Source organism: Candidatus Sulfotelmatobacter sp. (assembly GCA_036500765.1).
Classification (GTDB): domain Bacteria; phylum Acidobacteriota; class Terriglobia; order Terriglobales; family Acidobacteriaceae; genus Sulfotelmatobacter.
Genome location: DASYBM010000004.1, coordinates 977,145 through 1,034,815, shown reverse-complemented (window position 1 = coordinate 1,034,815; position 57,671 = coordinate 977,145). Strand labels below are relative to the sequence as shown.

The 57,671-nt window shown below is 57.7% G+C and carries 54 protein-coding genes (2 of these 54 cut by a window edge); 31 read left to right on the top strand and 23 right to left on the bottom strand.

The genetic code is table 11. From position 1 onward, the window contains the following. Both VGM18_07435 and VGM18_07430 read left to right on the top strand, forming a co-directional pair. Positions 1-205: the end of a hypothetical protein gene (locus VGM18_07435; protein ID HEY3972820.1), read on the top strand. It extends 299 nt beyond the left edge of the window; the window shows 205 of its 504 coding nt (coding positions 300-504); the start codon falls outside the window, past its left edge; it ends in the stop codon at positions 203-205. 11 nt (positions 206-216) lie between these two features. After that, positions 217-1,545: a DUF4147 domain-containing protein gene (locus VGM18_07430; GenBank protein ID HEY3972819.1), complete on the top strand. Its 1,329-nt coding sequence runs from the start codon at positions 217-219 to the stop codon at positions 1,543-1,545. Positions 1,546-1,619: 74 nt separating this feature from the next. Here VGM18_07430 and VGM18_07425 read toward each other — a convergent pair whose 3' ends face one another. The 4 genes from VGM18_07425 to VGM18_07410 all read right to left on the bottom strand — a co-directional run bounded on the left by VGM18_07425 (position 1,620) and on the right by VGM18_07410 (position 6,564). Beyond that, positions 1,620-2,102: a VOC family protein gene (locus VGM18_07425; GenBank protein HEY3972818.1), complete on the bottom strand. Its 483-nt coding sequence runs from the start codon at positions 2,100-2,102 to the stop codon at positions 1,620-1,622. A gap of 148 nt (positions 2,103-2,250) precedes the next feature. Beyond that, on the bottom strand, positions 2,251-3,147 hold the full coding sequence (locus tag VGM18_07420; protein HEY3972817.1) for an MBL fold metallo-hydrolase: 897 nt from the start codon (positions 3,145-3,147) through the stop codon (positions 2,251-2,253). A 331-nt stretch (positions 3,148-3,478) separates the two neighbouring features. Further along, positions 3,479-5,014 (bottom strand): sialidase family protein, encoded by a 1,536-nt coding sequence (locus VGM18_07415; GenBank protein HEY3972816.1) that lies wholly within the window; start codon positions 5,012-5,014, stop codon positions 3,479-3,481. Between the two features lie 98 nt (positions 5,015-5,112). After that, positions 5,113-6,564, bottom strand: a complete 1,452-nt coding sequence (locus VGM18_07410) for a choice-of-anchor tandem repeat GloVer-containing protein (protein HEY3972815.1) — start codon at positions 6,562-6,564, stop codon at positions 5,113-5,115. A gap of 354 nt (positions 6,565-6,918) precedes the next feature. On the opposite strand from VGM18_07410, the gene VGM18_07405 reads away from it, so the two are divergent. Both VGM18_07405 and VGM18_07400 read left to right on the top strand, forming a co-directional pair. After that, positions 6,919-7,800, top strand: a complete 882-nt coding sequence (locus tag VGM18_07405) for an NAD(P)-dependent oxidoreductase (GenBank protein ID HEY3972814.1) — start codon at positions 6,919-6,921, stop codon at positions 7,798-7,800. Positions 7,801-7,993: 193 nt separating this feature from the next. After that, complete coding sequence (locus VGM18_07400; GenBank protein ID HEY3972813.1) at positions 7,994-8,914, top strand: fatty acid desaturase; 921 nt, start codon at positions 7,994-7,996, stop codon at positions 8,912-8,914. A gap of 78 nt (positions 8,915-8,992) precedes the next feature. Here VGM18_07400 and VGM18_07395 read toward each other — a convergent pair whose 3' ends face one another. Continuing rightward, positions 8,993-9,427 (bottom strand): TOBE domain-containing protein, encoded by a 435-nt coding sequence (locus VGM18_07395; GenBank protein ID HEY3972812.1) that lies wholly within the window; start codon positions 9,425-9,427, stop codon positions 8,993-8,995. A 268-nt stretch (positions 9,428-9,695) separates the two neighbouring features. On the opposite strand from VGM18_07395, the gene VGM18_07390 reads away from it, so the two are divergent. The 3 genes from VGM18_07390 (at position 9,696) to VGM18_07380 (ending at position 13,072) form a co-directional block, all read left to right on the top strand. Continuing rightward, positions 9,696-11,294, top strand: a complete 1,599-nt coding sequence (locus VGM18_07390; protein HEY3972811.1) for a hypothetical protein — start codon at positions 9,696-9,698, stop codon at positions 11,292-11,294. A gap of 90 nt (positions 11,295-11,384) precedes the next feature. Then, positions 11,385-12,293, top strand: coding sequence for a HAMP domain-containing sensor histidine kinase (locus VGM18_07385; protein ID HEY3972810.1), 909 nt, complete (start codon positions 11,385-11,387; stop codon positions 12,291-12,293). 23 nt (positions 12,294-12,316) lie between these two features. Next, positions 12,317-13,072, top strand: a complete 756-nt coding sequence (locus VGM18_07380) for a response regulator transcription factor (protein ID HEY3972809.1) — start codon at positions 12,317-12,319, stop codon at positions 13,070-13,072. 52 nt (positions 13,073-13,124) lie between these two features. Here the strand turns inward: VGM18_07380 and VGM18_07375 are convergent, their stop codons facing one another. After that, positions 13,125-14,774, bottom strand: a complete 1,650-nt coding sequence (locus tag VGM18_07375; GenBank protein HEY3972808.1) for a hypothetical protein — start codon at positions 14,772-14,774, stop codon at positions 13,125-13,127. Between the two features lie 62 nt (positions 14,775-14,836). After that, a complete protein-coding gene (locus tag VGM18_07370; protein HEY3972807.1) occupies positions 14,837-15,664 on the bottom strand; it encodes an ABC transporter ATP-binding protein in 828 nt (275 codons plus the stop codon). A gap of 117 nt (positions 15,665-15,781) precedes the next feature. Between VGM18_07370 and VGM18_07365 the strand changes: the two genes are divergently transcribed. Next, complete coding sequence (locus VGM18_07365; protein ID HEY3972806.1) at positions 15,782-16,336, top strand: fasciclin domain-containing protein; 555 nt, start codon at positions 15,782-15,784, stop codon at positions 16,334-16,336. 218 nt (positions 16,337-16,554) lie between these two features. Here VGM18_07365 and VGM18_07360 read toward each other — a convergent pair whose 3' ends face one another. The 4 genes from VGM18_07360 to VGM18_07345 form a co-directional block, all read right to left on the bottom strand. Beyond that, positions 16,555-17,988 (bottom strand): glutamine synthetase family protein, encoded by a 1,434-nt coding sequence (locus VGM18_07360; protein HEY3972805.1) that lies wholly within the window; start codon positions 17,986-17,988, stop codon positions 16,555-16,557. Between the two features lie 157 nt (positions 17,989-18,145). Further along, complete coding sequence (locus VGM18_07355; GenBank protein HEY3972804.1) at positions 18,146-20,014, bottom strand: tetratricopeptide repeat protein; 1,869 nt, start codon at positions 20,012-20,014, stop codon at positions 18,146-18,148. A gap of 131 nt (positions 20,015-20,145) precedes the next feature. Beyond that, positions 20,146-21,066 (bottom strand): M50 family metallopeptidase, encoded by a 921-nt coding sequence (locus tag VGM18_07350; protein ID HEY3972803.1) that lies wholly within the window; start codon positions 21,064-21,066, stop codon positions 20,146-20,148. Positions 21,067-21,132: 66 nt separating this feature from the next. Beyond that, a complete protein-coding gene (locus tag VGM18_07345; GenBank protein HEY3972802.1) occupies positions 21,133-21,792 on the bottom strand; it encodes a hypothetical protein in 660 nt (219 codons plus the stop codon). Positions 21,793-22,022: 230 nt separating this feature from the next. Between VGM18_07345 and VGM18_07340 the strand changes: the two genes are divergently transcribed. The 4 genes from VGM18_07340 (at position 22,023) to lon (ending at position 26,990) form a co-directional block, all read left to right on the top strand. Then, complete coding sequence (locus tag VGM18_07340) at positions 22,023-22,481, top strand: N-acetyltransferase (protein HEY3972801.1); 459 nt, start codon at positions 22,023-22,025, stop codon at positions 22,479-22,481. 40 nt (positions 22,482-22,521) lie between these two features. Continuing rightward, entirely contained in the window at positions 22,522-23,433 is a 912-nt protein-coding gene (locus VGM18_07335; GenBank protein HEY3972800.1) for a prephenate dehydratase domain-containing protein, read from the top strand. A gap of 89 nt (positions 23,434-23,522) precedes the next feature. After that, complete coding sequence (locus VGM18_07330; GenBank protein ID HEY3972799.1) at positions 23,523-24,260, top strand: hemerythrin domain-containing protein; 738 nt, start codon at positions 23,523-23,525, stop codon at positions 24,258-24,260. Between the two features lie 240 nt (positions 24,261-24,500). Then, positions 24,501-26,990, top strand: coding sequence for an endopeptidase La (gene lon / locus VGM18_07325; protein ID HEY3972798.1), 2,490 nt, complete (start codon positions 24,501-24,503; stop codon positions 26,988-26,990). Between the two features lie 24 nt (positions 26,991-27,014). Here the strand turns inward: lon and VGM18_07320 are convergent, their stop codons facing one another. Together VGM18_07320 and VGM18_07315 are read right to left on the bottom strand one after the other, a co-directional pair. After that, complete coding sequence (locus VGM18_07320) at positions 27,015-27,416, bottom strand: hypothetical protein (protein HEY3972797.1); 402 nt, start codon at positions 27,414-27,416, stop codon at positions 27,015-27,017. Positions 27,417-27,563: 147 nt separating this feature from the next. Continuing rightward, positions 27,564-28,700 carry a hypothetical protein gene (locus VGM18_07315; protein ID HEY3972796.1) on the bottom strand — a complete coding sequence of 379 codons (1,137 nt, stop codon included), beginning with the start codon at positions 28,698-28,700 and terminating at the stop codon, positions 27,564-27,566. A gap of 141 nt (positions 28,701-28,841) precedes the next feature. On the opposite strand from VGM18_07315, the gene VGM18_07310 reads away from it, so the two are divergent. The 3 genes from VGM18_07310 (at position 28,842) to VGM18_07300 (ending at position 34,919) form a co-directional block, all read left to right on the top strand. Beyond that, complete coding sequence (locus VGM18_07310; GenBank protein HEY3972795.1) at positions 28,842-29,621, top strand: molybdenum cofactor biosynthesis protein MoaE; 780 nt, start codon at positions 28,842-28,844, stop codon at positions 29,619-29,621. Positions 29,622-29,828: 207 nt separating this feature from the next. Continuing rightward, a complete protein-coding gene (locus VGM18_07305) occupies positions 29,829-30,881 on the top strand; it encodes a VWA domain-containing protein (GenBank protein HEY3972794.1) in 1,053 nt (350 codons plus the stop codon). A gap of 420 nt (positions 30,882-31,301) precedes the next feature. Beyond that, entirely contained in the window at positions 31,302-34,919 is a 3,618-nt protein-coding gene (locus VGM18_07300) for a carboxypeptidase regulatory-like domain-containing protein (protein HEY3972793.1), read from the top strand. Between the two features lie 66 nt (positions 34,920-34,985). On the opposite strand, the gene VGM18_07295 is transcribed toward VGM18_07300, so the two are convergent. Further along, positions 34,986-35,303 (bottom strand): hypothetical protein, encoded by a 318-nt coding sequence (locus VGM18_07295; GenBank protein HEY3972792.1) that lies wholly within the window; start codon positions 35,301-35,303, stop codon positions 34,986-34,988. A gap of 303 nt (positions 35,304-35,606) precedes the next feature. Here VGM18_07295 and VGM18_07290 point away from each other — a divergent pair, with 303 nt between their 5' ends. The 6 genes from VGM18_07290 (at position 35,607) to VGM18_07265 (ending at position 42,277) form a co-directional block, all read left to right on the top strand. Beyond that, entirely contained in the window at positions 35,607-35,882 is a 276-nt protein-coding gene (locus VGM18_07290) for an RNA chaperone Hfq (protein ID HEY3972791.1), read from the top strand. Positions 35,883-36,120: 238 nt separating this feature from the next. Continuing rightward, complete coding sequence (locus tag VGM18_07285) at positions 36,121-36,936, top strand: inositol monophosphatase family protein (GenBank protein ID HEY3972790.1); 816 nt, start codon at positions 36,121-36,123, stop codon at positions 36,934-36,936. A gap of 262 nt (positions 36,937-37,198) precedes the next feature. Further along, positions 37,199-39,313: an aconitase family protein gene (locus VGM18_07280; GenBank protein HEY3972789.1), complete on the top strand. Its 2,115-nt coding sequence runs from the start codon at positions 37,199-37,201 to the stop codon at positions 39,311-39,313. Positions 39,314-39,471: 158 nt separating this feature from the next. Further along, on the top strand, positions 39,472-40,596 hold the full coding sequence (locus VGM18_07275; GenBank protein HEY3972788.1) for a kelch repeat-containing protein: 1,125 nt from the start codon (positions 39,472-39,474) through the stop codon (positions 40,594-40,596). A gap of 190 nt (positions 40,597-40,786) precedes the next feature. Next, on the top strand, positions 40,787-41,236 hold the full coding sequence (locus tag VGM18_07270; protein ID HEY3972787.1) for a hypothetical protein: 450 nt from the start codon (positions 40,787-40,789) through the stop codon (positions 41,234-41,236). A 354-nt stretch (positions 41,237-41,590) separates the two neighbouring features. Beyond that, positions 41,591-42,277: a hypothetical protein gene (locus tag VGM18_07265; protein HEY3972786.1), complete on the top strand. Its 687-nt coding sequence runs from the start codon at positions 41,591-41,593 to the stop codon at positions 42,275-42,277. Positions 42,278-42,463: 186 nt separating this feature from the next. On the opposite strand, the gene VGM18_07260 is transcribed toward VGM18_07265, so the two are convergent. Then, complete coding sequence (locus tag VGM18_07260) at positions 42,464-43,447, bottom strand: substrate-binding domain-containing protein (GenBank protein HEY3972785.1); 984 nt, start codon at positions 43,445-43,447, stop codon at positions 42,464-42,466. A gap of 181 nt (positions 43,448-43,628) precedes the next feature. Here VGM18_07260 and VGM18_07255 point away from each other — a divergent pair, with 181 nt between their 5' ends. Then, positions 43,629-43,889 (top strand): ferredoxin family protein, encoded by a 261-nt coding sequence (locus VGM18_07255; protein HEY3972784.1) that lies wholly within the window; start codon positions 43,629-43,631, stop codon positions 43,887-43,889. Positions 43,890-44,180: 291 nt separating this feature from the next. Then, the gene (locus VGM18_07250; GenBank protein ID HEY3972783.1) at positions 44,181-46,211 is read left to right on the top strand and encodes a hypothetical protein; all 2,031 of its coding nucleotides are present in this window, start codon (positions 44,181-44,183) and stop codon (positions 46,209-46,211) included. A gap of 27 nt (positions 46,212-46,238) precedes the next feature. On the opposite strand, the gene murA is transcribed toward VGM18_07250, so the two are convergent. From murA to VGM18_07235, 3 genes are all read right to left on the bottom strand, one after another. After that, a complete protein-coding gene (gene murA, locus VGM18_07245; GenBank protein ID HEY3972782.1) occupies positions 46,239-47,534 on the bottom strand; it encodes a UDP-N-acetylglucosamine 1-carboxyvinyltransferase in 1,296 nt (431 codons plus the stop codon). A gap of 201 nt (positions 47,535-47,735) precedes the next feature. Next, positions 47,736-48,668 carry an N-acetylmuramic acid 6-phosphate etherase gene (gene murQ / locus VGM18_07240; GenBank protein ID HEY3972781.1) on the bottom strand — a complete coding sequence of 311 codons (933 nt, stop codon included), beginning with the start codon at positions 48,666-48,668 and terminating at the stop codon, positions 47,736-47,738. A gap of 61 nt (positions 48,669-48,729) precedes the next feature. Next, positions 48,730-49,029, bottom strand: coding sequence for a hypothetical protein (locus VGM18_07235; GenBank protein HEY3972780.1), 300 nt, complete (start codon positions 49,027-49,029; stop codon positions 48,730-48,732). A gap of 285 nt (positions 49,030-49,314) precedes the next feature. On the opposite strand from VGM18_07235, the gene VGM18_07230 reads away from it, so the two are divergent. Beyond that, positions 49,315-49,503: a hypothetical protein gene (locus tag VGM18_07230; protein ID HEY3972779.1), complete on the top strand. Its 189-nt coding sequence runs from the start codon at positions 49,315-49,317 to the stop codon at positions 49,501-49,503. Between the two features lie 88 nt (positions 49,504-49,591). Here VGM18_07230 and VGM18_07225 read toward each other — a convergent pair whose 3' ends face one another. Genes VGM18_07225 through VGM18_07215 form a run of 3 tightly spaced genes read right to left on the bottom strand, consistent with a single transcriptional unit; the run spans position 49,592 to position 51,138 of the window. Continuing rightward, complete coding sequence (locus tag VGM18_07225; GenBank protein HEY3972778.1) at positions 49,592-49,816, bottom strand: hypothetical protein; 225 nt, start codon at positions 49,814-49,816, stop codon at positions 49,592-49,594. Continuing rightward, on the bottom strand, positions 49,806-50,609 hold the full coding sequence (gene pyrF, locus VGM18_07220; GenBank protein ID HEY3972777.1) for an orotidine-5'-phosphate decarboxylase: 804 nt from the start codon (positions 50,607-50,609) through the stop codon (positions 49,806-49,808). The genes VGM18_07225 and pyrF overlap by 11 nt, the downstream gene beginning before the upstream one ends. A gap of 19 nt (positions 50,610-50,628) precedes the next feature. Continuing rightward, positions 50,629-51,138 (bottom strand): septal ring lytic transglycosylase RlpA family protein, encoded by a 510-nt coding sequence (locus VGM18_07215; protein ID HEY3972776.1) that lies wholly within the window; start codon positions 51,136-51,138, stop codon positions 50,629-50,631. 443 nt (positions 51,139-51,581) lie between these two features. On the opposite strand from VGM18_07215, the gene VGM18_07210 reads away from it, so the two are divergent. Beyond that, positions 51,582-52,502 carry a hydroxymethylpyrimidine/phosphomethylpyrimidine kinase gene (locus VGM18_07210; protein HEY3972775.1) on the top strand — a complete coding sequence of 307 codons (921 nt, stop codon included), beginning with the start codon at positions 51,582-51,584 and terminating at the stop codon, positions 52,500-52,502. A 185-nt stretch (positions 52,503-52,687) separates the two neighbouring features. On the opposite strand, the gene VGM18_07205 is transcribed toward VGM18_07210, so the two are convergent. Further along, a complete protein-coding gene (locus VGM18_07205; GenBank protein ID HEY3972774.1) occupies positions 52,688-53,269 on the bottom strand; it encodes a hypothetical protein in 582 nt (193 codons plus the stop codon). 403 nt (positions 53,270-53,672) lie between these two features. On the opposite strand from VGM18_07205, the gene VGM18_07200 reads away from it, so the two are divergent. From VGM18_07200 to VGM18_07175, 6 genes are all read left to right on the top strand, one after another. Beyond that, positions 53,673-54,914, top strand: a complete 1,242-nt coding sequence (locus VGM18_07200) for a hypothetical protein (protein ID HEY3972773.1) — start codon at positions 53,673-53,675, stop codon at positions 54,912-54,914. Between the two features lie 73 nt (positions 54,915-54,987). Beyond that, entirely contained in the window at positions 54,988-55,305 is a 318-nt protein-coding gene (locus VGM18_07195) for a PspC domain-containing protein (protein HEY3972772.1), read from the top strand. A gap of 223 nt (positions 55,306-55,528) precedes the next feature. Further along, positions 55,529-56,344 (top strand): alpha/beta fold hydrolase, encoded by an 816-nt coding sequence (locus VGM18_07190; GenBank protein ID HEY3972771.1) that lies wholly within the window; start codon positions 55,529-55,531, stop codon positions 56,342-56,344. A gap of 49 nt (positions 56,345-56,393) precedes the next feature. After that, on the top strand, positions 56,394-56,825 hold the full coding sequence (locus VGM18_07185) for a DNA-binding protein (protein ID HEY3972770.1): 432 nt from the start codon (positions 56,394-56,396) through the stop codon (positions 56,823-56,825). Further along, the gene (locus VGM18_07180) at positions 56,825-57,208 is read left to right on the top strand and encodes a hypothetical protein (protein HEY3972769.1); all 384 of its coding nucleotides are present in this window, start codon (positions 56,825-56,827) and stop codon (positions 57,206-57,208) included. The genes VGM18_07185 and VGM18_07180 overlap by 1 nt, the downstream gene beginning before the upstream one ends. Next, positions 57,205-57,480 (top strand): alpha/beta fold hydrolase, encoded by a 276-nt coding sequence (locus tag VGM18_07175; GenBank protein ID HEY3972768.1) that lies wholly within the window; start codon positions 57,205-57,207, stop codon positions 57,478-57,480. The genes VGM18_07180 and VGM18_07175 overlap by 4 nt, the downstream gene beginning before the upstream one ends. On the opposite strand, the gene VGM18_07170 is transcribed toward VGM18_07175, so the two are convergent. After that, a protein-coding gene (locus VGM18_07170; protein HEY3972767.1) for a hypothetical protein crosses the window boundary here: on the bottom strand, positions 57,466-57,671 show its 3' portion. The gene runs 868 nt beyond the window's last position; 206 of the gene's 1,074 nt are visible here — the last part of the coding sequence; its start codon lies off the right edge, out of view; it ends in the stop codon at positions 57,466-57,468. The two genes, VGM18_07175 and VGM18_07170, sit on opposite strands and share 15 nt — an antisense overlap.

Here is a 57,671-nt window from a genome sequence, read left to right as displayed (position 1 = left end):
ACCTGTCACGTATCGGGTCCGATATGGTTCGGATGGTCAAGCTGAAGCTGCAAAGCTCGACAGTGTTGGTAATTGGCAGGCAGAAAGATTTCCTGCAAACGACCGCTTAATCTCGATCAAGTTCGAATTCAAGAAAGGCCAGCCGTCTCAAAAGCAAGAGACCGGGTATCGTTCTCCTGCAGATTGTTTTCCTTCAAGAAACTGAAGCATCCATCTATGTTGGAAACTGTCGACCGCGAATTCCTGTTTCGCCAGATGCGTGAAACTGCACGCGCTGTTTTTCTGCAAACTATTGCCGAAGCCTCGATTCGCAAAGGCTTTTCTCGCCACGTGCATTACGAGCGGGGAATACTACGCTTGCGTGACGATCTCTACGATCTTCAGTCGCACTCCCGCGTGCTGGTCGTGTCGTTGGGGAAGGCCGGGCACACAATGGCTGAGGCGCTCTCCGAACAAATCGGTTCCTCACTCGAGGGAATCGTGGCCAGTTCTGTACAACCCGCGAGCCAGATTCATGGATTCCGATATTTTCGGGGCGGACATCCGACGCCGAACGCGGATTCCATGCGGGCGGCGAACGCGATTCTGCGCCTGCTAGAGGCGCAGCCAGCTTCGGCGCTGGTCATCTTTTTACTTAGCGGCGGTGGGTCGTCAATCGTTGAGAAGCCCATCGACGATGAGATTTCGCTCGACGACCTCATCGCGACGTATCGTGCTTTGGTGCATTCCGGCGCGCCCATCGCCGAGATCAATGCGGTGCGTAAACATCTTTCCGCGGTGAAGGGCGGACGCCTGGCGCAGGCAGCGTTTCCCGCACAGCAGGTCTCGCTGCTCGTTTCCGACGTGCCCGGTAATACTCCCGACGCCCTCGCTTCCGGCCCGACCATGCCTGATTCCACGACTGTGGAGGATTGCTATCGCATCGCGGAAAAATACGAATTGCTGAAGCAATTTCCGCAATCGACGCGGGAACTGTTCGACCGTCATACGCTCGACGAGACCCCGAAGTCCGACGATCCGGCATTCGGTCGCGCGCGCTGGTGGACGGTGCTGTCGAACCAGACCGCGATTGAAGAGGCGAGCGTAGCCGCGGAGCGCGCCGGATTCATCGTGCATGTGGACAATTCCTGCGACGACTGGGATTATCACAAGGCCGCGGACTATTTATTGCGGAGGGCACGGGAATTGCGAAAGCAGTTTTCTCCCGTGTGTTTGATTTCTGGCGGAGAAGTCACGGTAAAGGTTACCAACGGCGGAATTGGCGGACGTAATCAGCAGTTTGCGTTGGCGTGCGCGGAGAAGATTGCCGGCGAGAATATTACCGTGCTCAGTGCTGGCACCGACGGAGTGGATGGAAACAGTCCGGCGGCGGGCGCGGTTGTGGATGGCGCGACGGTGGAGCGGACGCGAGGCTGCGGGTTGAATGTCCGGGCCGCTTTGGATAAGTTCGATGCCCATCCGCTTTTCAGGGCGCTCGGCGATGCGATTGAGACTGGGCCGACAGGAAACAATTTGCGCGACTTGAGAATTGTGCTGGCTTACTAGACCCGAAAAATTCCGCTGGGCTTCGCCCAAGCGGGACAGCCGAGGGCGGCTGTCCCTACATGGGCATTGCTGCTCTACGCTTTCTGTGCTGTGCCCATCTTCTCCATGGCTTCGTCCATGCCGCGCTTCATTTCATCCGCGGATAAGTCTTTGGTGTGAGTGGCGATCGACCATTTGTGGCCGAAGGGATCTTTCAACTTGCCGTAGCGATCGCCCCAGAACTGGTCCTGGACCGCCATCTCGATCTGCGCGCCGGCTTTCACGGCGCGTTCGAAGGCGGCATCGACGCCGTCGACATAGATGTGTAATCCCATGCCGGCGCCACCGCTGCTGAGCGGGGAGAGCGACCCGAACTCGGGAAACTCGTCGCTCAACATGATGATTGAATCGCCAATCTTTAGTTCAGCATGCATTACTTTGCCATCGGGGCCCTTCATCACCCCGCGCTCTTGCGCGCCGAATGCATGTTTGTAGAAGTCGATGGCGCGGACCGCATCGCGGACCGTCAGAAAAGGTGTGACAGTGTGATAGCCATCAGGAACGGGTTTTACAGCCATAACAGCCTCCTGTTAGAGAATTCGAGCAGGTCAGTTTACAACATTCGATCGGAGCGCTTTATTAATAGGGTGAGAATGGCCTGATTATTTTTCTTTGGGAATTACGGGAAGGCGTGTATTGCCGTCCAGCATTTCTAAAGAATCGGAATCAGAAGAATCGGGTTACGCCCTCTTCCATCACAACCACGCGGTCTTTGGTTCCGGCGGCGCTGGCTTCCTGTTCCAGCAGTTGCAGGGGTTCGTCGACGGGTTCGTGCGAGAGGCGAAACGTGCCGTAGTGCATGGGGACCATCCAGCGGGATTTCAGATCGAGAAAGGCGCGCATGGCGTCGGCGGGATCGGTGTGCACGTTACGGAACTGCGGCGGATTGTAGGCACCGATGGGAAGCAAGGCCAGCTCAGGGGCGAGGCGGCGGCCGATTTCGCTGAAGCCGTCGAAGTATGCGGTGTCCCCGGCGTGATAGACCGAGTGCTTGCCTGATTTGAGCACAAATCCGCCGTAACCGCGATGCGAGTCTTTCAGAATGCGCGCGCCCCAATGGCGTGAGGGCACGTGAGTTATCGACAAACTGCCGCGGCGAGAATTCTTCCACCAATCCAGTTCAATAATCTCGGCAAAGCCGAGATCGGAAACCAGATCGGAAACGTGGGTGGGGATAATGATCGAGGGCGCCACACCGCGCGTGCGCAAATTATTCTGCACCAGGGCGCGCAGTGACGGGCGATGCAGATGATCGAAGTGAGCGTGCGTGACCAACACGAGATCAATAGCCGGCAGATCGGCAATGCGCAAGCCGGGACGACGCAACCGCTTCAACACGAACAGCCAGCGCGCGAAGTTGGGATCGATGACAACACTCTGTCCGCCCATCTGCACAAAAAAACTGGCGTGGCCGATGAAGGTGACGCCGAGTTCTCCGTTAGTGGCAAGGCGCGGCTTGTGAGTCTGACCGCTACGGGGTGTTACCGCGGAGTGACGCACCAGACGGCCGAACTGAGTGGCGCGCTTACGAAGGGCCGGATTGCGAAGCGTTTGCTTAATCATTTTGCAACAGATCCCCGGGGGGTGGACCGGAAGCAGCCTAAGATGACCTATCCTAAACCTAATCGCCGCCAGAGCAGAGTAATTAAGAGGGCGCGGCGGATTATTTGCCGTTCATCATACTTCGATGAGTGGGCGGGATTGGAAGCTTCTTTTAGTTTCAGCAGCGGTAACTGCGGTAATGTGAGTCCCCAAAAGAAAAAATCCGCCAGCGAACGGCTGACGGATTTTCATTCATCAAGATGCCGTCAAATGTTCTGGCCAAGGGGCAGCCGAGCTTTGCTCCGCTGATCCGGGTCAGAGACCCAGCCCCGCACAAATATTCGAGCGAACGCTACTGAGGATCCCTATTTGTGATCCAGCGGGAGCGCGGGATCTCGCGGTGACCCTCGTCGTCATAGAAGAATTTCATCTCGTGATCGGACTTAGCGCCGGGCACTGGAAGATCGTTGACCGAGCTGAATCGCGGCTCGTCATACGACACCGGCAGCGGGCTCTTGGTGGTGAACATCGATTCGCTATAGGTCGAACCGCTGTTGGCCTGCGCCACGGCAAAGACTCCGAATGGACTTCCGTTCGAATACGAAACACCGATATAGTCTGCAACCATCGGCCCATTGTCTGACACTGGCAGCCAGGCGATCTTCATTGGTCCTGCAATTTTTGCGCCGGCGGTCCATGTATTGCCGCCGTCGAGCGAAGTCGTGTAGCCGACTTGCAGGTTGCAGGTGCTGTTTGTGCACTTCGCCACCGGATAGTAGTAGTAAACGATGGTGAGGTGCGCGTTGGCGCCGGAGGTGGTCGGGTCGACGCCAATTCCGGGCAGAAAATGATCGACGGTGCTGGTGGTCGGGTCGATGGGAATGCGACTGACGGCGCTCCAGGTCTTGCCGTCGGAGGAACTGCTCATTACGATATCGTTCTCGGCGCAGGCAGAACGGAATCGACAATCGGACCACACGACAAAAACTTTGCCGGCTCCATCGATGCTAGCCGAAGGCAAATCCGGATTACGCAGTCCTGCTGCAACGTAGTGGCTATTGATAATCGCAATCTGCTGGCTCTTGCCCCAGCTCGCGCCGCCGTTGGTGGAACTGAAGACGTCAATGCCTCCGCCCTGGAACGGAACTATGACAGTGCCGTTGGGCTGAACCAGCGGTTCGCCGCCGAGTCCGCCGGCGTGATCGGAAGAAGCGAGGCCGGGGCCCCAGGTCTGTCCGCCATCGCTGGAAACGCTCATTAGTACGTCGCCGCTCCCATAGGCCTGATCCCACTCGGTGTAGCAGTTGCCGTAATAAGGGCTGGTGGTCGTGTTATCGCAAACGCTCCAATTTTTGTCGTCGAGGTGAGTCTTGTCGATATTGATCGGATTGCCCCAACCGATGCCGTTCGTGGAGCGGCTCACGGCGACGTCGCCGATTTTGCCGGAGCTGGAATTGAGGCCAGCCAGAGGCAGTGTGGAAATCAACCACTCGCCGTGCTTCGCGTCATAGGCGACTGAGGGATCGGCAGCGGCGCCGTAAGTTCCGGCTTTGTAGTTAACAGTGAGGCCGGGGAGGTCGCCATAGTGCCACGTCTTGCCACCGTCGATGGAGGTCGAGTAGCCGACATCACCGCTGCCCCAGCCGATGCTGCCGGGCCGGCGCGCCACGTGGAACGCAGTCACGATGGTATTTCCCCAGGCGAACATGTCAGGCTCGACTTCGGTCTTGTGATCGCTGTCGGTGTTGGTGAGATTGTCGACGCTGATTCTTACGAGCGAGGTTTGGGCGGGTGAGGGCAGGGTGAACGCAACGGCGAATGCCAAAACCATAACGAGGAGTGTGAACGCAGTGCGGGGAAGATAATGGCTGGGGAGTGATTGTGTCATGAGAAATTTTCCTTGATGAGATGCATCACAGACCCGTTTCCGGGCCCATGATGCTCGTCGAAATTATTCGCACTATTCGCGAAGCAAAGGGTTAAAGGTTAAGGCCGGATCGCAAAGACCGTCCCGTTGGAGCCCGAGCTATTCGAGTAACCGGTAGTGGTGCCGAACAGAGTTCCATCTTTCAAGAGCAGGCCACCGTAAGGAGTGCCGCCGTCGCCGTCGCCACCAAAAGCGTGAAGCGTAGTTTCGGTCCATGTGCCTACGCTGGCTGTTGGCGGCGATAACTTAAACACCGTTCCACATCCCATGCCGGAGATGTCCTTGATTTGAGTACAGCTGCCCTGACCTCCCGCGTAGGCGCTGGTGCCATATAAGTTACCTTTACCGTCGATCACCAAACCCGACCATTCCGGATAGGCGCCATCGCTGCCGCCGACAAAGTTGTAGAGCGTGGTGAACGTCCAGGATCCTCCGGACGGCGGAGCGAGGCTGAATATGGTTCCGCAGCTGGGGAAGGCGTACTCCTCCTGGTTATCACAGGAGCCGGGCCCGCCGAGATCGGTCGTGCCATAGAGTATGCCGTTCTTGTCGAAAATCAAGTTGGGTCCCGGGAAGGTCGCGCCACCGGCGACATCATAGAAATTGAAGAGAACGGCTTCGATCCACGGCTGGCCTTTTATCGAATCGGGCGATAACTGAAAGACAGTTCCTCCGCAAGAGCCGCTATAGCATGCAGAAGAGCCGCCGGAACTGGTCGTTCCGTACAGTTTGCCGTCGTTGCTGAGCAGGAGACTGCCTCGCGGGGCGGCTCCGTCCTCGTAACCGCCACCCAAGCCCTTGAAGGCCCAGAGAATGTTCTCAGTCCAAGAATCGCTTTGGGCTCTCGGCGGGGACAACTTAAACACCAACCCGCAACCAGGGCTGTCGCCGTGGCAATATCCGTCGCCGCCGACCTCTGTAGTTCCGTAGAGGTTGCCTTTTGCGTCGAAAATCACGCCGGACTGCGGCTCTCCTCCATCCAACCCTCCTTGAAAAACATGCAGCAGAGCTTCGCTCCACGCTCCGCCGCTATTTGACGGGGGCGAGAGGCGGAACACCGTGCCGCAGCCAGGATAGTAGCCAGAGATGCCAGTCGTGCAATTGGTGCTGAGACCGCCGAACGCGGTAGTCCCGTAAAGATTCCCTTTTTCATCGAGGATCAGGCTGCCTAGCGGGACCGATCCGTCTTTGCCGCCCTGAAAATTGTAGAGGATTTTCTCCGTCCAACGGCCTCCCCGAGTCGTGGGCGGAATGAGTTCGAACACCGTGCCGCAGGCAACCACCTCCTGGTACGCGATTTCACAATTCATTCCAGTGCCGCCGGACGCAGTTGTGCCATACAGATGACCCTCTCGGTCGGCGATAAGGCTTGAACTGGGATTCGTGCCATCAGGAGCGCCTTGAAAGTTGTACAGCACTTTTTCTTGCGGGCCCGCGGCGAAGGCTGCGAGCGAGAAGATGAGCACTAAAAAGGTCAAGAACCGGCCGCGTACGCCAGAGTTCGTGGTCATGAGGAAATCCTTTCGATCGGTCGCGCGGGGACACCGAGCCCCGAGCTTCCGCGCGGCGGCTATGCGGCGAACTATACCGCATAGCTGTGACAGTGTCGATGTGAAGGAATTTTCACACTGGCTGAGTTAGAACGAGACTGCAGTTTTCCGGTTTGCCCTGGTACTTCATTGTCTTTGATTGTTGACGCTCTCCCAGATTGATCGACCTACAATGTGCGAGATTGCTTGACCTCGATCGCAGTGGTCATATCTAATCCGAAAACGTTCCTTTTTTCGAGTTTTTCCCTAGGGTGCTGTTTTTCGAATGTCTTCGTCAGAATGCCGTTTTGGCAGAACGAAAGAGAGAGGGTCTTCATGCGAGTCGCATTTATGGGATTGGGAATTATGGGTCATGCGATGGCCACCAACCTGGTGAAGGCTGGGCATGAAGTAACAGTATGGAATCGCACGCCGGGCAAATTGGTGGAAGGTGCGGGAGTCGCCCCGACTCCTGCGGCGGCGGCACAGGGCGCGGAAGTGGTGTGGCTGTGCGTTTCCGATACAGCGGCGGTGGAAAGCGTCATCTTCGGGGCGGACGGTGTGGAAGCGTCGCTTGCGCAAGGCATGATCATTGCAGATTCGAGCACGATTTCCCCCTCGGCCACGGTGAAATTCGCGGAGCGGGCAGCGGCCAAAAGTGCGACTTGGGTGGACGCGCCGATGACAGGCTCCAAGGTCGGCGCGCGGGACGGGACGCTCGTATTCATTGTGGGAGGAAGCGAAGGTCCGGTCGATCAACTCAAGCCGTTGTTCGCGGCCATGGGCAAGAAGATTTTCCGCATGGGCGAAACCGGGAAGGGGCAAGCGACCAAGCTGGCCATGAATCTCCAGATTGCATTGATCTTCGAGGGATTCGCCGAAGGGCTGACGCTGGCGACCAAGCTCGGCGTCGCCCCCCAACAACTGCTGACCTTGATTGAGGCCACCATGGTGCGTTCGGGAGTGGTGGATTACAAGGGCCCGTTCGTTCTGAATCGCGACTTTACACCGAACTTTCCTTTGCGACTGATGCACAAAGATATCCGGCTGACGCTGGAGGCGGCCAAAGAGGCCCGGGTGAAGCTGCCGGCGCTCGAAATAGTGGAAGAAATTTACGAGATGGCCTCGGAAGAAGGCAATCAGGATCTCGACTACGCCGCCACGCTGATGCTGCTGGAGAAGTGGGCAGGCGTGCAGATCAAGGGCCAGGCTGCCTAGTAGTTGATTTTAATAGCGTCTGAACGAACGTATGCGATGCAGGGCGTCGAAACTCGCGCTTGCGCCATTACCCTCGTAATCCCCGAAAAATCGTTATTACACAAGTATTACAGTCAGCCTGCCGGTCCGCTTGGTAGCTTAACTATGGGCCGAACGAACTTAGCAACCACGAAATGGGGACCTTCTTTTGGATATGCAACTTCAGGATCTGGAAAAACGACAGGCGGAAAAAAATGAGGTGAACTGGATTACGGCCGTCTTCATGGGGGCGTTTCACGTGGGCGCGGTGGCGGCGCTCTTCTTCTTTACCTGGAAGGCATTGTTGGTCGCGATGTTCCTGTGGTGGGTTTCGGGCAGCCTCGGTATCGGGATGAGTTATCACCGACTGCTGACGCACCGCGGCTATAAGACTCCGAAGTGGGTGGAATATTTCCTCACCCTTTGCGCCACGCTCGCACTCGAGGGCGGGCCGATTTTCTGGGTGGCGACGCACCGCATTCATCATCAGTATTCCGATCAGGATGGCGATCCGCACTCGCCCGTCGATGGCAAGTGGTGGGCGCACATGGGATGGATCCTCATGGGCAAGTCGATGCACCACGACACGACCACGCTGGCCCGGTACGTTCCCGACCTTGCCAAAGATAAGTTTCATGTCTGGATCACGAAATATCATTATGTTCCCATGATCGTGCTGGGTCTTATCTTGCTGGCGATCGGAGGCCTGCCATTTCTGATGTGGGGTATCTTCCTGCGGACCGTGGTGGGATTGCACGCGACCTGGCTGGTGAATTCCGCGACGCATTCGTGGGGTACACGGCGTTTCGCTACTCGCGATCTCTCCACCAACAGTTGGTGGGTCGCGCTGCTAACCTTTGGCGAAGGTTGGCACAACAATCATCATGCGCATCCGACGGCGGCGCAGCATGGCTTCCGCTGGTATGAAGTGGACATGAACTGGTACGGCATCTGGGTGCTTAAGACTTTGGGCCTGGCTTGGGACATCAAGCGAGTGAAGATGGATGAAGTCGAGCGGGGATTGGTGCCGACTCCGAACGGGCGGCTGATCACAGCGGTCGTACCCGAGGTTTCGGCGGCAGCGGCTGGCGATTAAGGCATCCCGATTTGGATAAAAGAACAACGAGCCCTGGCCTTCCCGGCCGGGGCTTTTTTTGCGGTTTATACGAGCAGCTTACACGCGGATGATCATGACCTCGGTCGCCTTTATCAGCGCTGCCGCGGTTTGTCCCTTCTTCAACTTCATTTCACGCACGGCACCCGACGTGATCAAGGAAGTGATCAACTGTCCCCCCACCGACAGTGTGACCTGTCCCACCAGTCCGCTGACGCGCACATCGACAATTCGCCCCACGAGCTGGTTGCGCCCGCTGATGCGCTTGTAGGTGACCCGGCGTTCATCTTCATTGTGCCCGCGAGAGCGGTAAAGCAGGCGGTCGATTTCTGCCTGTGGGATCCGGTGATGTCCTCCCGCGGTGGTCACGCTGCGAATCTTCTTCTTGTAAATCCACTGCTTGATCGTGGGGAAGCTGATTCCTATTTGCACCGCCGCGTCGCGTAGCTTGAGCAGTTCGGTGCTCCTCTTCCCGGATTCGCTGTTTTTCGCCATTGCAATGAAATCGTACCGACATCGTAGCGCAGGGGTCAACTGCTGGTATTTTCCCTGCGACATCGCTTAGAAACCATCCTACAACAATCTATAACTGTATGAGTTTAGACATGGGAACCGTATTTCATGTACACTCCAGAGTTTCCATGGGCGTAGTAAAAACTGTTGTTATTAATTGCCGCCCGGTAATTCTCAAGAAAGGTGATCCATCATGAAAGGCTCTGACCGCTCGCAGATCTTCTTCCGATACGGGAGGCGAGGGAAACCTTTGACATGCGCCGGCTACGTTCCAGCGGCCGCCGCACTGCCGCTGGCCCAGGCCTTCTTGCTGCTTTTGTGGCTTGCGATGGGGGCGTTCGTCGCTTCAGCGGCGGCCCAAACGGGCGCTCCGGCGGCTCCGCACACTCCCGACCCCTGCACGAGCGGCCAGGAGTTCGCCACCACCGATTGCACGCTGACCTGGCACGGCATCACGCTCTACGGTGCGTATGACGTCGGCTTCGGATGGGTCAGTCATGGACTACCGGAAAACGGTTACAACTATGAAGGGGCATCTCTTGTAAACCGAAACGGCTATCAGCATCGGTTCCTGGTTGAACCGAACAACCTGCAGCAGACCGGCGTGGGGATCAGGGGAAAGGAGGAGTTCGTGCACGGCTGGTCTGTCGTTTTCAACGCTTCCACTGGCGTCAATCCGCAGTCCGGCCTGCTGGCTAACGCGTCGGCCACCGACACCATCAACAACGGCCTGCCCCGGGGCAGCTATTCGTATGCCATCGACGGCGCGCGCGCGGGCCAACCCTTCAATGACGAAGTCTACGGCGGTATTTCGTCCACGCATTTCGGCACACTAACCTTCGGTCGTCAGCGCTCACTCGGTACCGATGCCATGCTCCTTTATGATCCGGCCGGCGGCAGCTATGCCTTTTCGTACATCGGGTATAACGGCACGATGGCCGGCGGCGGCGACACCGAGAACAGCCGTTGGGACGACGCCGTGAAGTATCGCCTCGCCTACGGCCCGGTTCATTTCGGCGCGATGTATAAATTTGCCGACGGCAATGGCGGCTGCTACTCAGCCACCGCAGGCTGGACGGCCGCGGACTGTACGCCGGAATCGGCGCATAACAACGCCTTTGGATTCGACCTTGGCGGCGAATACCACAAATTCTCCGCCGACATCCTCTACCAACACTACAACCAGGCCATCAGCGTATTGAATCCCTTGCTGGGGCCTGAGAGTACGAGTTCCGCGGGCTTATATCAGTCGACTACCGACAGCATCAATACAAACCCGATCAACGGTGGGCCCGGCCTGGGGCCGAATCTCATCGACCCGAACAACACCGTGTATGGCATCGTGACCGACAACAACGGAATTATCGTCGCTACCAAGTACGCGTGGAACCCGCTGAAGTTTTTTGCCGGCTACGAATACATCTGGCAGAACAACCCGAAGAACCCGCTGGGCGTAGGCGCCTCAGACCAGGGCGGCTATTTCATGAGCGGTGTCGAGGACAATAATCTTGATTCTGAAAAGCTGGTGAACATCTGGTGGACGGGCGTGAAATACGCTTACGACAACAAGACCGACATCACCTTGTCCTGGTATCAACAGCGTCAGAACACTTTCCGCGTTCCGCCGACGTGCGTGCCAGGAAATTTCCGAAGTTCCTGCGCGGGTACCCTGAACGAGGGGTCGCTCTATGCGGATCATTACTTCACCAAGCGTTTCGACGGTTTTATCGGACTTGCGTATTCCTACGTAACCGGCGGTCTGGCCATCGCCATTCCTCATGGCCCTGGAGTTCCGTACTTGCACAACAATAACTTTGCTCCGACCGTCGGCGGTCGGTTCACTTTCTAACCGTTTCCCCACCGACGTTCCTTCAGGATCGCTGCAAAGGCGGCGCCGTGCGCGTAGAATCAGTGCGGACTGGCTGTACAAACCCTCGCCATGCGCATTTCGAGCCGCCGCGGAACCATCGTCTTCTTTCTCATCATGGGCATCGGCCTGGTGGCGCTGGCCGTTGCCCTCAACGTCGGCTGGATCATCCTCAACTGGCGCGAGGGCGTATTGCTGTTTTTCGGCATCTTCTTTTTTGCCCTGATCATTGCTGGGATGGTGGTCAATACGATTTTTCTGGTGCGGGAGTTACGCCGCAGCGAGCAGCATGACAGTTTCATCAACGCTGTGACTCACGAGTTGAAGACGCCGGTGGCTTCCATTCGGCTACATCTCGAAACACTGCAGCGCCGCGAACTGCCCGAACAACAGAAGCAGGACTTTTACCGCCTCATGCTCAGCGATACCGATCGGCTGACTGAAACGGTGGAGCAGGTGCTGCGCGCGGGACGGGCCGGCGACAAAAAAGCGGGCCGGGAAAAAGCGGAGGTCGATTTCGGTCAACTGGTCCGCGACTGCATGGATGCTACTCGCGCGCGGCATCATCTGCACCCGGAGGCGATCCGCTACGAGGAAACAGCGGTCAATGGGAATGGACTACGGGTACAGGGAAGCGCGGAAGATTTGCGCACCGCTGTCTCCAATGTCCTCGACAACGCCGTGAAATATTCCGGAGAGAGTGTTGATGTGCGGCTGCGCGTAGAAACGCCGGATGAAAAACGCATCGTGTTGCGGGTGAAGGATCAAGGGGTCGGAATTCCTCCGGATGACATGAAGCGAATCTTTAAACGCTTCTATCGCGTCCCCCACCGTTCGCTGGCGCATGTGAAAGGAACTGGACTGGGGCTGTTTATTGTGCGGGCGATTGCGGAAAAACACGGCGGCAAAGTGTTCGCCGAGAGCGACGGCGAAGGGCTTGGCACTACGATTGTTCTGGAACTGCCCAGGTGGGCAGAATAAAGAGGAAGAATGAGGCGGACAGCATGAGCCGGGTGCTGGTGGTGGAAGATGAAGACCATCTGGCGCAGGGTTTGCGCTTCAATCTCGAAGCCGAGGGTTACGCCGCGGAAGTAGTGGGCGATGGCGAAACAGCCACGGACCGTCTGCTGGAGAAAAAAGAAGACTTCGATGTCGTGGTGCTCGACATCATGCTGCCCGGCAAAGACGGATTCAGCGTCGTCTCCGAGTTGCGCGCCGCGCACAACTATGTGCCCGTGCTGATGTTGACGGCGCGGGGACGCCCTGAAGATGTGCTGAAGGGCTTCGCCTGCGGAGCGGACGATTATCTGCCGAAGCCGTTCGATCTCTCGATTCTGTTGGCGCGGCTGCAGGGCCTGCTGCGGCGCAGCCAGTGGACGCGGGCGGGGCAAGCAGCATCCTCCGGGGCGGCAGAGCGAGCAGACGCCGCGGGCGTTGAAGATTTCGGAACATTTTCGTTTAGCGACAAGACCATCGACTTCGGCGCGCTCGAGCTGCGGTCTGGCGAGAGCACGATTCACCTGACGGTGATGGAGTCGGAACTGCTGCGACACCTCGTGCGCAACGACGGAAAAATTGTGTCCCGCAAGCAAATTCTGGAAGAGGTGTGGGGGCTGCACGAAGACACCGATACCCGCGCCATCGATAATTTTGTGGTCCGGCTGCGCCGGTACATGGAAGATGATCCGGTGCATCCCCGGCATTTGCTTACAGTGCGTGGGGTGGGTTACCGGTTTCTGGCGCAGCCGGAAGAAACTTAGAGCGGAAAACACTGAACTGAGAAGAGACGTGTAAAGGAATACCCGTAAAGGCCTACGCGCGGCACAGCTCCGCCACCAGCGACTCCCGCCGCTTCAGCGCAATTCCGTCGAGGCGTCCCAGCACAGCCACGTAAACAGCGATCGAGACGGCTGACAGAGGTAGAAAGAGCAGAGCGGCGATCCACGGACTGTGATAAATGCGCGCGATAGCGAAGACTCCTACGCCGATGCCGATGATTACAGCCTGCACGCCGAAACTGGCCAGCACGGTGGTCTGCGAAACGTTCTGGCGGCCGAAGGTCGAGAAATCCCGCTTCCTGGGCGCATAAATCGAGAGCAAGTTGCCGGCGGTAAAGTTCAGGGGCGCGGCGAAAAGCAATCCAGTCAAGGTCGCAACGGAAGCTGCCAGATGCGGCGCGCCGTAAAGATATGTCACGGCGAACCAGGCGAACGCAGTGTTGGCAGCGAGGATGCTGGCGTGGACAAGATTTTTCGCCAGCACGATTTGCCGGAAAGTAACTGGCGAGGCGTAAAAGAATTGAATGCCGGCAGCATCGCCGCCGAAACTGTTGAAGACCAGATTGGTCAGCACCAGAATGGCGTAAGCGGCCGCGCCAGGAAATGCCATGTCGGGCGTGCGGTTCATATGGCCGGCTTGTCGCATCGGATTCAATGGGCCGAGGCGAAAAATCACCAACATAAAAATCGGCATGATCAAAGTAAGCAGCATCGGTCCGCTGCGCATGAGGTAGCGTAATTCTTTTTCGAAGACCGCCGCGACTTCCTGCGAAAATCCCGGCAGGTTCCATCCCAACTGGAGTCCTTGGACGTGCGCAACAGCGGGGCGCGCTGCTGCTTCGCTAAGATTTTCCCCGCGAAACTGCGCCCGCAGACGCAAGTGCAATAATAGGCCGACCGCCAGCGTCAGCATTGCGAGAATCAGCAGAGAGCCGGCGCCCAATAGAAATCGCCCATGCGAAGCCGACGCTACGGCGACGGCGGCCAGGCCAGCCGGCAACACCGCCTGAATCCGGTTTGTGATTTGCGCGGCCTGGCTCAAGTCCGGGTGCGGCCCTTTGCCGAAATGCTCCATGGCCGGGCCGATCAATTGAAAACTGAGGATCGCAAGGATGAAAACTACTCCCATGATTTCGCGGGTGCGGCGCTGCGCCAGCCAGCGCTCCAGCCAGGCGAATATGGTTTGCATCAGAACCAGATTGAAAAGACCGAACGTCAGGACCACCAGCAGAGTCCAGGGAAACAACAGCGGGCGGGCGACCGCGACGCCTATCAGAACTCCCAGCAGACCAACGCTTCCCAGCGCGCTCGCGGGATCGAAAAAACCATATGCGAGACGGATCGCAAAATACGATTGGTAGTTGAGCGGGAAGCGCAGCAACTCGCCCGAATCCGGATTGTTAGTGAAGGCGGTGGCCATCACTGGAAAGACTTGCCAGAAAAAAAAGATCGGCCACAAAATCGCAGCGAGATATTCGGCCTGATCTTGCGAGACGAAGTAATAGGAAAGTCCAAAGGCAAGGGCGAAACCACCGACTCCGGCGATCGTGAAGGCGGCAGTTACGAGGACGCGTGACGCCAGTTCCATCTTGCCGCGCTTGCTGCGCAGGCCGTTGACGAACATATGCCAGCGCAATTCGGCGATCGCCGACAGTTGGCCGCTGCGCGAGATGGCAGACGTCATTCTGGTTGCCTTCCGAACTTGAATTCCGGTTCCTTAACTTCCGATTCTTGAACTTCCAAAACTTATCCCAGCCATGACAGCTCTTGTTCGGTGCGGTGCGATCCGCCGACGACGCGGAGGAAGATTTGTTCCAGCGTCAGTTTCTCGGCCGAGACTGCTGCTCCCGCGGATCCGCCGTTGCTGGACTCGGCGGGGGTTTGGGCTTCGACGCCGGCACGCAGTTCTTCGAGCGATCCCTGCGCCACCAGCCGTCCTTGATGAATGATGGCGACGTGACTGCACAGGCGCTCGACAATTTCCAGCACGTGCGAAGTGAGAAAAATTGTGGCTCCCCGCGCGATCATGCCTTGCAGCATCGACTTCAGCGTGCCCGCCGCAATTGCGTCTACTCCTTCAAACGGTTCGTCGAGGAACAAAACTTTAGGTCCGTGAATGACAGCCGCCGCCAGAGCTAACTTCTTCTGCATGCCGTGGGAATAATCGGTTACCAGTTTTTTCGGCTGGTCGGCCAGTTGCATAAAGTCGAGCAACTCGGCGGCGCGCTTGGCTGCGGTGGTGCGGTCGAGTCCGTACATCCGCCCCGCGAAGCTGAGGAATTCGGCGCCGGTAAGGCGGCCGAACAGCGCCATGCCTTCGGGCACGACCCCGATTTGCCGCTTCACTTCGACGGGATGGGCATTGAGATCTATGCCAAGAATTTCGATTTGTCCGGCGCTGGGCGCGAGCAAGCCGGTCAGCATCTTGATGGTTGTAGACTTCCCCGCTCCATTCGGACCCAGGAAGCCGAAGAATTGTCCCGGAGCGACGCGTAGATCGACGCCGTCGACGGCTAAGAGTTCTCCAAAGCGGCGGCTCAGGCCTTGCGTAGAAATGGTGGGTGCGAGTTCCATCCAGCATTTGAATCTAGCACACCACCATGGCTTTCCGGGCGCTTGATGGCGCAATCCAATCCCTCCACTACCTGCGTACTAGTCCTGAAAGCAGTTCAAAACTGAATAGGAGACATTATGAAGACGAAATTCGCAGTTGTGTGTCTGGCGCTGGTCGCGATGTCGGTGCCGTTGCTGATGGCGGGCTCCAAGGATCCGATGGTGGGCGGCGCGCCGATGTATGCCAGCAAAGACATCATCGACAATGCAGTGAACTCGAAAGATCACACCACGCTGGTCGCTGCGGTGAAGGCCGCGGGACTCGTGGATACGTTGAAGGGCGCCGGTCCATTCACGGTGTTTGCGCCAACCAACCAGGCGTTTGCCAAGCTTCCGGCGGGCACGGTGGAAACTCTGTTGAAGCCGGAAAATAAAGAGATGCTGACGAAGATTTTGACTTACCATGTGGTCGCGGGCCGCATCAGCTCTGCTGAATTGAAGAAGCGGATCAGGGAAGGTCACGGCCAGGCCACACTGAAGACGGTGAGCGGTGGAACTTTGATCGCGATGATGCAGGGCAACGCAATCGTCCTCAAAGACGAAAAAGGCGGGATGTCGACGGTGACGATTCCGAATGTCTTCCAGTCGAACGGCGTGATTCACGTGGTGGACACGGTGGTGATGCCGAACTAGTTCGTGGAGGACGGAGGCCTCGTCCGCCCCGCCGCGCGAAGCGACGCGTGCGACGCTGATGCGATGAAAAACAAAGACGCCCTGGCCAAGAGCTGGGGCGTCTTTTTACTGGCAAAAGCCCAAAAAAGATGAGTCCGTGGAATCCCATCCTAGCCGCAGAGAACGCGGCTAGGATGGGTCACCGAAAGTTTCTAGTCTATCTGGCAGAGCTGCTTCGTTTAGAACAGATTCCACAGAAACTGGTTGTAGACCTCGTGATGAAACTGGACTTCCTGTGCCTTGACGAATGTCCCTAGGGCGCGGGGGCAGCGGTCGGCGGAGGCCTTTTTCAGGTCGGCGTAGCGGCCTTTGACGTCTTCGCCGAGCAGGGTGGTGGTCCATTCGGCTTTGTTGAAGTCGGCCATGGCATCGTAGATGTTGTCGGGCAGGTAGCGTTCGGCCTGGCGCAGATTCTTGATCTTCGAAGTTTCACCGTCGAGCCCGGTCTTAAAGATCGAGAGCATCACCATGTAGGGATTGGCGTCCGGGGCGACGGACCGCACTTCGACGCGCATACTCTTCTCGTTGCCGATGGGGATGCGCACCATGGAACCGCGATCCGTCGCCGATGCCTTGATTTGATTGGGCGCCTCGAAGTGCGGATCGAGGCGGCGATAGGAATTTACGCTGGGATTGAGCAGCAGGCAGATATCGTTGCCATGGGTGAGGATGCGGTCGGTAAAGGCCCATCCCATTTTGCTGAGCTTCTCTTCGCCCTTGGCGTCCCAGAAAAGATTCTTGCCGTCTTCGCTGATGGATACATTGGTGTGCATGCCGCTGCCGTTCACGCCCACGACGGGCTTCGGCAGGAACGAAGCGGTGAGTCCCATGTTGGTCGCGACCTGGCGGCAGATGAGTTTGTAAAGCTGGATCTGATCGGCGGCAGCGACCACTTCGCCGTAGCCGTAATTGATTTCGAACTGGCTGGGCGCGACTTCCGGATGATCTTTTTCGTTCTGGAATCCCATGGCGCGCTGTACTTCAGCCGTCGTATCGATGAAGGTGCGCAGTGGATCGCCGGGAAGAGAATGATAGTAGCCACCGGTATTGACGTATTCGAATTTGCCACCGACTTCGTGATAGTGCCGCTCGGCGTCGGGGCCTTTGAACAGGAAGCCTTCGATTTCGTTGGCGGCGTTGAGGGTGTAGCCCTTTTTCTTGAAGAGTTCCTCGGCATAGTTCTTGAGCACGCCGCGAATGTCGCCGGAATACGATGTGCCGCCCTTGTCGATGACCTCGCCGAAGACCAGAACTTTGCCGGAGCCGAAGACGTCGGCCGGCGCCCAGTAAAAGGCGTTCCAGTCGATGCCCAGGCGGAGATCGCTTTCGCGTTGCGCGGTGAAGCCGCGGATGGAAGATCCATCGAAAGTGAGGTTGTCGAAACTCTTCAGCAGGAACTTCTTGTCGTAGTCGAGCATGTGCAACCGGCCTTCGAGATCGCTGAAGAGCACGGTCACGGCCTTGATGCGCTTCTCGTCGGTCAGATATTTCAGGCGTTCTTCCTGCACCTTGTGAATGGCGATTCGCTTACTGCGCTGCTCTTTGGCTTTGAGGTTGAGTTCTTCCAGTTCGTCGTATGTGAGTGCCAGGAAATTGCGCAGTTCAGTCGGCATGAATGTAGTTCCATCTCCTCATTAGAAGGTGTGACTCAAGCAAGAATACAGTACGGGACAGGTGAGAATAGCGCGGTGGGATGAATGCGGCCAATCGAAAAAGCTGATGCGAGGCATAAAAGGGATTTATCTCAAAGATGCGGGCACGAGCGTGTGTCTACGGCTGCTGGATTTCAAGGGAGACGACGTCCGTTTCAGAGCCACCGGCGGATTGGCGATAATTCACGGCAACTTTCTGCTTGGCCCACGAGCACGAGAATCGATCGGCGCCAATCAGAATGACATGATTTCGGTCCGCCACTCTGAGATTCAGCATTTTGGAGCCGGAAGAAACCACGAGGAGGGCGGAAGGTTCGGTCGAGCAGTCGACGCTGTTCAGCGTTCCAAGCAGAAATGTTGGCGCGCCCCATTTCGTGGCCGTTGCAGTTGTGGAAGAAGCCTGTGCACCGGCTGCCGAGGAAGCAGACTTGCCGTCACCATCGTCTGGAACGCCATTGTCCCGAACCAGAAGCACTGGGGAACCACCGGACTTGGTCATTTCTTGAAACTGCCGGACGTTCGCCAGTGCGCTCTCAACTCGCGATGCAATCTCCGGGTTGCCGCTATTCTGGATTGATTGCAAGACCGCGATCGCTTTATCCGGTTGCCGGTTTGCCAGATAGATGTTGGCGAGATTAAAGCGATAATTCTCATTGCGCGGATCAATCGCCAGGGCTTTCTGCATGGTGGCCAAGGCCTTGGCGGAGTCTCCTGAAGTTGTTTGGGCGAACGCGAGAAGAGCATAAGAATCGGCAAAAGTCGGATCCAAGCTGATCGAAGTTTCTAACTCCTGCGTCAACGCCGGAATATCGGCGCGGCTGCTGAATCCGCTTTCCCGTGCCATCAGCAGAGCGGTGTAATAGTGGACCCTGGGATCTTTGGAATCCATTTCGGAGGCACGCTTAAAGTATGGTGCGGCCTGCCCGAAATCCTGCTTCTGCAAATAGGCATAACCCAGGCCGCGACAGGCCGCGGCATTGTTAGGATCGGCCTTCAGAATATCCTGAAACTCGGCAATCGCCTTGTCCTGGTAGTCGCGCGAGTGCAAATGGATGTCTGCCAAAACAGCGTTGGCATCTGCGGGGCTCAACGGGCGGGAGCTGTAATTGCTGGCTGCAATATTCGCCGGAGCGGGAATCGGATAATACTTGTAGCGGCCTGCGCTCATGTAGTTACGCAACGCTTTATCGAACTGCGGTGCGCTTATCCCGAAAGCCTGCTGAATCGCATCCTCCACCGGAAGATGTTTGTTTATCTTGAGGTCGAAGTAGTCCGCGACTTTAAGCAAGAGCTGATTGTCGTAAATGTAATGCATCAGCATTCCCGACTCGGCGTAGAAAGTAGTCCTATGGTCTCCGCTCTCGTTGTAGGTCTGAGAATTCTGGCGGACCTTGAAAAGGTCCGCAATCTTCATCATGCCGACTTGCTGCAGAATCAGGTATTCGTCACGTGGAATCTTTCCCACTCGGGCTTCTTTGCCGTCGACTTCAATGCTGGAGAAATATTCGGCAAAGCCCTCCTCGAACCATGGGTCGGCTTGGGTTTGCAGGTTTCCATTCATTAATTGGTGCGCGTATTCGTGAAAGACGACTGCCCAGGGATCTTCCGTCGAGAGGTCGAGCATGATGAAGCTACGGTCGCTGCCCCCCTGAAATAGGCCTGCGACCTGAGTCGGCTTGCCGTTCCAGAGCGGCGCGATCTGGCGCATTTCTTTGGTGTTGCGAAAGGCCACGATTTGCAGAGGAACGGCAAGGTTGACCTTGGCCTTGGTCATCAAGGCCCCGAAGACGGCGCGCATCTGTTCGAAGCGCAGCGCGACCTCCCGCCCGCGCTTTTCACCCGCATCGGTGGCTACCGAGAAGTTCGGAGAGCGCACCTCGACCCATTGCGGTTCTCCGGCGAAAACGCTGGGAATCGTACTGATGGGAATCGTACTGAAAAGAGCAACCAACAGGAAGCCACTCAGAGGTCGGAGAGTGGGACTCAAGAAACCAGGGCGAGGATGCATTGGCCAGATCCCCCGATCAGTCGTGCATATCCTACACGACCCCGCATGTTACTCCAACCAGCCCGTGCAAATGCGTGGATTCACATTCCACCAGTGAATCGAAGCGCCGATTAGAGCTTCGCCGGCACGACGGAGGCCAGCATCCAGTCATTGATGGGGTTGAGTGCGCCACAGTCCAGACACTTAATCTGTGGAAATTGAGTCGAACAGCGGGGACACACGCCATGACTCTGAAACATGTCGAAGGTTTGCCCGCATTTGCTGCACTTCCGGTATTCTCCGACCGGTGGCGGGGTCTGGCAGCGCGGGCAGGCAAAGCCATCGCGACGCGGGAGTTTTGCGACACGGGATGAAGCCTGCGCTTGTTTCAGCCCGCTCCAGCAGTACATCAGCATGTAGAAGGAGATAATTCCCAGCCAAAGATCTTGCCTCCAGATGGCGAGACCGATGAAAGCGGCCACGCCGAGCAGTCCGACGATAGTGGCAACCATCAGGCTGCGAGCGCGTCCCAATACGAACCAAAGCAAGGAACGAAAAATCTGGCCGCCATCGAGCGGGTAAACCGGGAGGATGTTGAAAATGAGAAGGCCTACGTCGATCCACAAAATCGAATGCAGAAGCCGATCAATATCCGGCATTGACGTTGCCCATCCCATCGACTGGCTCATCGAGTAAATGACGAGCAAGACTGGGAAGAGAACAACATTCACCAGCGGCCCGGCGGCGATGCTCCAAAGAGTCGCGCCCGGACGCTGCGGCGGGTCCACGTAGGCCACGCCTCCGAGGGGCCACAGCACGATGGTATCGGCCCGGCCTCCGACCTGCCGGCAGGCGAGCGCGTGCCCGAACTCGTGCAGCATCACAATCAGAAAAAGACCCACATACTCCAGCACATTCCACATGACCGAGGAATAACTGCCCTTGCGGGTCTGGATTTCATACGCCGCTACCAGAAACCACGACCAGTGGAGAAAAACGTCAATTCCGGAAAAACGGAACAGATGGATCGATCCCTGGCGAGCGGTGGGCATGTGCGCAGTCTACTGCATTTCTTCGCTGGGCTAAAATTGTGACAGCTCTGATGACGGGGAGGACGATTACTGCCGGTGGGCGGAGGCTCCGGCGGCTAGTTCGCGCAGGGTAGTAAGGAATCCGGCGGCGGTGCGGGGGTCGTAGAGGGCATCGAGCGCGATCGTGGCCGAGAACTGAGGAGATTCCGGACGGAAGCGAACTTGCAAAACGTCCTGCTGGCGCACGGTCATCAGCGTGTTGAGTTCGGAAGTGGAATCCTGCTTCCAGTGCGTACGAGTGGTAAGAATCACGGGGCCGGGCTCGTAGACGTCCCATTCGCGCTCGTCGCGACGACGGGCTGTAACGCCGCGGCTGTGGGCGCACCAACGATGGCGCACGACCTCAAGATGGAAGTTGGGCGAGCCGCCAAGGTCGGCCTCGAAGGTCAGAGTTTCTTTCTGTTTATGCCAGCAACTCAGCAGCCAATGGACAGGCAACGCACGCGGCCGGAACTTCATTGTTAGGTGTGCGTTTTCAAAGCTGCGGGAAGGGAATTGAAGCCGGGCGTGGAGGCGGGAGCTGTTCATCCAGCGCGAATCGAGGATGCGTCCCTTGCCGGCGCAGGCTGATTGCACCCAGCGCAAGGCCTCGGTTCCTTTGCGGCGGTTATAGGCGGCAAACAGGAAATACCACGCCGCCAGAGCCGCAACCGCGCCGACAACGTCGATGGCTATAAGGCGTCCCACCACGACTTCCCACAGACCTCTGATGCCGATGGTACGTCCGAGGTTGCGACTGAGGCAAGAGGACAATAGACCCCAATAACGATTTTTTATGGGATTGAGAGGTGATCCGCTGTGGAAAACTGGAGCCGCTCTTTCGGGCTCTGCGCAGAACGTCTTTTACAAAGTCCGATGAAGAGCGATGCGATCGGTTTTTCGCATTCGTAGCCGTCCGTCCCCGCTACAATGACGCCGTGTCCTTCGTCATCCGCGAGTACAAAATTGAAGACTTCGATGCACTCTGGCGTCTGGACCAGGACTGCTTCGCGCCGGGCATTGCATACTCGAAGCCGGAACTGAAGTCCTATGTGCGTCATAAGGGAGCTTTCACCCTGGTAGCCGTCGGCGCCGAAGCCGACGCGTTGGCGGGTTTTATCGTGGTCCATGGCGGAGTCATCGGACATGTGATCACCATTGACGTGCGGGCCGAGGCTCGCCGCGGGGGCGTGGGATCGTTGCTGCTGCGGGCGGGAGAAGAGCGCTTGCGTACCGCTGGGTCCAGCTCCGTAGGACTCGAAACTGCCGTCGACAACCTCGCGGCGTTAGCGTTTTACAAGCGCCACGGCTACAGCGTGATCCGCACCTGGCCGGGTTACTATTCGAACGGAGTGGACGCGCTGGTGCTGGAGAAAGAATTGAAGAAGGAAAGTTGACCGTACGAAGGATACCCTGGCTGTAATTGAGAAATCACAAATGAAAGTCGCGATTCAGGGAGAGCTCGGGTGCTTCAGTCACGAGGCGGCTGAGAAGATGGTCGCGCGGTGCATGGTGGTGCCGTGTGCGCGATCGGCGGAAGTATTTGACCGGTTGCAGAATGGATCGGTCGCTGCCGCCGTGATTCCCATCGAGAACACGCTGGCAGGCACCGTGGCCGAGCATGCCGATCTGATGCTGACGCGCGAGGTTTTCATTCAGGGCGAATATCTTTTGCGCATCGTGCACAACGTCATCGCCATGCCCGGCGCGCGGCTGGGTGGATTAAGGCGCGTGCTGTCGCATCCGGTGGCGCTCGATCAATGCCGCGAGTTTTTTCGGCAGCACCCCAAGATCGAAGCCGTGCCCTTTTATGACACGGCCGGAAGCGTGAAGCATGTGATGGCCGAGCAATTGAAAGATGCCGCCGGAATTGCCGGAAAGCAGGCCGCGCGCGAATATTCGGGAAGCATCGTGGAGGCGAGCATTGAAGACGATAAGAGGAACTTCACGCGTTTCTTTTTGATTCGCAAACTCGGCGGCGGACGTGGGAAGCCAAAGACCAACCCTTCGACACGCTCAGGGCAGGCTTTCTCGCAAAAGAAGCGAGAAGCGGGGCATCCAATAAGTGCGGACTATCATCGCCTGATTCCACGCGGGGCGAATAAGACTTCGATCGTTTTTCAGGTCAAGAACGTCCCCGGCGCGCTGTTCAAATCGCTCAGCGTGTTTGCCCTGCGCGACATCAGCCTGAGCAAGATCGAATCGCGCCCCATGCGTGGCAGGCCCTGGGAGTACGTCTTCTATGTGGACTTCCTGCGCGGCGACGATGAGTCGGCGCGCAACGCGCTGCGACACCTGGGCGAAGTAGCCGAATTTGTTAGGGTGCTGGGGATCTATCCCGCCGCCTGAATGGGGCGAACCTTTTCACGATCCGGAACACCGTAGAATTCAGCATGCAGGCTCAGCTTTCATCGAGACAACCGATCAAGGAGGGAACTATGCCCGAAACAGCTTCGACCCGCCGCGGTTTTATTCGCCAATCGATGACCGGGGTCGGAATCGTCGGCGCAGGACTGATGACGCCGGCGCCGATGCTGGTTGCGGCCCAGGCGAAGGCATCTCCGGACAAGGACGAGAAAAACAAGAAGGGCGAGGACATTTCTCCGGCCGAAGACCTGATGCGGGAGCACGGTCTGCTAAACCGGCTGCTGCTCATCTATGACGAGCACTTGCGCATGCTGGCGGCGAAACGCACCTTCGACGGCTCGGTGCTGGCCGGCGCGGCCGACATTATTCGGCACTTCGTCGAGGAATACCACGAGAAGCTGGAAGAAGACTTTCTTTTCCCGCGATTTCGCAAGGCCCGCAAGCTGGTGAGCTTGGTCGATACTCTGCAAACCCAACACCAAGCCGGACGGGAGTTGACGGCCAAGATCAAGGACCTTGCTGGGGTAGCCACGTTCAAATATATTTCGGCCGATAGCGGGAAGCTGGCCGACGCGCTGCACGCCTTCCTGCGCATGTATCGTCCTCATGAAGCCCGCGAAGATACGGTGCTGTTTCCCGCCTTCCGCACCATCGTGTCGCCAAACGAATATGAGGCGCTGGGCGACGACTTCGAAAAAAAGGAAGACGAATTGTTCGGCGAAGACGGTTTCTTCAAAGTTGTCGATCAGGTCGCGCAACTGGAAAAGAAGTTGGGCATCTATGAGTTAGCTCAGTTTACGCCGAAATAACCATCGAGATCCCGGCAAACACGTCCTCTACGGTTCACTTGAACCGGACGGAAATGCCTTTTCCCAATTTAGGGCTTGGCAAATATAGCTCTGCGCGTTAGCCTCTGCACCTTAGGCAGGATGCTAGTTCCGCCGATAAGAGACTAGAATTCAAACTGTCGCCGATTCCTGCGGCGCTGCTGAAACCTTTGCCGCAAGAGTATCATCTAAACTTGAGCGCGTTACACTCAAGGAGACATAATGAGCCAGCAGATGCCCGTAGAGCGCACTCCTAAGAACAAGGAAACAAACGATAAAAAGGCGCTTCCGGTGCTCCCGGTACGGGATACCGTGTTGTTCCCCCATGCGGTTTTGCCCCTGACGGTGGGGCGGGAAAGCTCCGTTCAACTGATCAATTCGCTCGGTGAAGACAAGACCATCATCGTAGTGGCGCAGCGGGAGGCGCGCGTCGATTCCCCGCAACCCACCGATCTCTACACCGTTGGGACCTCGGCAGTAGTCCACAAAGTTGTCAAGATGCCTAACCAGAGCCTTTTTGTGTTCGCCGAGGGACTGGAAAGGGTCAAGTTGGGTGAATTTACCCAACTGGCGCCATTCATGAGCGCCCACTATTCCACGCTGCCCGAGGGCACTACACCAGCCGCGACCTCCGAGGTCGAGGCCCTTCAGCGTAACGTGCTGACGCTATTCCAGCAGATTGTCGCCGGTTCGCCCACGCTCTCGGATGAACTCTCGACTGTAGCCATGAACATCGACGAACCGGGCCGCCTGGTTGACTTCATCGCCTCGTCGCTGCCATCGCTTTCGACGCCCGACAAGCAGGACACGCTCGAGACCCTCGACGTCCACGTTCGCCTCGAAAAAATCAATCAGCACCTGGCCAAGGAACTGGAAGTTCAGCAACTGCGCAACAAGATTCAGAGCGAAGTGCAGGACCGGGTGCAACAGACGCAGCGCGAATATTACCTGCGCGAGCAGATGAAGGCCATCCAGAAAGAATTGGGCGAACAGGATGAGGGCCAGCGCGACGTCGAAGACCTGAAGAAGAAGATCGACGAAGCGGGCATGCCCGACGACGTAAAGAAAGAGGCCCTCAAAGAACTGGGCCGCCTATCACGCATGTCTCCGATGGCCGCCGATTATTCGCTGACTCGTAATTATGTCGAGTGGCTTGCGGTGTTGCCGTGGACGAAAACCTCGGGGCAGGAAATCGAGATTCCCAAGGCGAAGGAAATTCTGGACGCCGATCACTACGATCTCGAAAAAGTGAAAGATCGCATTCTCGATTATCTTTCCGTCCGGCGGCTGAAGCCCAACATGAAGGGACCGATCTTGTGCTTCGTCGGACCTCCGGGCGTGGGCAAAACTTCGCTCGGAAAATCGATTGCGCGTGCTCTCGGCCGCAAGTTTGTGCGGCTGTCGCTGGGCGGCGTACACGATGAGGCGGAAATTCGTGGCCACCGCCGCACGTACATCGGAGCGCTGCCGGGGCAGATCATCCAAGGCATTCGGCGGGCGGAGACCAAAGATCCGGTGTTCATGCTCGATGAAATCGACAAGGTAGGGCGCGATTTTCGCGGCGATCCGGCTTCGGCGTTGCTCGAAGCGCTCGATCCGGAACAGAACTCGACCTTTCGTGACAACTATCTCGACGTGACCTTCGATTTGTCGAAGGTGCTGTTCATCACGACGGCGAACATGCTCGATCCCATCGCCGAGCCCTTGCGCGACCGCATGGAGATCATCGAACTCCAGGGCTATAGCGAGGAAGAAAAGGTTCACATCGCATTCCGCTATCTGATTCCCCGGCAGATCGAAGAGAACGGCATCACGACGGAACAGATTGCGTTCCCGGAAGAGGCGGTGCGCTATACCATCCGCCACTATACCCGGGAGGCCGGCGTACGCAGCCTGGAACGCACCATCGGCACCATCTGCCGCAAGCAGGCGCGGCGTTTGGCCGAGGGCAAGAGCGAGAAGCTGATCGTCACCAAGGAAATCGTTCAGGAATTTCTGGGCGGCATCAAGATTCGCAGCGAAGGCGAAATTGCTGAGAGAACCGAGCGGCCGGGTGTGGCCGTCGGCCTGGCGTGGACTCCTTCGGGCGGCGACGTTCTATTCGTGGAAGCCAATGCCATGAAAGGCAAAGGCGGATTCACCATGACCGGCCAAATTGGCCAGGTCATGCAGGAATCGATGCAGGCGGCGCTGACCTGGGTGCGCTCGAACGCCGACCGGCTCGGCATCGCCGAAGACTTCTTCGCGAACCACGACATTCACATGCACGTGCCGGCCGGCGCCATTCCGAAAGATGGGCCTTCGGCGGGAGTGACCATGGCGACCACGCTGGTGTCGCTGCTGACCAAGCATCGCATCACGCCGCTGCTGGCCATGACTGGGGAGATCACCCTGAGTGGAAACGTGCTTCCGGTGGGCGGAATCAAAGAAAAAGTCCTGGCCGCCAAGCGCGCCGGCGTGACCGACGTGATTCTTCCTGCGGAAAATCGCATGAACGTCGAGGAGGACCTGACGCCGGAACAACTCGATAACCTCTCGGTCCATTACGTGAAGACCATCGACGAAGCCCTGAAGGTCGCGCTGCCGGAAGTGGCGCAGGGCCCGGCGGCGAAGATCCTCTCCACGCCGCCCAAAGATCCCGCTCAGGATTACAGTCCGACGCCAGTGAAAGAGCCGGAAGGGGTTCACGATAGGGTGCTGACGCAGGCCTGAGTCCGGCCCCGCGGACAAAGATCGTTACTTTAACGGCGTAAAGGATTTCACGTCAGCTTCCGATGAAACGTGGCTTACGTAACCGACAGCGCCAGGGGTTTGGGCGACATATTCGATGAGCGCCGACTCCGAATCAAAAGTCTTGGGCATCGATCCCTGTCCCGTGAATATCACTTTGCGCCATTGCGCGCGGAATTCGTTAGGGTCTTCGCCACAATAGTTTCTTACAAAGACTTCGTGGGCCGGGCCCCCCTTCAAGATCACCGGCACCGCGTGGGACCCATCTGCGAATCTGCTTTTCTCTCCCGTAAAAATGGCGCGCAGGTCGGAAGCGTGGATTACCGTGACTTGCACGTTCCGATTGGCAATGAATACGACATCCTGGGCGCTGGCGGCAGGGCAGCAACCCACAAACGCCAGAAGCACGATTAACCACCGATTGTCGAACCGGCGATTAACGAACCGGCGATTGTCGAACCGGCGATTAACGAACCGGCGATCGACTGTCCGTCGATTTTGCAACCCTCGATTTGGATTCGTCACCAGTCGTCTCCTAATAAGCGCTCCGGGCTTCTAGAAGCTGAAACCGATCTTGGCCGCTAAAATATTCGAGTTTGGCTTCAGGCCACTCAGGTTCGTGCTGCCGTAGTAACCGAGTCCAGTTCCGTGCAGGAAGTGATCTTCGATCTTGCCGTAAAAGAAAGCGTTAAAGTCATAGCGCCCGGAGAGCACGCAATCTTTCGAGTAATCCTGCGGTAGGGACGTATCCGTCCCCTTATAAACGAAGTGGCTGTAATAACTTCCCAATTGAGTTTTTTTCGTAAGCCGATAGCTGCCCATGACAAACCAGGCGCGCAAATCCACCGGGGCCGCAAATACCGTTTGTTGATAGGTCACGATCGTGGTGAGCGGCGATCTCCGGTATTCCCCAGCGAAGTAAAACTTTCCCTTCTCAAACTGGGCATACTCCGCGTTGATGAGAGCGGGAGGGACGTGCACACTAATACCGGGCGCGGTTCCGTCGATGCTCTCGTCAACCGCGCTGGCTCCGATCGTCAATCCCGTTATCGGTGCTTCCCAACGCAGATCGCCGCCGTAAACTTTTCCGCTCGGAGGAGTCGCGAACGCGATTCCCCCGTCAGCAAGCTCTTTGAGGTAGCCGCCTTTGGGGTCCAGAGTGATCTGCCCCGCATATCCATCGTACTTAAGCCTTCCGCCGCGACTGCCAAGCGGGAGACCGCCGTACACTTCACCTCCCAGGTGCGACAAATAAAAGCTCTTGTTGTCAATCGGGTAAATGGATTGCGGCAGCAGGCACCATAGAAAGATCGCATCCACATCCTGCGAATCGTTGAACAAACCGACAACCGTCTTGACCTTGCCGGCCCGAACGCCAAAATAATCGTTGTATCTGTAATCTCCCGAAGCCCAATCGACTTGGATATAGGGGCTGCCAAGCTGACCCAGTTGATACATGTGCAACTGGATGCCAACGCGCAATTTGTCGCCCAGCGAATCGCTGACGCTGACCGCCCCGTCGGTCCACTGTAGGGTGCCCGAGCTTGACGGCATGGTTAAGTAATTGTTATGGGAACTGAAGAGGAAACCTTGGGTGGCAAAGCCGTGGATCTCAATGCCCGCCAAATCCTGTGCCTGCGAATCGCCCGTGCAGAGGCAGAACAGAACGAACAACGCCGCGCGTCGAAGCATAGAAGGTCCTTATGTGCTGTATCGGCGTTCCTCTACCGTATCTTTAGTGCGCGCTGCCAATCTTGCGTCCGCATTTCTTCCCGCGTCGGGAGCTCCTGCCGATCAGGCGAGGTCCACGGTAAACTAAATCTTGTGGTGCCTATGCGTGTGCGAGTCCTCTTCTTCGGGGTTTTGAAAGATGTCGTGGGAAAGGCGGCGGACTGGATCGAACTGCCGGAAGCCGCTTTGCTTGGCGACGTCCTCGTGCGTTACGCATCGCAAAATCCGCGATTGAAGGAACTCCTCCCCTCAATGGCTATGGCCGTGAACCAGCACTATGCGGGGCCGGAGACGAAATTGCAGGCCAACGATGAAATTGCGCTATTGCCCCCGGTAAGCGGGGGTGCTCCCGGCGGGGCAGACGAGACGCCAGCCCGACAACCGGCGGAGCCTGCCCTGAGCCAGACCGAGGGGAAGTCAGCGGGACGGCGGCTCTACGTTGAGATCGTCCGCCATTCCATCGAAACCCAGCCAATACTCGCCGACCTCAAGCACGGCTCAGACGGCGCGGCGCTGGTTTTTGAGGGAGTAGTGCGCAATCACACTCGCGGCCGGAAGACCCTCTATCTCGATTACGAAGCCTATGAGGAGATGGCGCTGGAACAAATGCAGTCTCTGGCGCGTCAGGCTTTGCAGCAATTTCCGATTCGCGACCTTCGCATTGTCCACCGCCTGGGACGGATGGAAATCGGCGAGACCAGCGTGCTGATCGTTGTCGCCTCGCCGCATCGCGCAGCCGCCTTCGATGCCTGCCGATGGCTTATCGATACCCTCAAGCGCACAGTGCCGATCTGGAAGAAGGAATATTTCGAAGATGGCGCCGTCTGGGCTGATGGCGAGCCTTTCCCGGCAGAAATTCCGCGGGCAAATTCCGGGACCTGAGGCAGCCCCGCGCTGCCATGCGCATCTAACTGGCCAGTTGCTGGGCGGTACGCTGTAGAGCTGTTCTCGCATCCAGCCGAAAGCCGCAACCGCAAAGTCCGCGGAGCAAGAGCCGCAAAGTTCGCGAAGGAAAAACAGAATCGAGCATTTGCGAATGCCGCGCGCGGCCTGGATGCCGCCGCCGCAAAGGTATAATTCGATCACTCGATGAGGAAATCCGCGACGATTCTGCTCCCGATGATTCTACTCATGATGGGCTGGCTGGTTTCCGTCTCCGGCCTAGGGGCGCAGGAGGCGGCGGTTGCTCAAGACCCGCATCCGCCAAATCAGGCTCAGCCAAATCAGCCGCAGCAAAACCAGAAGAATCCCGCGCCGCCGACTACGCCTGCATCCCAACGCCCCTCCGAACCGACCACCACTCTTCGCGTCGATGTCAAACTGGTCAACGTATTCGTGACCGTCACCGACGCCAACGGAGCGCCGATCGGCGGCCTGACAAAAGATAATTTCATTCTCAAAGAAGACGATCACGAGCAGAAAATCGCGGTCTTCGACAAAGAATCCGAGCTGCCGATTTCCATCGCCCTTGCCATCGACACCAGTTTGAGCACGCGCCACGATATGCCCGTGGAACAGGCTTCGGCCAAGCGGTTCGCCCACACCATTATGCGCCCGATTGACGCTCTCGCCGTCTACGGTTTCAGCGAGGATGTGCATGACGCCACACACGGTTTTACTCCGGATCTGAAACACATCGACGAGAGCATCGAGCACATTCGCATGGGGGCGGCGACCGCTCTCTACGACGCCATCTACGTGGCGTCACGTGCGCTCGACAAACGCAAGGGGCGCAAGGTGATTGTCCTGATCACCGACGGCGACGACACGATCAGCAAGGTTGATTACAAGGAGGCGGTGCGCGCGGCGGAAGAGGCCGAGGCCCTGGTCTACTCGATCATCATCGTCCCCATTGAAAACAGCGCCGGACGCGAAATCGGCGGCGAACACGCCTTGATCCAGCTTTCCGAAGACACCGGAGGGAGATACTACTACGCGACTTCCACGTCGCAACTGGACGACGCGTTCCACAAAATCAGCGACGAACTGCGCACGCAATATCTGCTGGCATACTATCCGTCGCAGCGTAGATCGTTCTCGGAGTTCCGCCGCATCGAGGTAAAGATCGCAGACGTACCCCATGCAGACACGTATCGCGTCCGCCACCGCGTGGGCTATTACACGACAAAATCAAGTTTTTGAGATGCGGCGGACTCGCCATGGGTTGTCGGACTCAAAGAATCGCAACATAACAGCGGGATTTTTCTTACGAAACAAATGCTTGCAACTTTGATTAAACAGCGGAGTTGATTTGTAATTCTTTGTATTCCGAGAGCGCGCCTACTGCATTTGGAATTTCCTGTTAGGATCGCTGGCCTGCTTTTTTCTCTTTCGTGCGCTCCGCCGTGCTGTAAGCGGTTGCAGAAAGTGGAGGATAGATAAATACCTCAGCACCGCAGCAAAGCTGGCTGATAAATTGCAATAACTGGTGGCAACACGCAACGAAGTGCTTGGATGGCGCCCTAACACCACGGTTGACGTTGTTGCGAGCTGTGTGGAGCGATGCCGCTGCCAACTCGTGACCCTGCGGACATTCTTATGGAAAATCAAGGAAGGTGGACGATGCTGAACCTGAATTTCTCAAACCTTCATGCGCAACGGAACTCGTCGCAAGGTTGGTTCTTGCTGGCGCTATTGCTGGTCACAACCGCCCTCATGTTTTCAACGCCGGCGTCGGCCCAGAGCACGGTTGGCACCGGCAGCATTGTAGGCACGGTGACCGACCCAAGCGGAGCTGTTGTGAATGGTGCGGCCGTAACCATTACGAACGTGGCCACCTCACAGGTCGTAAGCGTTAGTTCGAATGCTTCCGGTGCGTTCAACTCCGGGGCGCTGACGCCGGGCAATTACAAGGTGCAGGTTACGGCTAAAAGCTTCAGCGGGGCAAGCGAAGTAGTTACGGTTCAGGTAGGGAATACGTCCACGTTTAATCCGAAGCTACAATTGGGTCAGGAGAGCCAAATTATCGAAGTGCAGGCGAGCGATGTGCAGGTCAATACGGAGCAGGCCAGCGTGCAGGGAGTTCTGACCGCGGGACAAATCGACAACCTGCCGGTCAACGGCCGCAATTTCCTCGACTTGGCCCAACTGGAACCGGGAGTTCAGATTCAGGATGGCACCAATTTCGATCCGACCAAAGTCGGGTACTCGTCGATTTCATTCGGCGGCCGCTTCGGGCGCAGTGCGCGCATCCAAGTGGATGGCGTCGATGTAAGCGACGAAACGGTCGGGACAACGACCCAGGACATCCCAGCCAGCGCCATTGGGGAATTCCAACTCACCCAGTCCAAGATGGATCTTTCTAACGATCTAACTTCTTCTGGCGCAGTGAACGTGACCACGAAGTCCGGAACCAACAATTATCACGGCGATGCATTCGGTTATTTCCGCGATCATACTGCGATCGCGGCTGCTCTTCCCACCCCTCCAGGCCTTTCCGCGCCCGGCTTCCAGCGCAACCAGTTTGGTGGCGACTTAGGTGGCCCGGTGATAAAAGATAAATTGTTCTTCTTCGCGGACGGCGAGCGCACGCTGAACAACTTGCAGGCGCCGGTTTCGCTGCCCGACCCGTTTACGCCTGATTCCGGATTCTTCAACGCTCCCTTTCGCGAAACCGAGCTTCTGGGCAAAGTGGACTACACGCTGAGCAGCAACGCCAAGCTGTTTTATCGGTTCAATTACTTTGCGAATCTCACTGACGCCACCTTTTTCTCGGGCAGCTTCATGGTTTACGCCAATAAAGACGATAGCCGGTCGCATGTACTGGGACTCGACTTCACGAAAGGCAGCTTTTCGCACAGCATTCGCTTTGAATATTTGAAGTTTCAGAACCAGATCCGGAATGGTGATGCCGGCCAGCCCTTCTCGCAATCAGGTCTGACCCTGTTCAACGGACCGTTTTCGGGGGGACCGAACTATCTGGCTCCTCAGTCCACCCCACAGAGTGATCACGAATACAAATACGACGGCAGCAAGATTGTTCGCACCCATATTGTCCGCTTCGGAGCGACTTTCAACCACATCCAAGGCGGTGGCTTCGCCAGCTTTTTCAGCGTCGCGCCGGTTGTAACTTCCGCGCCCAACCTGCTGGATCCGAGTTGCGTGGCCGTGAGCCCGTCTTGTCCAGCCGGACCGGACGGCACGACCGCGTCGAATTTCCTGAATTACGATGTGCAGTCCATCACCATTGGCAACGGAATCGGCTACTCGACCACGCAAGCGGCATTCGGATTTCCCGCCGGCGGACTTGGCCCGGACAACCGCATCGCCTTCTACATCGGCGACAGCTGGAAGATCAAGCACAACCTCAACATTGAAGCGGGGCTGCGCTATGTGCGCGATACCGGTCGCAACGACGCGGACTTGCCTGGAATCCCGGCGCTCAATGGATTGGTTTCGTCGTTTCAAAATCTGGGTGCTCGAATCCGGCAGCCTAATCTTAATTTCGCCCCGCAATTGGGCTTGGCCTGGGATCCTTCAGGCAATGGCAAAACCGTGATTCGCGCGGGTGCCGGACTCTATTACGAGAACACGATCTGGAACAACGTTCTGTTCGACCGCCCGACTCGGGAAGCAACCGGCGCATTCCTGCAAACCACAGGAGCTTGTGCCGGGGTCGGCGCCGCGGGTCCTCCTATAGCGATTCCCGGCGGCTCAATTCCTGTGCCGAATGGCGTATGCGGCAACAATGGCGCTCCGATCACGATCGGGGCGGCAGCGGCGAATATCATCGCACTGGAACATACTTACCAGTCAGACTATCCGTTCACCCCGACCCTTCAGAACGGAGGCTATATTCCTAGTCTCTTGAGTCAGGGCCTCGGGATCGGAACGAACGCAGCCCCTGCCACATTTGCGCCAAACTTTCAAACCCCGCGTTCCCTGCAAATGAACGTAGGATTTCAGCGCGAAATCAAACGTGGCATGGTTTTGAGCGTTGATTATCTTCGCAACGTTGAAACGCATTCTCTGCTGGGAGTGGATTTGAATCACACTGGCGACACCCGTTACTTCAACAAGAACGGCGCGCTAGCGGCGATCTCCGCCACCAATCATGCTTTTGGATGTGGCTTCGGGACGGATTCGGGTTCCATCGACTGCGCAATCGGCGCAGGAGCCACCATGGCTAGCTATGCGGCTAACGGTCTGGATACAACCGCAGAATTGGGAGCATACGTCCCCGCCAACCCCAGTCTAACGAGTTGCCCGATGGTCGGTTGCGCTTTCCCCGGCCTCAATTCCACGGTTTCCAACCTCAACTTCCTGCTTCCCATCGGGCGCTCGGTCTACAATGCGCTTGACTTCAAGCTGGTACAGAACGTCAACAATCCTTTCAAGGGAGTTCGAAACGCGAACTTCCAATTTGCATATAGCTTATCGAGGTTCGTGAATCCCGGCGGCGCCAACCCCGTCGGTCAACCCGCAAATTACCAGCAAGGCTCTGACCAGGACTTCGTGATCGGCGCGGCGGACAATGCCAATCCTCTGCGCTACATGGGACCGTCCACTCTGGATCGTACGCATCAGATTTCTTTCGGCGGCAATTTTGGTTTGCCGTGGAACTTCCAAACCGGCTTGATCGCCCATTTCTACAGCCCGCTTTCGACGCCGCTTGTAGTGCCCAATTCAGGGCTGGGAGACGGCGAAATATTCCGCACGGACTTCACCGGTGACGGCACCACGCAGGATTTCATTCCTGGCACAAAGAACGGCGCGTTTATGCGTGATGTGAGTGTCAGCGGCCTAACCAACGTGATCAACAACTACAACCACACCGTGGCGGGACAACCTACCCCCGCCGGACAGGTGCTGATTTCAAATGGTCTCTTTACCGCTCAGGAACTGGCGAACGCTGGCGGCGTGGCTCCCACGCTCCCCCAACCGGTTACCGGTACGGTCGGCTTGGCCTGGTTGAAGGATGTGGACCTCTCGCTAAGCTGGAAGTATAGGATTGCGGAGAAGGTGACCATTCAGCCGGGGATTGGCTTCTTTAATGTATTCAACTTTGCCAATTTCGATCTTCCCCCGAATGTCCTAAGCCCCTACCTCACAGGGCAGCAGGGTAACATCGGTGGCACGAACTATGCGCAGACACAAAATGTTCGAGTTGGAGCGGGCACCGGCGTATACGGGCTGGGCTCTCCTCGAGTGGCGGAGTTCAACTTGAAGATCACTTTTTAACTGGCTTCAGGTTCGAAAGGCCATCAGTCGGCATGACTGGTGGCCTTCTTTTTTGATGCATGAGGTCTACGGTCTGAGTTCGCCGCGCAGGTGCTTGGAGAGCTTTTCAATCTGTTTTAGTTTTTCGATCACATCTTTGGGCAGCATGCCTTTGCGGACGCTGGCTACATCGGCGGGAATGCTTTGCGCGGTGCGGGCCAGGTCGTCGGCCTCGCTCTGTAATTTTTCGAAATCGACCCGCCTCATCGGAATCGCCGGCGGTTGATCGGGCGTCTCGTGATTCTGTGGCTCGGGAGGTGTCGGAAAGTTGCCTCGTTGCGGTGTTGCTGGGGTAACGAAAAGTCCGAGCATAATGAGTCCTGCGCGCACAGCCGAGTTCTTCACGGGACGCCTCCTTCCGAACGTTACGCGAAAGATCGCAGATTTAAAGATCGCAGAATCAAAGCCCGCGGAATTTAAAGATCGCAGAGTCAAAAGATCGCAGAATTAAGGACCGCAGAATTGCGTTGACTCTGCCGTTTCAGGCATTGTAATCCCGCTTGGTGGAGGGGCGGACACCCCGTCCGCCCCGGCGGAGCGAAGCTCCGCCGTTCGGCGCTAGTGAGCTCTTGAAAAACCACCGCAATAAGTGTCCGCCGTTCGACCACCGCTACAATTCTCACCCGACGCATTGTGTACAATGCCTGCATGCCGTTCCGCCCTCCCCAAGCAAATCCAAATTCCTCCAAACGCAGCCGGACTCCTCCTCCCGAAGATACTTTCGAAGAGGCCGCGTTCCTGAAAGCGCTGGGGGAAAAGCAAAAATCGGTATCCGTCAAGCTGATGGACGGCCAGATGGTTCACGGATGGATCGAGTACTACGACAAGCACATGGTGCGACTTACCCGCGAAGGAGCGCCCAATCTCTTTATCTTCAAGCACGAGATTATGTATATCGTGGAAGAGGGCGGGAAGCGGAAGTAGCGGGCAGCAGGCAGCGGGCGTCGGACCTCAGACTTCGGTCCTCAGGCTCCGACACTCGCCGACTTCTTGAAATAAGCTGACTTCTTGAAATAAATGGAACCATAAGAAACATGTCCTTATACCCGTAAACCGCACCACCGTGCTGAGATCTGGGGTCTGAGGACCGACGCCCGAGGTCTGACGACTGATGCCTGACGCCCGACTCCCGACGCCCGCTTCAACAAGCTTCCTCCCCGCCATGTCCGCCATCGCGCGCGAGGCAGGTGCGCTGCTCCTCACTTATTTCCAGCAAGGGCTGAAGATTGAATACAAGGGCGACGCCGATCTCGTGACGGCGGCCGATCGCGCCGCCGAAAAGTTAATTCGCGAGCGCATCACGCAGCAGTTCCGGACGCATGACGTATTGGGCGAAGAGCAGGGACTGAACGATCAGGGAAGCGACTACCGCTGGTACGTCGACCCGCTGGATGGCACGACGAATTTTGCCCACGGGTATCCGGTATTCTGCGTGTCGATGGCTTTAGAACATCGGGCTGCCGGAACGCCAGGAACCCGCGTTGCCGGGGTCGTCTATGATCCCACGCGCGACGAACTTTTCACGGCCGAGCAGGGAAGAGGCGCGCAGCTCAACGGCCGGCCGATCCGCGTTTCGAAGGCTACGCAATTGAAGGAATGCCTGCTCGCGACCGGGTTCCCCAGTCACAAGCGGCACAAGAATCCGAACATTCATTTTTATCACCAGATCACGTTGCGTTCGCACGGCGTGCGGCGCGCGGGATCGGCGGCGTTAGATTTGTGCAACGTCGCCAGCGGACGCTTCGACGGTTTCTGGGAATTCAATCTCAATCCCTGGGACACCGCTGCGGGCGCGCTGATCGTCGAAGAGGCCGGCGGCAAGGTCAGCCGTTTCGACGGATCTGCGTTTGAACTTGACAGCCGCGAGACGCTGGCATCGAATGGATTAGTGCACGACGAACTGCTGCGCGAATTCCGTGAAATCTTCGGAGGGCGCGGCCTGGAGCCGCTGCCCGTTCCCGGCGAATACAAGCGGTAACCAAGCCGCCGAGAGCCGCACTCAGAATTCTTAGCTTCCTTTGCGGCATTTCCTTAGCTTTCTTTACGTTTAAGGTTTGATTTGCGCGGCAAACGAAAGCGAAAGCCAAAGCTGCAAAGCGCGCCAAGAACTGCCGCAAAGCGCGCCAAGATTGCACTTAGCACGCTACCGCGAATTCAGGAAGATTCAAAAGACGCGTTACAATGACCATAGGGCGCCGATCCGCTCCGGCGGCCGAATCCAGAACCCCTCAGGTTTAACCGTGATTAACTCGCTCCTCGAACGCAAGATCGAAAAGCGCCCCGACAAAGTTCGGCTCCAGGGACGCATTCTTTTTCTCACCGAAGATCCAGAACTGATCAAGCGGCAACTGGCAGGCGAAGACCTGCCTTGGGATACGAAGCATCCCGAAAAGAATCCCAAACTGCGCGATGACATTTCGACCGACGAGATCACGCCGGCGCACTATTGTTTTTATTTTGACGAGACGCTGGGCGAGATTCCTTATCTCGGATTGAAATGCGGCAGCGTTACGCCCATCGGCCGCGGCGAGGTAAAGCGCGGCGGCTTCGTGTGCGCGGTGAGCGGAAAGCGGCGCGGCAAGGGCTCAAGCCGCGAGCAGTCTCCCTATGCCGAGATGTGCGCCGGCATTCAAGTGGTGATCGCTGAAAACATCGAACGCATCTACAAGCAGAATTGCCAGAACCTGGGCCTTCTCACCTCGACGAGTTTTTCTTTGATCGACCGCATTCGCAGCGGGGAAGAGATTGCGCTGAGCGAATTCACCGCCGGCGAGGATGAGATTACGCGCCAAGTGATCGAATATGGCGGCCTGTTTCCCTTCAATGTTGCGCGCATGCAGGGTAAGGTATTCTTGCCGCCGATCGAGAACGCGGGCAAGACCGCCCGCGCCACACTGCCCATGACGGTAGCAGAGAAGATCTTCGCCCGTCACATGATCCGCCCCAACGTGGGGACGGACGCATTCGTCCGTCCGGCCGAGCGCAGCGAGGCCGGCCCCGAAGCCGGAGTAGACAAAGTCGGAGTTCCCTCCGTTAAGCCCGGCGACACGGGCTTCGCCCGCGCCGATCTGCGCTTTAGCCACGAATACGTCACGCCCATGGCCGCGATTTTCTTCGAGCGCTACGTAGGCAAGGACGCGAAGGTCAACGATCCCTCGAGCATCATCTTTTTCCGCGATCACCTGACGTTTCTCGACGAAGTGATTTCCGAAGAGAAGAAAAAGCTCGGCCTGCTCGACCTGGCGACGCAACTCAAACTCAAGCAGCAGGACTTCGCCGCCAAGCAGGGCATTCGTCTACACGGCGAATTGACCGACCGCAAAGGCTCCGAGGGCATTTGCCACTCGATCGTGCTCGAAAGTTATGCGCTGCCGGGGCAGTTGAATATCGGCTCCGACTCGCACACTCCGCATGTGGGCGCGATTGGCTGCGTGGCCTTCGGCATCGGCACCACCGATGTGTTCAATTCGTGGATCACAAAGGACGTGCGCGTGAAAGTTCCCGAGTCGGTGCGCATCGTGATTCGCGGCAAGAAAAACGCGAACGTCACTGCGAAAGATTTCATCCTCAAGATTTTGAGCCTCGATTACGTGCGCAGCGGCAAAGCGCTGGCCAAAGTGATGGAATATGCGGGCGAGGCCATCGAAGAGTTGAGCGTCGACGAGCGCGCCACCATGACAAACATGGCGGCGGAGATTGGCGGATTTACTGGCATCGTTGCTCCCGACAAAAAGGCCGTAGATTTCCTCGTCGAGCGCCGCGGCATGGACCGAAAAAAAGCCGAGGCGATGATCGAAGGCCTATACAGCGATCCGGGAGCGCAGTACGCGCACATCATAGAACTCGATGCGGCGGAGATCACGCCCATGGTCGCTACACCGGGCGATCCAGGAAATGGAAAATATATTCGCGAACTGAATACGCCGGTGCCGATTGAGATTGCCTACGGCGGCACCTGCACCGCCGGCAAGAACGAAGACATGGACATGTACGCGCTGGTTCTAGCCGACGCCCTCAAACATGGCAAGCGCGTGTCCGATTCGGTGCAGTTCTACATCCAATTCGGATCGCAGGAGACGCGCGAATACTGCCTGCGCCGCGGATATCTGGACGTGTTCCAGAAATCTGGCGCGCACGTGATCGAGCCCAGTTGCGGAGCCTGCATCAATGCCGGGCCGGGAGTGTCGACGCGTCCCGATCAGGTCGTGATCAGCGCCCAGAACCGCAACTTTCCCGGCCGCAGCGGGCCCGGGCAGATGTATCTTGCTTCACCGCTGACGGTGGCAGCAAGCGCGGTGGCGGGATACATCGTGGAGTATGAGCCGAGCGAGACGAAGGAGTTAGTGGGAGCCTAGAACAAATCGAAAACGCGAATAGCTCCTGTGGGAAGCGTGCTTTCGTGTACCTTCCCGCACAACAACGCGGGTTCCGCAGACATCTATTCCGCGGCCTGGGTTTCTCGTCCCGCTAACGCCCTGCATACAAAACCGTCTGATTTCTCATAGGAGGGCCCATGAACCGCTCCCACCTACCGCTTGTCACATGCCTCACCGTCAGTTTCGCTCTAGCCGCTGCGGTATTCCGAGCCAGCACTCCAACGTCTGCAATGTCGGCAAGTTCAAGCGCTGGCTCACTGACTCCGGTGTCGCCAATGCTGGAGCCTCGTTCCGGCCACAGCGCGACTCTGCTTCCCAACGGCAAAGTTTTTATCGCAGGTGGCATGCGGCGCAATCAAGATTTCTATAAATCCGCCGAGCTCTACGATCCGGCGACCGGCAAATTTCAACCAGCCGGCGAGATGCATGAGCGCCGCGTCGGTCATATCGCGGTTCTGTTGCCGTCGGGAAAAGTCCTGATCGCGGGAGGCTGGGTGGGTATGGGCGGAACCGATTCGGCAGAGTTGTATGATCCGGCGATCGGAAAATTCAAGGTTATCGGGAAGATGACCGTTCCTCGCGGTCGCCCAAGCGCGACACTTCTGGCCAACGGCGACGTGCTGATTGCCAGCGGAGAAATCCGCGATAACGAATCCCTCGCCTCGGCGGAAATCTTCCACGCGTCGAGTCTGACCTTTCAGGCATCCGGAGCTATGCACCACGCCCGCATCGCCCACACGGCAACTCTGCTGGAGGACGGCCGCGTCCTGATTGCCGGAGGCTACAGCGACAGCGTTCTTTCGGGCGCCGAGTTGTACGATCCCAAGACCGGAAAGTTTACGGAAACCGGGAATATGGCTATCCCCCGCTGCAAGCACACGGCTGGACTTCTGCCGGATGGGAGAGTGCTCATCGCGGGGGGCTCCGACGAACGCGGCTGGAATGGGAATCTGAACGCGGCCGAGATTTATGATCCGCGCACGGGGAAGTTCACGGCGGCGGCGTCGCTGAACGATAAGCGCTTCAAGTTGCCCGATGAGGCTGTGCAGTTACCTTCCGGAAAGCTGCTGATTGCCGGCGGAAGTAAAGAAGTGGAAGTCTTCGATCCGGCGAGCGGGAAGTTCCTGGTGGCGTCTGGACAGATGAGCGATTCCTGGCATTACCTGTCCGAGACCAAACTGCGCGATGGCAGCGTGCTGCTCGCAGGGGGATATCCGAACAACCCGGACGCTACGGCGCAAGCCTGGATTTACCGCCCCTAGACCCTTAAAAAAACGAAACGGTTGGTTCCTGCTTTTGCCGAAGTCTTGTAAGTGGTTGAATTTGAGCGGGATGGCTGAAATTAGCCACCCTGGCTCCCGCAACTTTTTCCCTCCTGAACGGTTCAAATTTGTAGATAGATCGAGCTTCCGGATCTGGACGAGGTGACCGGATCTGAAGCGGGAGGTGAATATGCGTTACTTGAAATATGTTGCGTTGGTGGCGGTGCTGATGGTTCCGCTGGCGTATTCGCAAGCACAGGTTCGAGTCGGGATTGGCGTTGGCCCGGTGGGAGTTGGCATTGCTGCGGGTGCTCCGGTCTGTGCGTATGGATACTATGGATACGCCCCCTACGCTTGCGCACCCTATGGCTACTACAGTCCTGACTGGTTTGTGGGAGGTGTGTTCGTCGGGGCCGGACCGTGGTTTCATGGGCCGGCGTGGTTAGGCGGTTGGGGGCGAGCGAACGGCTGGTATGGTCGCCCGTGGTACGGTCATGCCGGATGGGGACGCGCGTGGGCGGGTCGTGGTTTCGTGGCCCATGGTCCGGTCGGCCATGGTCCGGTCGGCCATGGCCCAGTCGGCGGATTCCGCGGCGGGGCAGTAGCGCGCGGCGGTTTCCACGGCGGCGGACGCCGGTAATGGCCTGCGCTCAATCGCGTCCCAACCACTAGCCTGATATAGGAGCACAGCGGAACGATCTCGCTGTGCTCTTGCCGTTTAAGACCAGGCTCATTCTTTTCCCAGAGCCTGGAGGCAGCAGGATCGACTCAAGGATGTCCCTCCCGCAGGCATAGCGGCTTGTAAGTGGTTGAATTTGGGCGGGATGGTTGAAATGAGCCACTCCAATCTTGCAACTTTTCTTCGCCTGCCGCGTTCAAATAACTAGAAGCCAGTGGCCCGACGGGATGGTCAAAAGGCGACCACCAAGACCACGGTCTTTGAAGGTTTCCAGTTTCGATAGGACTGCGCGAATCTGGAGCCAAGGGGGTTCATATGCGTTACATAAAATATTTAGCGATGCTGGTCGTGCTGATGCTGCCGCTGACTTATTCGCAGGCACAGTCGGACAACGGTCCGGCTTACGACGATCAGAATCAGAACCAGACTTATAATCAGAACCAGACCTACTCCGATCAGGGCAACCAGGGCTACAACAACCAGCCCAATCAACCTTACCCGAATCAGCAATACCCGAATCGACAATACAACGATCAGCAAAACGATCAGCAGAACGATCAGCAATATGATCAGGGTTACGATCAGGCGTATGCGGCGCCTCCCGTATGCTCATACGGGTATTATTCTTATTATCCGTACGCTTGCGCGCCCTACGGATTCTACGGTCCGCGCTGGTTCGTGAACGGAGTCTTTATCGGCGCCGGTCCCTGGTACGGCTGGGGCTGGGGTTGGGGACATGGCTACTGGGGCCGTGGATACTACGGTCGCGGTTTTGTAGGCGGTCGTGGCTTCTATGGACGCGGCTTTGTAGGCGGACGCGGCTTTGCCCGCGGCGGCTATGGTCGCGGTTCCGTTGGCGGTTTTCATGGCGGCGCAGTCCGCGGCGGCGGCAGCTTCCACGGTGGCGGAGCGCGCGGCGGCGGTGGCTTCCACGGTGGCGGTGGCTTCCACGGTGGCGGTGGCTTCCATGGCGGCGGTGGGCATGGCGGCGGACATCGCTAAGAAATCCGAGTCGAAACGAAAAAGGCTGGCAGCAAACCGCTGCCAGCCTTTTTCTTTTGATCTTTGCGACTACAGGGATGGTCGATGAAAAGATGCAGCTTCCCCTGACCACTGAATTGATCGCTGATTACTAATGACCGATTACTGATGACTGATCACTGATGACTGATCACCGCCCACTTCCCGTTAGCCCCTGCCCCCGGCCGCACCAGCGCTGCGTGGTTTCTGTAGCTCCTTCAGGGCAGGAAAGGAAATCGGAGCTATGACTGTGCGTCCCGGAGGCTGCACGCCGGCCGTGAAGGCCGTGGCCAGCAATTGCATGGCGTCCCCGATCAGCGGCGGGCAAATCACCGTGGCCGCTAGGCGACCTTGGCGAACCCACTCCTGGCCGGAACGGGGTACACCGTCACATCCCGTAATGGGCAGCCGAAGCCACGCATCGCGCTCGCTCATATTCCCCAGATCCTCAAACGCGCGGCGTGCTCCGAGCGCCATGTCATCGTTTTGGCATGCGATCAGTCCCACATTCAGCTGCCGCGACGTACTCAGCGACAGCCACGATTTAATGGCATGGTATCCGCTGTTCTGAGTCCAGTCGCCCTTGAGGGTCTTAACCGCAATCCCCGGCGGCTTGGTCGAGAGCATCCCTTTAGTGCGGACTTTCGCCACATCGCGTACCGCAGGGCCTTCGATATGAAGGACGCATCCCTGCTCACCCAGGAATGCGGCAATCTGCTGGCCTTGAATCTTCCCAATGGCTTCATGATCCGACAGGACGCAGAAAACCGGAACCGAACTTTGTTGCCGCAGTTGCGAGATGTAGTCGACGTCAGTGTTAATGATGCCCCACGCGATGCCCGCTCCCACCGCGGCCTTTGCGATCTGTGGCATCCCCGTACCTACCGGTTCCGTCAGAATGGCAACGGGGCGTTTGGCGGGGTCTTGGATAAAGGTAAGAATCTGCTGGGTCTGCTGCACGGCGTCGTTGCCGGAATAAATGATCTCAACGTTTGCCCCAAGTCTGAGAGCGGCCGCTTGCGCCGACGCCGCTTGTTCAAGCTGGTAATCGTTGTCTTCGGTGATCAGGGAAACCAGAATCTTTCGCATTTCCATGGAGGCGCCTTCGTCGTGGAGGTCGCACTGCACATCTCTGAGTATTAACTCATTCACATCTCGGACCGCCAAATTACTTTCGTGTGGCCCGGATCAGGCCGCGGCCATCGTCTTGGTACCAGAAATGCCCGCCCGAGCCCGCCCTGTACCAGCCGCCTCCATTCTTGTTAGAATGTGCGGTCACCGATCCGCCGCGGTAGTAAAATAGGAACCATACTCCTAGGAGACTGATACTTTTATGACCTACGTGATTGCTGAGCCATGCATCGGCACCAAAGACACTGCATGCGTGGATGCGTGTCCGGTGGACTGCATTCATCCCAAGAAAGATGAGCCCGCGTACGCGACCGAAGAGTTGTTGTATATCGATCCGGTGGAATGTATTGATTGCGGCGCCTGCGTTCCGGTGTGTCCGGTCTCGGCCATCTTCGCCCTCGATGACCTGCCGGAAAAGTGGAACGCCTTCACCGAGCGCAACGCCAAGTACTTCGGGCGGTAGACAATATCTTCGCTGTTCGCGGATCTTCCGGCTCGCAGGTTTTGTTTCTCTTCGCATGAGAGGCACGCGTCTTTACCGGCGCGTGCTTTTTGTTTTGAGATCGGGAAACGGCCGGAACTGCCCAGGCTATCCGCAATATCGGAAGCTGATCAAAGGATTGACGCGGCGATAGCTTTCAAGTTGTCAGGCGCATAGGCAGATATTTTCACACTATCCAAAACAGAAGAGGGGACTGTATAGTTTCCGGCGTTCTTCGAATGAGGCATTTCAAATGAAACGTGGATCTGTCCGATGAAACTCACCACCCTCGGTTGCTGGGCCCTGTTCGTTACCGCCGGTCTTGTTTTGGCAGGGATTGCTACCCCGCAGCGTGCGCAAGGCGCCTTTAGCAAGAATGCTGCCCTCCAACCCGTCTCATACGCCGGCCTGCCTGGCGGAAAATCCGCCGAAGGCAGCTCAAGGCAGCTTGAACCGAGCCCTCAGTATCCTTCTACCATTACGGTTGCGGTACATCCCTTGTCAGCGCCGGTGACTTCGAAGGTCACCCAGCAATTCACCGCCACGGTCACGGGCACAACCAACACGAGCGTGAGATGGTTCGTCGATGGCCACTTGGGCGGCAACGCAACGGTCGGCACCATTAGTACGACCGGCCTCTATAGTCCACCGGCAACCTTTGCGATCGGCGCCCATACGGTCAGTGCGATCAGCGTGGCAGATAAAATCACATCGGGCACAGCCACCGCATACCTGGTGAGTTATGCGGGAATGTACACCAACAAGAATGACAACTCGCGTACCGGCCAGAACTTGCAGGAAACGGTGCTCACTCCGCAAAACGTAAACGTCAACACTTTTGGAAAGCTCTTTTCTCTTCCGATCGACGCACAAGTCCAGGGCCAACCGCTTTATGTGGCCAACGTATACCTTCCGCATCCGATGAACGGCAGTGCCGGATACCACAACGTAGTCTATCTCGGCACTGCCAATGACAGCGTATACGCCTTTGATGCCGACGGAAAAGTGCCCACTGGCGCGCTATGGAGGGTAAGCTTCATCGATCCTCCCAATGTAGTGCCCGTACCTGGATCGTGTGTCGGGATCAGTTCGTCGATTATCGGCATCACGCCGACTCCGGTCATTGATCCCACTACCAATACGATCTATGTGGAAGCGCGAACTCTGGAGGGACAAACGACGGCGTGCAGCGGAAGTTATGTCCACCGATTGCATGCCCTGGACATCACCACCGGACAGGAGAAATTCGGCGGCCCAGTTGTCATCCAGGCGTCGGTTCCCGGGACAGGCGAGGGCAGTTCGGGCGGGGTGCTGGCGTTCGATGGCCTGCGCGAGAACTCACGTCCTGGGTTGCTGCTTTCCCAATCCGCCCAGGACGTCAACAGTGTGGTCTATGTGGCTACGGCAGGCGACCAGGACACGCAACCGTATCACGGCTGGGTTCTCGGTTACGATTCTCAAACCCTGCAACAGAAGTACGTCTTCTGCACCACTCCGGACGGCAAAGAAGGAGGCGTATGGCAAATGGGCGGCGGGCTTGCGGCGGATACGAGCGGCAATATTTTTTTGCAGACCGGAAACGGAACGTTCGATTCTACAGATGACTTCGGCTCGTCGGTGCTGAAGCTGACCCCGAACAATGGCATCCTGGGACTCGCCGATTTCTACGCCCCAGATAATTACGCGACTCTCAATGGGACTGACTGGGACGTTTCCTCGGCCGGGGTTTTGCTGTTGCCCGACCAGCCGGGAAATTATCCGCACCTGATGATCGGTGGCGGCAAGGAAGGAACGATCTATGTACTCAATCGGGACGGCCTCGGTGGATACCAAACCGCGGGAAATAATCTCGTGCAGTACATCGTGGGCGCCATTAAGGCATCCACTGGCCGCACCCAGACGAATGGCATGTTCAACATCCCGAGCTACTTTCAGGGCAACGTATACATTTTTGGAGAGAACGACTACCCCAAGATGTTTACATTGAACAACGGTATGCTGCCCACCACGGCAACTTCCACCGGCGTGGTCCAGATGCGTGCCCCGGCTCCGATCATCTCGGCGAACGGGACGCAAAACGGCATTGTGTGGCTGTTGCAGTGGGAAACCACCGCCACAAGTACGGCCACGCTGTGGGCCTATAACCCCAGCGATCTTACCCAGGAGTACTACGACACCAACCAGAATGTGGCTCGGGACCAGGTCTCAAGCCGGGGGATCATCCGCGTGAATCCCACAGTTGCCAACGGCCGGGTGTATGTGCCAGCCAACAACAGCGTGCTGGTTTACGGGCTGCTACAGTAGGGCGGGCACGCACGCGGCGGGGCGGAATTACTTTACCGCCGCTGCTTTCTTGGGAAACATCTCTCCGATGCGGCGGATTTGCGCTCCGACTCCCTTCAACTTTTCTTCGATGTGCTCGTAGCCGCGGTCGATGTGGTAGACACGGTCGATGATGGTTTCTCCATCGGCGACCAGGGCGGCGAGGACAAGCGAAGCGGAGGCGCGCAGATCGCTGGCCAGCACGGCGGCGGCGCTGAGCGGAGTCTTCCCCCGGACGACGGCGCGGCGACCTTCGATCTTGATGTTGGCGCCCATGCGCACCAGTTCCTGCGCGTGCATGAAACGGTTCTCGAAAATATTTTCCGTGATGATGCTGGTGCCTTCGGCCTGCGTGGCCAGCGCCATGAATTGCGCCTGACAGTCCGTCGGGAAGCCGGGATGCTCTTCCGTCGATAAGTCGGCGGCGATGAAAGGATTGTCTCCCATCACGCGAACGGAGTCGGCGGAGGATTTTGTTTTGACGCCGACTTCGTGCAGTTTGCTGAGCAGCGCGTCAAGATGCGCGGGATCGCAGCCGGCGATGTTGAGATCGCCTCCGGTCATGGCGCCCGCGATGATGAAGGTTCCGGCTTCGATGCGATCGGGAATAATGCGGTGCTTCGCGCCGTTGAGCTTGCTGACGCCTTTCACGCGGATGGTCGCGGTGCCCGCGCCTTCGATCTTCGCTCCCATTTTATTCAGCAGGTCGGCGAGGTCGGCGACTTCGGGCTCGCGAGCGCAGTTTTGAAGAATCGTTTCACCGTCGGCGAGAGTCGCGGCCATGAGCAGGTCTTCGGTGCCGGTGACCGTGATCTTGTCGAAAACAATTTCCGCGCCTTTGAGGCGGTCGGCGCTGGCGGTGACGTAGCCGTGTTCCTGCGTAATCTTCGCGCCGAGACTCTCGAGGCCTTTGATGTGTAGATCGATGGGCCTCGATCCAATGGCGCAGCCGCCGGGCAGAGAAACATGAGCGCGCCCGCAGCGGGCCACCAGCGGGCCGAGCACCAGCGTCGAGGAGCGCATGGTCTTGACCAATTCGTACGAGGCTTCGGGACTGGAGAGATTGGCGCAGTGGATTGTCGTGCGGTGCTGGGCGCGTCCGTAGCCGAGTTCGACCTCGGCGCCCATGGCGGCAAGCAGATTGCGCGTGGTCTGGATGTCGCGCACCTGCGGAATATTTTCTAAGATGACCGGCTGATCGGTGAGCAGGGCGGCGGCCATGCAGGGCAGCGCGGCATTCTTCGCGCCGCTGACGCGCACCGTGCCGAGCAGCGGCTCTCCGCCGCGGATTACGAACTTGTCCATGACTGATTCCTAACTAGACGATAAGTCCTGAGTAAATCTTATTTTAGCGGGGAACCTACGCGAGACGGGTAATCGGGAGGGTGCGGACTTTTGGTCCGAAAGAGTACGAGCTCAACCGCAGAGGGCACAGAGAACGCACTGAGGAAATTCAAAATCCCCACTTCTCGCAAAGACAGCGAAAGTGGGGAACCCGACTGCATTTCATTTCTCACTTCTTGCGGACGCAATCGCTTGGCGGACGTGCCCTTTTGTTTTCTTTAATGCGGCGCCGGCTTTGGTTTTATTGACGCCTGCCGCCAGCATTACTACTGCGACCGGCGTGCGATTGCCGCTGGCCTTGAGAGCCTGGCTCGCGGCCTCGTGATCGGCTCCGGTGGCTTGTTCGACAATGCGAATCGCGCGCTGGATCAGCTTTTCGTTCTTGGTCCAGACGTTGACCATGAGGTTGCCGTAGACATAGCCGAGCCGCGTCATAGCTCCGGTGGAGATCATATTTAGAACCATTTTGTGAGCGGTGCCGGCCTTCATTCGAGAAGATCCGGCGAGGACTTCTGCGCCGACTTCAGTGACGATGGCGAAATCGGCAGCTCGTTCGAGCGGGGAATCGCGGTTGCAGGTGAGTGCGATCGTGCGCGCGCCGCGGCGGCGGGCGTATTCGGCGGCAGCGATGGTGAACGGAGTTCGTCCGCTGCTGGCGATGCCGACGACGACATCGCGCTTGCCAGGTTTGCGCTTCTTCATTTCTGCGATGGCGAGAGCGGTGTCATCTTCGCTGGCTTCGGTGGAAGAGCCGAGAGCTTTGGGGCCTCCGGCCATGATGAATTGGACGGTGCGGGGATCGGTATTGAAAGTTGGTGGGATCTCGGAGGCGTCGAGCGCGCCAATGCGGCCACTGGTGCCGGCGCCAACGTAGATCAGCCGTCCGCCATGGCGAAGTCCAGCGACGACGGCGTCAATGGCGCGAGCAATCTGCGGAAGAGCCCGCTGGACAGCCGTGGCGACGGTTGCATCTTGAGCGTTCATGAGGCGAACGATTTCGAGCGAGGACATGCGATCGAGATCTTTCGCGGCGGGAAGAATCTGTTCGGTGGGCAACCGGCGGAGATCTGATTTCGTCTTGCGGGTGCGGGTCAAGTCGTCGGCCTTTCGAGATGCCTACTTTCGAGATTGGTAAAGAGCAGTTCATTTTAGTGCATCAACTGGCGGCCGAACTGGAGCGGCGCATCACCGGCGCGAGCACATCCATTGGGGGCGCGCAAAGTTGAAAGCGTTTCTCGACGGCACAATTTAGCGCAGACTTCTCCAAGGCGGTTGTCACGAGAAATTTCGTGGAGACGATGGGCGCGGGGTGCCGAGTCCGCGAACCGCAAATTCCCAGGCGCAGCGGAAGTAAATCGCCCTTCCCAAAACAAACTACAATCCCGAGCCACGTCAGCGCTCCCGGCGCGGGCCGGCGAAAGCCCCCCGGCAGCAGCCACGGGACCAGACCGAGCATTGCCCCGGCACAACGATCGTGAACAGAATCGTCTTCAGAACCGGACCAAGCGCGCGCGTCATAATCCGGGCAAGACAATAGCGGGCAAGACAATCGGCACAACCTTACTGTAAAATCAACAACGACGGAAGAAAATCGAGACGCAGCTTTAAAGTCTTCCAGAGTGGATCCCCGCAGTCCTGGGTTTTTACACGCTCCCATCCACATCATCCGCGGCCGAACAAAGCGGATTGCGCTGCGCAAAAATTGAACAGATATTGACCGATAAAGATCAGGAGACCTCATATGGCCGTAGGCGCCAAAATCGCGAAGACCGCCGACCGCAAGAAGATCATGGACACCACCAAGAGCACCGATTGCCCGAAATGCGGCAAGACCACGCGCATCGTCAAGCGCGTAAAAGACCGCGAACGCGGCGTCCCCGGCGGAGTTTACATCTCCTGCTCAGCCTGCGAGTTTTTCGAGAAGCTGTAAGGCGGTCTCAGGAGAAGTTGCAGGATCGCGTTGCAGATGCCGGAGCGCGGCAGCCTACGGTTGCCGCCTCCGGCTTTTCCCTTTGTATTCAGGGAACTTGGTCCTGTTCGTCTTCATATGGATCCGCCTGATAGTCAAGGGCGTCTAATGCGTCGGCATTGAGTTCATCCGCGCTCAAGTTGATCAATGCGATGTCGCGTGCACCCCGTAGTGCTCGTGCCCAGTCGCTATCGTCATTCTTGGGAACAGTGATGTCGCGAATGATCCTAATCGCGTCCTCTATCGACTTCTCCATGCAGAGTCTATAGGGCACGCGATCCCGCGCCAATCTCCCCCAGAATCGCCCGCGCCGCCGCCGCCGGGTCCGCCGCTTCCGTGATCGGACGCCCGACCACGATGTGCGTGGCTCCGGCTGCGATGGCCTCGGCTGGGGTGACGACGCGGACCTGATCCTGCACGCTGCCGCCTGCCGGACGCACTCCCGGAGTCACAATAGCGAACTTGTGCCCCAACTCCGCACGTAGCGTTGACGCCTCGCGCGCCGACGCGACTACCCCTCGGCAGCCGTTTGCCAGCGCAATCGAAGCCAGACGCACAACGCTTTCTTGCACTGTCCCTTGCATGCCAATGGTTTCCAAGTCGCTTTCATCCATGCTGGTAAGCACAGTCACCGCCAGCACCATCAAATCGGTGCCGCCCTTGGCCGCTTCCACCGCCGCCCGCAACATCTTGCCGCTTCCAGTGGCGTGCACGGTCAGCATGCTTACCCCGAGCTTCGCCGCTTCGCTTACCGCCGCGCCCACAGTGTTTGGAATGTCGTGATATTTCAGGTCGAGAAACACGCGCCGCCCGGACGCCAGCAAGTCCCGCACTATTTGCGGACCTTCGGCGGTATAGAGCTGCATGCCCACCTTGAAGGTTAATGCGGAGTCTCCCACCGCCGTCACAACCTTCTGTGCGGCGGCGGCGGAAGACACATCCAAAGCGACGATGAGCCGCCGGCGCGGATCATCGTCGCCAATATCGCTCCTTAAATTCCCGTGGCGCAAATCTTCGCCGCGGTAGCCGGAGCCGCCGTCTGGAATGCTGGTTAGGGATGTCGGCATCCCCGCCAGTCTATGCGCTTTACGGGAGTTTTTCTACCGGGGGATGGTTATAGGCGACAGTCTGGTACGCCGCCTTTTGCTGCGGCGGATTCACCAGATCCAGACGTACGCGTTGCAGTCCACGCTGCCGGAATTGCAGCGCTTGTGCGGCGCCATAGGATAGGTCGATAATCCGGCCCGGAACGATCGGTCCACGGTCATTCACCCGGACCACTACGGCTCGGCCATTGCGCAGGTTCGTGACCCGCACATAGCTTCCCATGGGAAGCGTCAGGTGGGCAGCCGTCATATCGTGCATCTCGTACGGCTCGCCGCTGGCGGTTGGTTTTCCCTCGAAAATCTGGCCATACCAGGACGCGGTCCCAACTTGGTAAGGTTTCGCTTTAGCTGCCTGTGGGCGGATTACGGGTTGCTTTTGGCTTGAACTAAACGGGGCTGCCTTCGCCTCCGAGATGTTCGGTCCCTGAGCCGCCCCTAGGCCGACGATCAGACAAGCAATCGCCAGTCCACGAGCTATCAATCTTCGCATTCAGTTCTCCTCGCATACTCAAAAGTGCTTGGCCTATAGGTCGTGCTTGCTGCAGTTCGTAGATGCTATCGGCCTGCCAAACTCGTGTCAAGGCGATTTGGGGTCGTGCAGATGACCTCCTAGTTATGGATGTCTTACGTAACCTATTGCTAATATAGGTATATACGGACAACGCCCTTTGTTTCAGGAAGGTTACGCATGTACTAAATGGTAAATCGCCCGATCGGAACGCCAGAGTAGAATTTACAAGTTCGTTGGAATCAATGATTTACAGTTTAATTCTTGGCAAAGTACATAGAATCAGGTACTTGGCAACGTGCCTGCAAAAACCGGGGCTGGAAATTTTTCTAAACGCTTGCCCCAAAAGTAACTTCCGGGGCGTGCCCGATGTGAGATGCTGGCTCTGAACCGGACATGCTGGATTCGCCCCGGAACGAAAGATCATGGCCGAAACACCACCTGTTGTACTTACCATTGCGGGCTTCGACCCCTCTTCCGGGGCTGGAGTAACCGCCGACATTAAGACCATCGCCAGCCATGGCTGCTATGGCATTGCCTGCATCACAGCGCTGACTGTTCAATCCACTGCGGGGGTTCGCCGGATCGAGGCCTTAGATCCGGGGCTTGTGACGGATACCCTTGAAGAACTGGCAGCCGACATCGAGATTGGCGCCATTCATGTTGGTATGCTGGGGTCTGGAAAGGTAGTTACGGCGGTCGCCGATTTCCTTTCTGGTCGATTCGCTGGCCAACTCGCAAGTCCACCCGCGGCCCGCTCGGGCAATCGAGCGGGAAAAACTCGCCTGCCGAATATCGTGCTCGATCCCATCCTCAAGGCGTCGTCCGGGGCCGAACTGCTGGATGCGGCTGGAACCCGGCGGTTGATCGAACAGCTTATTCCCGTAGCCGATGTGGTGACTCCGAATGTCGATGAGGCCGCCGTCCTGACCGGTATTCCAGTCAAGGACGTGGACGCCATGAAAGCGGCCGCGGGGATACTGCACCAAATGGGCGCGCCCGCCGTCGTTATCACCGGAGGGCATCTCGACAAAGCCCTGGATCTTCTCAGCTTCACGACTGAGCGTGGGATTGAGCAGGAAGTGTTCAAAGCCGAAAAACAGCGTTCTAACTCAACCCACGGGACCGGATGCGCATTTTCGACCGCCATGGCCTGCCACCTGGCACTTGACCGGGGCTTGGCGGAAGCAACTCTTCTCGCCAAAACGTATGTGTCGGCGGCAATCTCCAACGGACATCCTTTGGGCCGGGGCACCGGACCAGTACATCATCTTTACCGTATGGGCCAGCAGCGCCGCGCCGCCACTTCAGGAGGCAGTGAATCTTCAGGAAGTCAGGAGCACTAAATCGGGAGTACTTAAAGAAGTAACGGGTGGAAGAGAAGAAGCAACGGTGGAAGGGAAGAAGCAACAGTGGAAGGGAAGAAGCAACGGGTGGAAGGGAAGAAGCAACGGGTGGAAGAGCGGCGCTTCAGCGCCGCGTAGAGCGAACGGATAGTCCTGGGCTTTAGCCCCCGGCTCCGTATAGCGATCTACTCGCCGTTATCGGACGGTTTCTTCAGGAGGATTCCCGCCACGAACGCGGCAGTCGCCGCCAGCAGCCATTCCACCCGGTAGAGCTGGATGGCCTGCCAATCCACATAAGTCTTGGCGGTCAGCAATCCCACCAACAAGGCCCCGGCGACGCAGGCAAGCCCGATAGTAAAGGCGATCAAAGATCCGGTCGAGAGCCCGACCCAGCGTTTGATTTCGTGGAAGTGCAGGTAGCGGAGCCAGCTCGGAACGGTGATCTGGCGCCCGAACTCGCCCACCTTCGTCCCAACCCTTGTCCAGGAGAAACCCGTGACCGCCGAATTCATGCGCGCTACTCCCTGCTCCCATAGACTCGCAATTACGGCCGCATCGGCGCGCGCTTCGGGGCTCACGGCTTCGCGCCGGCGCCCGCCGCAGCTGTGGCAAAAGCGGGAGCCCAACAGGAACTCACTGCCACACCGCGGGCACGCCTCTGCCATGGCAGAGACCGAGACAGCTTCGCGGACGACGATACTCTCCGCCGCTGCCGGCGTGGGTGGGCGCCAAAACTCTTGATGGGTTTCTTGAACTACTTCCGCCATAACATGTCCTACTTAGGGGGCTTTAACAGCCTTGTGGCATTCCAACCACCAAAGCCGCTCCTTGCTCTAAGTGCTCCGCAGACAAACACTTGCGAATTTCTTCAGTCCCTGCGGCCAGGACTTCACCGGCAATAATTACGCGCGCCAGCGAGTAAAGATGTATCAGTTACGAAAGACCTTGCCTCGCCACAGGCCACGAAACCTTCGACCAAAATGTGGTTCCGTAGCCTTTGAGCGCTACCCGGATTATAGGAGCGCTCGTCGCCGAAGACAGTTGGCGCAGACGGTACATACATTACGTTCATGGTTCCGGCTTGGGTTCCGGCCACCCAAATGAAACACTCAGAGCGAGACTGCCCATCGGGCGAAGGCGATATCGTTTAAACTATGCAAAGCGATCTCCGTGACTGAGCGATCCAATCTCTCGAAGCCCGCGCAGAAATTGATGCTGGTCCGTTTGCCTTTGCTGTTCCTCCTCGTGTCCACCATTCCTGTGCTTGGCCAGTCGGATCCTGCCATCGCTATGGCCCACGGCGCTCCTCACGATCCCCAGACCGACGCCGCATTCGAGCACTTCTACAACATGGAGTACGACCGCGCGACCCAGGAGTTCGAGAAAATCGTCGAGAAGCGTCCCAACGATCCCTTTGCCCTCAACCGGTTGTTAACCTCGGTCCTGATGCACGACCTCTACGACACCGGAGCCATGAACACCGGAGACTACGCCAATGACAGCTTTATTGGCCGCACTCCACGGCCCACCGACACGAAGGTGAAAGACAGGATCAAAGAGTTAGTCCGGCGGGCCGAAGCCCTGGAAGAAGATGAGCTCAAGAAAAATTCCAAAGATGTGAATGCCCTCTACTGCCGCGGCGTCACCCGGGCCCAGTTTGCCGTCTACACCGGACTGGTCGAGCGAGCCTGGTTTTCGGCGTTGCGCAATGCGGTTGGAGCCCGCCACGATCACGAACATGTGCTCGAACTCGATCCCAACTATATCGACGCAAAAATGGTCGTAGGCACGCACAACTACGTAATCGGACGCCTGCCTTGGAGCGTGAAAGTGGGCGCCGCCCTGGCCGGGTTGAGCGGGTCGACGGAGAAAGGGCTCGACTATCTGCGCGCGGTCGCCAAAAGCGACGGCGAGAATGCCGTCGACGCCAAAGTCGTCCTGACCCTGTTTCTGCGCCGCGAGCACCTCTACGACGAGGCCCTCGGCTATATGAACGAACTATCGGCGAAGTATCCCAGAAATCATCTGTTCCTGACAGAGGTCGCGAATTTGCAGCGGGATGCCGGCCGTCTGACCGAATCCGAAGCCACCTATCGCAAAGTGTGGCAGAACGGCCGGGACGGGAAATATGGCAACCTGCACTTCGAGTTGGCTGCCTGGGGCCTGGGAGAATTGCTGCGCAGCAAAAAGGATCTGTCCGGCGCGGCCGAGGCCTACGAGTTAGTGAATGAAGCCCCCAACCCGGATCCCGACGTCCTGCAAAAGGCCAACCTGGCCGCCGGAGAAATGTACGATCTGCTGCAAAAGCGCGATCTGGCCATGAAGAAGTATCAAACCGTCCTCGCCGGCAACGCCAACACCGGCCCCGCCGACCAGGCCCGCCGCTACATCAAGGAAGCCTACCGCGAGTAGGCGGCTGTCCCCACATAGAACCACACGGAACTTTTCTCTAACAACCGCGTATCATCCAATATGGGGTCGAACCATGTATTGCAACTACTGCGGAAAAGTCATACAGGATGACGCCAATGTTTGCGCCTATTGCGGCCTTCGCGTCGGCGCTTCGCTGGCTCGAACCAAGCTGGTGCGTCCGCGCCTGGGGCGAAAAATCGCCGGCGTCTGCCTCGGCTTCGCAGAATATTTCGACATCGATGTGAGTCTGGTGCGCGTGGTGTGGCTGATCACGGCGATCATGACCTGCGTCGGTTTTATCCCGTACTTCATCGCGTGGATTGTTCTGCCAGAAGAGCCCTACCTGCTGCCGGCTCATGGTGTGAGTGGACAGTCGGTGGCAACTCAGTAGTCGTCGGTCGTCGGACCTTCGACCCAGGCCGTCAGACCTCAGCCTAACCGACTTGTGTGGAGACAGCCGCAGCTTGCCCTGTGCGACGTCGAAGGGGCTGTCCGGTCGAGCGAAGCTCGACGGCTCTCACTCGCGAATCGCCGTTCAATAGATTCCACGAGCCGAATTCCGAAAGCCGAGACTGACGCCCGACGCTTGACGCCGCTTATGATCTAATCCGAGCATGGCCCCCCTCCCCTCCCACCACGTCAAAAGCTCCGACGCCGAAATCGCCTACTGGATCCTCGGCGAAGGCATGTCAGTCATTCTGCTGCATCCTTTTCCTGTGAATCACGAATTTTGGCTGCCCGTCGCCGAGGCGCTGGCCACGCGCTATCGCGTCGTACTGCCTGATCTGCGCGGACATGGCGAATCCCAACTCGGAGAAGGCCCGGCGACCATGGAGAAGCATGCCGGCGACATGGCTGCCGTGATGGACGACGCCAACATCGGTCGCGCCCCGCTCGTCGGCGTCTCCATCGGCGGCTATGCGCTGTTCGAGTTCTGGCGAAAATATCGTGGCCGCATAGCCGCGCTGGGATTGTGCAACACGAAAGCCCCGGCCGATGGCCCCGAAGCCCGCGGCAGCCGCCTGAACGCCGCGAATGACGTGATCGAACGCGGCACCGAACCGTTCTTCGAAAGCATGATTCCGAAAGTATTGGCGAAAACTACGCGCGAAATGCGTCCCGACCTGGTCGATGGCGCGCTGGGGATGATGCGTCAAATGTCCCCGGAAGATGTGGCGCAAGTGCAGCGCGGCATGGCCGCCCGCGCGGACTCGGTCGAAACTTTAAAGACGATCAACGTTCCCACGCTGCTGATCACCGGCGACGAAGACGCAATGACCGGCGTCAAAGAAGCCGAACTCATGCGCCAACATATCTCAGGCAGCCAGCTCCGTGTCATTTCAAAAGCAGGACACTACTCGCCCTGGGAGCAGCCCGAAGCCGTCGGCAAGCTTCTGCGCTCATTCGTGGATGGAATCGTTGGCGTGTAGCGGCTACAATTCCTATGGGCCCAAGAGCAAAGATCCTTTCGGAGGATGAGTGCCCATCGCGCGATTGAACCGTGAAAAGCTGCAAGAGCTGGCTGATAGCAGGCTCGAAGAAGCTAGCGTGCTGCTTCAGTCCAGGCACTGGACCGGCGCCTATTACTTGACCGGCCTGGGTGTGGAGTGCGCGCTAAAGGCGTGTTTGGCGCGTGCAGTGCAACAATATGACTTCCCCGACAAAAGCTTTATCAACAGGGCATATACCCATAAACTTGAAGAGTTGGCAAAACTTGATGCCGGATTGTGGTTTGAGTTGGGCACGGAAATGAGCGCTGACCTCAAACTTGGCAGCAATTGGAACACGGTTTGGCAATGGAACGACGAGAACCGCTATGAGGTAGTTGATCAGCAGGATGCCATGTCCCTCTACGCGGCGGCTACCGAACCGGGTTCGGGCGTGATGGAATGGATCAGACGGAGGTGGTAATGCCTTATATCGCTATGGGTCTAACTGACGCGGATGTTGAGTTTGGCAAAAATCTCTGGCATGAGTTGCGGGTCAGTCAGCGGTTTCCGATCGCAGGCATGTTTTGGCTATTAGACGGCGAGTGGCATCTCGTGATCGCCAGCCCGGTCGTTGACGAACTGGGCCCACGCGACTCCTACCGAAAACTGGCTGAGATAGTCCGCCTGAATCAGGGCGACTCCGCCCGACTTTTGAGAGTTCAATTGATTAGCCCTAGAAATCCTCTCTACGAAGCTCTCCGGTCTGTATTCGGGAAGACCGCATCTGTCGAGGGCGCGCGGTTAGGCGGTTCCCAGGTAGGAGGCATGTATATCGAAGACGCATATCTTTACGGCGTGCGTTGAATAATTCTCCGGAAGATATCGCCCAAGTGCAGCGCGGCATGGCCTCCCGCCCCGACTCGGTCGAAATCTTAAAGACGATCAACGTTCCCACGTTGCTGATTACCGGCGACGAAGACGCAATGACCGGAGTCAACGAAGCCGAACTCATGCGCCAACATATTTCCGGCAGCCAGCTCCGTGTCATTTCAAAAGCCGGGCACTACTCGCCCTGGGAGCAGCCCGAAGCCGTCGGCAAGGTTCTGCGCCAGTTCCTGGATTCAGTCAGCAGGTAAACGAACTGAGTTATTGCTGCGCCGTTGAATGCCGCGGCCGACTGCCACGAGCCACAGAACGGCGGCTACGTTGAGGACCACTTTCCCGATCCAGTCGATGCGCAAGGCTCCTGCTACTTTGAATACGACAAATCCTCCAACCATGCAGCCGAGCACTCCCCCAAACACCACCGCAAAGCGATGCGGATCAT

Coding starts and splice junctions, on each gene's coding strand:
- VGM18_07430 (HEY3972819.1), top strand. CDS start 217: ATGTTGGAAACTGTCGACCGCGAATTCCTGTTTCGCCAGATGCGTGAA.
- VGM18_07425 (HEY3972818.1), bottom strand. CDS start 2,102: ATGGCTGTAAAACCCGTTCCTGATGGCTATCACACTGTCACACCTTTT.
- VGM18_07420 (HEY3972817.1), bottom strand. CDS start 3,147: ATGATTAAGCAAACGCTTCGCAATCCGGCCCTTCGTAAGCGCGCCACT.
- VGM18_07415 (HEY3972816.1), bottom strand. CDS start 5,014: ATGACACAATCACTCCCCAGCCATTATCTTCCCCGCACTGCGTTCACA.
- VGM18_07410 (HEY3972815.1), bottom strand. CDS start 6,564: ATGACCACGAACTCTGGCGTACGCGGCCGGTTCTTGACCTTTTTAGTG.
- VGM18_07405 (HEY3972814.1), top strand. CDS start 6,919: ATGCGAGTCGCATTTATGGGATTGGGAATTATGGGTCATGCGATGGCC.
- VGM18_07400 (HEY3972813.1), top strand. CDS start 7,994: ATGCAACTTCAGGATCTGGAAAAACGACAGGCGGAAAAAAATGAGGTG.
- VGM18_07395 (HEY3972812.1), bottom strand. CDS start 9,427: ATGGCGAAAAACAGCGAATCCGGGAAGAGGAGCACCGAACTGCTCAAG.
- VGM18_07385 (HEY3972810.1), top strand. CDS start 11,385: ATGCGCATTTCGAGCCGCCGCGGAACCATCGTCTTCTTTCTCATCATG.
- VGM18_07380 (HEY3972809.1), top strand. CDS start 12,317: ATGAGCCGGGTGCTGGTGGTGGAAGATGAAGACCATCTGGCGCAGGGT.
- VGM18_07375 (HEY3972808.1), bottom strand. CDS start 14,774: ATGACGTCTGCCATCTCGCGCAGCGGCCAACTGTCGGCGATCGCCGAA.
- VGM18_07370 (HEY3972807.1), bottom strand. CDS start 15,664: ATGGAACTCGCACCCACCATTTCTACGCAAGGCCTGAGCCGCCGCTTT.
- VGM18_07365 (HEY3972806.1), top strand. CDS start 15,782: ATGAAGACGAAATTCGCAGTTGTGTGTCTGGCGCTGGTCGCGATGTCG.
- VGM18_07360 (HEY3972805.1), bottom strand. CDS start 17,988: ATGCCGACTGAACTGCGCAATTTCCTGGCACTCACATACGACGAACTG.
- VGM18_07350 (HEY3972803.1), bottom strand. CDS start 21,066: ATGCCCACCGCTCGCCAGGGATCGATCCATCTGTTCCGTTTTTCCGGA.
- VGM18_07335 (HEY3972800.1), top strand. CDS start 22,522: ATGAAAGTCGCGATTCAGGGAGAGCTCGGGTGCTTCAGTCACGAGGCG.
- VGM18_07330 (HEY3972799.1), top strand. CDS start 23,523: ATGCCCGAAACAGCTTCGACCCGCCGCGGTTTTATTCGCCAATCGATG.
- lon (HEY3972798.1), top strand. CDS start 24,501: ATGAGCCAGCAGATGCCCGTAGAGCGCACTCCTAAGAACAAGGAAACA.
- VGM18_07315 (HEY3972796.1), bottom strand. CDS start 28,700: ATGCTTCGACGCGCGGCGTTGTTCGTTCTGTTCTGCCTCTGCACGGGC.
- VGM18_07310 (HEY3972795.1), top strand. CDS start 28,842: ATGCGTGTGCGAGTCCTCTTCTTCGGGGTTTTGAAAGATGTCGTGGGA.
- VGM18_07305 (HEY3972794.1), top strand. CDS start 29,829: ATGAGGAAATCCGCGACGATTCTGCTCCCGATGATTCTACTCATGATG.
- VGM18_07300 (HEY3972793.1), top strand. CDS start 31,302: ATGCTGAACCTGAATTTCTCAAACCTTCATGCGCAACGGAACTCGTCG.
- VGM18_07290 (HEY3972791.1), top strand. CDS start 35,607: ATGCCGTTCCGCCCTCCCCAAGCAAATCCAAATTCCTCCAAACGCAGC.
- VGM18_07285 (HEY3972790.1), top strand. CDS start 36,121: ATGTCCGCCATCGCGCGCGAGGCAGGTGCGCTGCTCCTCACTTATTTC.
- VGM18_07275 (HEY3972788.1), top strand. CDS start 39,472: ATGAACCGCTCCCACCTACCGCTTGTCACATGCCTCACCGTCAGTTTC.
- VGM18_07270 (HEY3972787.1), top strand. CDS start 40,787: ATGCGTTACTTGAAATATGTTGCGTTGGTGGCGGTGCTGATGGTTCCG.
- VGM18_07265 (HEY3972786.1), top strand. CDS start 41,591: ATGCGTTACATAAAATATTTAGCGATGCTGGTCGTGCTGATGCTGCCG.
- VGM18_07255 (HEY3972784.1), top strand. CDS start 43,629: ATGACCTACGTGATTGCTGAGCCATGCATCGGCACCAAAGACACTGCA.
- VGM18_07250 (HEY3972783.1), top strand. CDS start 44,181: ATGAAACTCACCACCCTCGGTTGCTGGGCCCTGTTCGTTACCGCCGGT.
- murA (HEY3972782.1), bottom strand. CDS start 47,534: ATGGACAAGTTCGTAATCCGCGGCGGAGAGCCGCTGCTCGGCACGGTG.
- VGM18_07235 (HEY3972780.1), bottom strand. CDS start 49,029: ATGCTCGGTCTGGTCCCGTGGCTGCTGCCGGGGGGCTTTCGCCGGCCC.
- VGM18_07230 (HEY3972779.1), top strand. CDS start 49,315: ATGGCCGTAGGCGCCAAAATCGCGAAGACCGCCGACCGCAAGAAGATC.
- pyrF (HEY3972777.1), bottom strand. CDS start 50,609: ATGCCGACATCCCTAACCAGCATTCCAGACGGCGGCTCCGGCTACCGC.
- VGM18_07215 (HEY3972776.1), bottom strand. CDS start 51,138: ATGCGAAGATTGATAGCTCGTGGACTGGCGATTGCTTGTCTGATCGTC.
- VGM18_07210 (HEY3972775.1), top strand. CDS start 51,582: ATGGCCGAAACACCACCTGTTGTACTTACCATTGCGGGCTTCGACCCC.
- VGM18_07205 (HEY3972774.1), bottom strand. CDS start 53,269: ATGGCGGAAGTAGTTCAAGAAACCCATCAAGAGTTTTGGCGCCCACCC.
- VGM18_07195 (HEY3972772.1), top strand. CDS start 54,988: ATGTATTGCAACTACTGCGGAAAAGTCATACAGGATGACGCCAATGTT.
- VGM18_07190 (HEY3972771.1), top strand. CDS start 55,529: ATGGCCCCCCTCCCCTCCCACCACGTCAAAAGCTCCGACGCCGAAATC.
- VGM18_07180 (HEY3972769.1), top strand. CDS start 56,825: ATGCCTTATATCGCTATGGGTCTAACTGACGCGGATGTTGAGTTTGGC.